Annotated in this window: 45 protein-coding genes (1 of these 45 only partly in view); 23 read left to right on the top strand and 22 right to left on the bottom strand. The window is 62.8% G+C overall.

Annotated elements, in window-relative coordinates; translation table 11 throughout:
- Positions 1–564 precede the first annotated feature (564 nt).
- The 3 genes from M0D65_RS14705 to M0D65_RS14695 all read left to right on the top strand — a co-directional run bounded on the left by M0D65_RS14705 (position 565) and on the right by M0D65_RS14695 (position 2875).
- Positions 565–1341 carry a class I SAM-dependent methyltransferase gene (locus M0D65_RS14705; RefSeq protein WP_266253322.1) on the top strand — a complete coding sequence of 259 codons (777 nt, stop codon included), beginning with the start codon at positions 565–567 and terminating at the stop codon, positions 1339–1341.
- 207 nt (positions 1342–1548) lie between these two features.
- On the top strand, positions 1549–2139 hold the full coding sequence (locus M0D65_RS14700) for a flavoprotein (protein WP_266253321.1): 591 nt from the start codon (positions 1549–1551) through the stop codon (positions 2137–2139).
- 25 nt (positions 2140–2164) lie between these two features.
- Positions 2165–2875 (top strand): gamma-glutamylcyclotransferase, encoded by a 711-nt coding sequence (locus tag M0D65_RS14695; protein ID WP_266253320.1) that lies wholly within the window; start codon positions 2165–2167, stop codon positions 2873–2875.
- A gap of 141 nt (positions 2876–3016) precedes the next feature.
- Here the strand turns inward: M0D65_RS14695 and M0D65_RS14690 are convergent, their stop codons facing one another.
- From M0D65_RS14690 to M0D65_RS14660, 7 genes are all read right to left on the bottom strand, one after another.
- On the bottom strand, positions 3017–3907 hold the full coding sequence (locus M0D65_RS14690; RefSeq protein WP_266253319.1) for a MipA/OmpV family protein: 891 nt from the start codon (positions 3905–3907) through the stop codon (positions 3017–3019).
- Positions 3904–4791, bottom strand: a complete 888-nt coding sequence (locus M0D65_RS14685) for a carboxylesterase (protein WP_266253410.1) — start codon at positions 4789–4791, stop codon at positions 3904–3906. The genes M0D65_RS14690 and M0D65_RS14685 overlap by 4 nt, the downstream gene beginning before the upstream one ends.
- Positions 4791–5570, bottom strand: a complete 780-nt coding sequence (locus M0D65_RS14680) for a DUF4118 domain-containing protein (protein ID WP_091008464.1) — start codon at positions 5568–5570, stop codon at positions 4791–4793. The genes M0D65_RS14685 and M0D65_RS14680 overlap by 1 nt, the downstream gene beginning before the upstream one ends.
- A 393-nt stretch (positions 5571–5963) precedes the next feature.
- Positions 5964–7016: a GTP-binding protein gene (locus tag M0D65_RS14675; protein ID WP_266253318.1), complete on the bottom strand. Its 1053-nt coding sequence runs from the start codon at positions 7014–7016 to the stop codon at positions 5964–5966.
- 12 nt (positions 7017–7028) lie between these two features.
- Positions 7029–8012: an MBL fold metallo-hydrolase gene (locus M0D65_RS14670; RefSeq protein WP_266253317.1), complete on the bottom strand. Its 984-nt coding sequence runs from the start codon at positions 8010–8012 to the stop codon at positions 7029–7031.
- A gap of 54 nt (positions 8013–8066) precedes the next feature.
- The gene (locus tag M0D65_RS14665; protein ID WP_266253316.1) at positions 8067–8927 is read right to left on the bottom strand and encodes an IclR family transcriptional regulator; all 861 of its coding nucleotides are present in this window, start codon (positions 8925–8927) and stop codon (positions 8067–8069) included.
- Positions 8924–9754, bottom strand: a complete 831-nt coding sequence (locus M0D65_RS14660; RefSeq protein WP_266253315.1) for an IclR family transcriptional regulator — start codon at positions 9752–9754, stop codon at positions 8924–8926. The genes M0D65_RS14665 and M0D65_RS14660 overlap by 4 nt, the downstream gene beginning before the upstream one ends.
- Before the next feature lie 315 nt (positions 9755–10069).
- On the opposite strand from M0D65_RS14660, the gene M0D65_RS14655 reads away from it, so the two are divergent.
- From M0D65_RS14655 to M0D65_RS14635, 5 genes are all read left to right on the top strand, one after another.
- Positions 10070–11029, top strand: a complete 960-nt coding sequence (locus M0D65_RS14655; RefSeq protein ID WP_266253314.1) for an MBL fold metallo-hydrolase — start codon at positions 10070–10072, stop codon at positions 11027–11029.
- Between the two features lie 51 nt (positions 11030–11080).
- Complete coding sequence (locus M0D65_RS14650) at positions 11081–12808, top strand: FAD-dependent oxidoreductase (RefSeq protein ID WP_266253313.1); 1728 nt, start codon at positions 11081–11083, stop codon at positions 12806–12808.
- A gap of 20 nt (positions 12809–12828) precedes the next feature.
- Entirely contained in the window at positions 12829–13032 is a 204-nt protein-coding gene (locus M0D65_RS14645) for a DUF2783 domain-containing protein (protein WP_091008448.1), read from the top strand.
- A gap of 214 nt (positions 13033–13246) precedes the next feature.
- The gene (locus tag M0D65_RS14640; protein WP_266253312.1) at positions 13247–14770 is read left to right on the top strand and encodes an AMP-binding protein; all 1524 of its coding nucleotides are present in this window, start codon (positions 13247–13249) and stop codon (positions 14768–14770) included.
- 37 nt (positions 14771–14807) lie between these two features.
- Positions 14808–16061 (top strand): ABC transporter substrate-binding protein, encoded by a 1254-nt coding sequence (locus M0D65_RS14635; RefSeq protein ID WP_266253311.1) that lies wholly within the window; start codon positions 14808–14810, stop codon positions 16059–16061.
- A gap of 6 nt (positions 16062–16067) precedes the next feature.
- Here M0D65_RS14635 and M0D65_RS14630 read toward each other — a convergent pair whose 3' ends face one another.
- Entirely contained in the window at positions 16068–16541 is a 474-nt protein-coding gene (locus M0D65_RS14630) for an Lrp/AsnC family transcriptional regulator (protein WP_091008441.1), read from the bottom strand.
- A 306-nt stretch (positions 16542–16847) separates the two neighbouring features.
- The gene (locus tag M0D65_RS14625; protein WP_266253310.1) at positions 16848–18740 is read right to left on the bottom strand and encodes a DUF3857 domain-containing protein; all 1893 of its coding nucleotides are present in this window, start codon (positions 18738–18740) and stop codon (positions 16848–16850) included.
- A 245-nt stretch (positions 18741–18985) separates the two neighbouring features.
- Between M0D65_RS14625 and M0D65_RS14620 the strand changes: the two genes are divergently transcribed.
- On the top strand, positions 18986–20158 hold the full coding sequence (locus tag M0D65_RS14620) for a 4-hydroxybenzoate 3-monooxygenase (RefSeq protein WP_266253309.1): 1173 nt from the start codon (positions 18986–18988) through the stop codon (positions 20156–20158).
- Between the two features lie 36 nt (positions 20159–20194).
- Here M0D65_RS14620 and M0D65_RS14615 read toward each other — a convergent pair whose 3' ends face one another.
- From M0D65_RS14615 to M0D65_RS14585, 7 genes are all read right to left on the bottom strand, one after another.
- Positions 20195–20587: a DUF1987 domain-containing protein gene (locus tag M0D65_RS14615; RefSeq protein ID WP_091008435.1), complete on the bottom strand. Its 393-nt coding sequence runs from the start codon at positions 20585–20587 to the stop codon at positions 20195–20197.
- 15 nt (positions 20588–20602) lie between these two features.
- Entirely contained in the window at positions 20603–21166 is a 564-nt protein-coding gene (locus M0D65_RS14610; protein WP_266253308.1) for a SiaB family protein kinase, read from the bottom strand.
- A 2-nt stretch (positions 21167–21168) separates the two neighbouring features.
- The gene (locus M0D65_RS14605) at positions 21169–22455 is read right to left on the bottom strand and encodes a SpoIIE family protein phosphatase (RefSeq protein WP_266253307.1); all 1287 of its coding nucleotides are present in this window, start codon (positions 22453–22455) and stop codon (positions 21169–21171) included.
- A gap of 355 nt (positions 22456–22810) precedes the next feature.
- Positions 22811–24526, bottom strand: coding sequence for a 2-isopropylmalate synthase (leuA, locus tag M0D65_RS14600; RefSeq protein WP_266253306.1), 1716 nt, complete (start codon positions 24524–24526; stop codon positions 22811–22813).
- 453 nt (positions 24527–24979) lie between these two features.
- Positions 24980–25255, bottom strand: coding sequence for a BrnA antitoxin family protein (locus tag M0D65_RS14595; protein WP_266253305.1), 276 nt, complete (start codon positions 25253–25255; stop codon positions 24980–24982).
- The gene (locus M0D65_RS14590) at positions 25227–25508 is read right to left on the bottom strand and encodes a BrnT family toxin (RefSeq protein ID WP_091008418.1); all 282 of its coding nucleotides are present in this window, start codon (positions 25506–25508) and stop codon (positions 25227–25229) included. The genes M0D65_RS14595 and M0D65_RS14590 overlap by 29 nt, the downstream gene beginning before the upstream one ends.
- Before the next feature lie 189 nt (positions 25509–25697).
- A complete protein-coding gene (locus tag M0D65_RS14585) occupies positions 25698–26606 on the bottom strand; it encodes a LysR family transcriptional regulator (protein ID WP_266253304.1) in 909 nt (302 codons plus the stop codon).
- A gap of 87 nt (positions 26607–26693) precedes the next feature.
- Here M0D65_RS14585 and M0D65_RS14580 point away from each other — a divergent pair, with 87 nt between their 5' ends.
- From M0D65_RS14580 to M0D65_RS14565, 4 genes are all read left to right on the top strand, one after another.
- Complete coding sequence (locus tag M0D65_RS14580; RefSeq protein ID WP_266253303.1) at positions 26694–27833, top strand: alanine racemase; 1140 nt, start codon at positions 26694–26696, stop codon at positions 27831–27833.
- A gap of 28 nt (positions 27834–27861) precedes the next feature.
- Positions 27862–28254: a RidA family protein gene (locus tag M0D65_RS14575; RefSeq protein ID WP_266253302.1), complete on the top strand. Its 393-nt coding sequence runs from the start codon at positions 27862–27864 to the stop codon at positions 28252–28254.
- Between the two features lie 3 nt (positions 28255–28257).
- Positions 28258–28914, top strand: coding sequence for an HAD family hydrolase (locus M0D65_RS14570; protein ID WP_266253301.1), 657 nt, complete (start codon positions 28258–28260; stop codon positions 28912–28914).
- Between the two features lie 699 nt (positions 28915–29613).
- Positions 29614–42258 carry an autotransporter-associated beta strand repeat-containing protein gene (locus M0D65_RS14565; protein WP_266253300.1) on the top strand — a complete coding sequence of 4215 codons (12645 nt, stop codon included), beginning with the start codon at positions 29614–29616 and terminating at the stop codon, positions 42256–42258.
- Between the two features lie 95 nt (positions 42259–42353).
- On the opposite strand, the gene M0D65_RS14560 is transcribed toward M0D65_RS14565, so the two are convergent.
- Positions 42354–44219 (bottom strand): ABC transporter ATP-binding protein, encoded by a 1866-nt coding sequence (locus M0D65_RS14560; RefSeq protein WP_266253298.1) that lies wholly within the window; start codon positions 44217–44219, stop codon positions 42354–42356.
- A gap of 761 nt (positions 44220–44980) precedes the next feature.
- Here M0D65_RS14560 and M0D65_RS14555 point away from each other — a divergent pair.
- Together M0D65_RS14555 and bamA are read left to right on the top strand one after the other, a co-directional pair.
- Complete coding sequence (locus M0D65_RS14555; RefSeq protein WP_266253297.1) at positions 44981–45379, top strand: hypothetical protein; 399 nt, start codon at positions 44981–44983, stop codon at positions 45377–45379.
- 97 nt (positions 45380–45476) lie between these two features.
- Positions 45477–47792, top strand: coding sequence for an outer membrane protein assembly factor BamA (gene bamA / locus M0D65_RS14550; RefSeq protein WP_266253296.1), 2316 nt, complete (start codon positions 45477–45479; stop codon positions 47790–47792).
- Here bamA and M0D65_RS14545 read toward each other — a convergent pair whose 3' ends face one another.
- The 3 genes from M0D65_RS14545 to M0D65_RS14535 all read right to left on the bottom strand — a co-directional run bounded on the left by M0D65_RS14545 (position 47793) and on the right by M0D65_RS14535 (position 50085).
- A complete protein-coding gene (locus tag M0D65_RS14545; RefSeq protein ID WP_266253295.1) occupies positions 47793–48245 on the bottom strand; it encodes a nuclear transport factor 2 family protein in 453 nt (150 codons plus the stop codon).
- A 107-nt stretch (positions 48246–48352) separates the two neighbouring features.
- Positions 48353–49060, bottom strand: a complete 708-nt coding sequence (locus tag M0D65_RS14540; RefSeq protein ID WP_266253294.1) for a GntR family transcriptional regulator — start codon at positions 49058–49060, stop codon at positions 48353–48355.
- Positions 49057–50085 (bottom strand): asparaginase, encoded by a 1029-nt coding sequence (locus tag M0D65_RS14535; protein WP_266253293.1) that lies wholly within the window; start codon positions 50083–50085, stop codon positions 49057–49059. The genes M0D65_RS14540 and M0D65_RS14535 overlap by 4 nt, the downstream gene beginning before the upstream one ends.
- A gap of 122 nt (positions 50086–50207) precedes the next feature.
- Here M0D65_RS14535 and M0D65_RS14530 point away from each other — a divergent pair, with 122 nt between their 5' ends.
- Positions 50208–51542 carry an MFS transporter gene (locus tag M0D65_RS14530; protein ID WP_266253292.1) on the top strand — a complete coding sequence of 445 codons (1335 nt, stop codon included), beginning with the start codon at positions 50208–50210 and terminating at the stop codon, positions 51540–51542.
- Between the two features lie 27 nt (positions 51543–51569).
- On the opposite strand, the gene M0D65_RS14525 is transcribed toward M0D65_RS14530, so the two are convergent.
- On the bottom strand, positions 51570–51992 hold the full coding sequence (locus M0D65_RS14525) for a thiol-disulfide oxidoreductase DCC family protein (protein WP_266253291.1): 423 nt from the start codon (positions 51990–51992) through the stop codon (positions 51570–51572).
- A 111-nt stretch (positions 51993–52103) separates the two neighbouring features.
- Between M0D65_RS14525 and M0D65_RS14520 the strand changes: the two genes are divergently transcribed.
- The 4 genes from M0D65_RS14520 (at position 52104) to M0D65_RS14505 (ending at position 55142) form a co-directional block, all read left to right on the top strand.
- Positions 52104–52634, top strand: a complete 531-nt coding sequence (locus M0D65_RS14520) for a GbsR/MarR family transcriptional regulator (protein WP_266253290.1) — start codon at positions 52104–52106, stop codon at positions 52632–52634.
- A 92-nt stretch (positions 52635–52726) separates the two neighbouring features.
- Complete coding sequence (locus tag M0D65_RS14515; protein WP_266253289.1) at positions 52727–53986, top strand: SDR family oxidoreductase; 1260 nt, start codon at positions 52727–52729, stop codon at positions 53984–53986.
- Positions 53983–54459 (top strand): DUF2269 domain-containing protein, encoded by a 477-nt coding sequence (locus M0D65_RS14510; RefSeq protein ID WP_091008374.1) that lies wholly within the window; start codon positions 53983–53985, stop codon positions 54457–54459. The genes M0D65_RS14515 and M0D65_RS14510 overlap by 4 nt, the downstream gene beginning before the upstream one ends.
- A 260-nt stretch (positions 54460–54719) precedes the next feature.
- Entirely contained in the window at positions 54720–55142 is a 423-nt protein-coding gene (locus tag M0D65_RS14505; RefSeq protein WP_091008372.1) for a phasin family protein, read from the top strand.
- Between the two features lie 29 nt (positions 55143–55171).
- Here M0D65_RS14505 and M0D65_RS14500 read toward each other — a convergent pair whose 3' ends face one another.
- On the bottom strand, positions 55172–56356 hold the full coding sequence (locus M0D65_RS14500; protein WP_266253288.1) for an MFS transporter: 1185 nt from the start codon (positions 56354–56356) through the stop codon (positions 55172–55174).
- A gap of 168 nt (positions 56357–56524) precedes the next feature.
- Here M0D65_RS14500 and M0D65_RS14495 point away from each other — a divergent pair, with 168 nt between their 5' ends.
- The 3 genes from M0D65_RS14495 to M0D65_RS14485 form a co-directional block, all read left to right on the top strand.
- Positions 56525–56953, top strand: coding sequence for a MarR family winged helix-turn-helix transcriptional regulator (locus M0D65_RS14495; RefSeq protein ID WP_091008364.1), 429 nt, complete (start codon positions 56525–56527; stop codon positions 56951–56953).
- A gap of 99 nt (positions 56954–57052) precedes the next feature.
- A complete protein-coding gene (locus M0D65_RS14490; RefSeq protein WP_091008362.1) occupies positions 57053–57469 on the top strand; it encodes a MarR family winged helix-turn-helix transcriptional regulator in 417 nt (138 codons plus the stop codon).
- 87 nt (positions 57470–57556) lie between these two features.
- Positions 57557–57671, top strand: the start of a protein-coding gene (locus M0D65_RS14485) for an HlyD family secretion protein (protein WP_266253287.1). It continues 971 nt past the right edge of the window; 115 of the gene's 1086 nt are visible here — the first part of the coding sequence; the start codon lies at positions 57557–57559; the stop codon falls past the right edge of the window.

Below are 57671 nucleotides of genomic sequence, written 5' to 3'. Positions count from 1 at the left end.
GTGCGCCTGACGCCATATCCGACCGTACGATGCCGGATCCATATCGACGGGCACGCCCAACTAATTCCCGTGTGCCGCATCGCGAATGCTGAGGGCTGTATTCAGGATTTGTGATTTGCCGCTTATTCCCATCGACGATAAGATCATTCCGAAATGTGGAAAAGAGGGCGCGGGTAATACATGAATAAAAGTAACTGGTGCGTTATGTCTCTCTGCGCACCGTTCTTTTGCGGTCCATCCGGCTTTTTCTTCAAGAGGTCTTCCTTCTGCAACCGCGTCCTGGCATATGCGACGGCGCGACGCGACACTCATTCGTTCTTCAGGCGTTTCATTGGCACATCGCCCTGGCCGCCGTTGGGTAATTTTTCATCGACGGCTTGAACGCAGATTTTTTGCTTTCCCGGGTGTGAATAAATGCACGACTTTCACGAAGGCAGCATTTCATGAGGTGTGTCCTTCGTGGCTCTATAGCGTGAACTGCGAGAGGCATCTCTGGCGCGAGTTCAACCTTATAACCGCACCATCTGTCGAGAAACAGGAGATACATGAATGTCCAAACTCATCTTGTCGGAAAAGCAGGGATTGCATGAGCAGTTCGGAGAAAAGGAAGAGATTGGCGGTAATCACTATCGGTCCTGGGTCGGGCCGCCGAACTACTATGATCTGATCGGCGCCACCCAATTTAACCTGCTCACGTTGTTCGGCATGCGCGAAACGTCGACGTTGCTCGACATCGGCTGCGGCTCTCTGCGCGGCGGGCGGTTTTCGATCATGTATCTCCGTCCCGGGAAGTACTTCGGCCTGGAACCGGAAGAGTGGGCTGTGCAGGACGGCTTGCAGAGCCACTTCGGCAAGGAGTTCGCGGAGCGCAAGCAGCCGACGTTCGTGTACGACAGCAACTACACGTTCACGAAATTCGAGCGTAAGTTCGACTACCTGATGGCGCATTCCATCTTTACCCACGCGCCGGAAAAGCAGATCAGGCTTTGCCTGTCGGAAGCTGCCAAGGTGATGGCGCCTGAAACGATCTTCCTGGCGACTTTCTTCGAGAGCCTGGACGGCACCGACTACACCGGTGAAGAGTGGCTGTATCCAGATATCGTGCGGTTCCGCAAATCGACCATTACGTCGTTCGTGGAAGGCGCAGGTCTGGAGTGCCAGCATTTCGACTGGGCGCATCCGTTCAACCAGAAATGGGTTGCCGTGACGCTAAAGGGGAATATGCCGGACGTGAAGAAGCTGCTCGGCGGTTATATCTATTCCTACGAGGCAGCACTCGAACGAAGAACCAACGCCACGACATGGCCCACTTCGCCGACGGACAATGCAACGGCGAAATGAGCGGTAGCTTCGGCTGAAACCATTCCTTCGTACAGACCGGATATGTCGGCGTGCAAGTTGAACGTTGCGATTGCGCGAGGCGGTCCCGACATGCTGGTCTTACGGACTTGAATCGTGTGTGATGGACCGGTGGGTGACGCAGCAGCCTCGAGTCGAGCTGGTGAAACCCATGGTCTGCCTGATCGAGCTCTTGAGGGCCAATTTGCGATGACTAGTACTACGACCACCGAGACACAGAAGCCGAGAATACTGATTGGAGTAACGGGCTCTGTCGATGCCATGCTCCTGCCGCAGTACATCCGCGCCATCAGGGCGGGTCTTGACTGTTCCATGAGTGTGATCCTGACGCCGGACGCCGCCGACTTCGTCAATGCGGACAGCATTGGGCTCATCGTCGAGCGCGTCATCAGCGGCGAGAGCCCGAAGGACTGGCCCACTGACCGGCCGGGCCGCATCGCCGGGGACCACGACCTGATGATCGTGCTGCCGGCGACGGCCAATACGCTCGCCGCTGCCGCGAGCGGCACATCCCAGAACCGCTTGACGATGCTGATTCTCGTGGGCGTTTTCCCCATCATGTTCTTCCCCGTCATGGGTCCGACGATGTGGGAGAAGCCTGTGGTTCGCCGCAATGTCGCGAGAATTCGCGAGGACGGACACGAGGTTATCGACCCCGCGTGGCGCGAGCAGTACGAACCTCACTATCGCCGTATGTACGGTCACTACACGCTACCTGATCCGGACGTTGTACTCGCGCACATCAAGCGCAAATTGGGCATCGCCCGGTCGGAATCGTAGTGATATCGAACCGCACAGGAAACGTATGGCGACGAACAATGTGATTACCCGCGAGCGGCTAAAAGATGGCTCACTACTCGCAGAGTGGCGGGCGACTGCCCCTGCGGGGTCGCCGGTGCGTTCCGATGAAGAGATCGCAGCTTCGCTGAAAGCGGCGCTGGCGGAGCGGCCTGCCGAAGGCGACGTCTGGGTCTTCGGCTATGGCTCGTTGATCTGGAACCCTACGTTCGAGTTTGTCGAGCAACGCACCGCGTTGCTACAGGGTTGGCATCGACGCTTCTGCGTGTGGACGAAGGGCGGTCGAGGCTCGCCTGACGCCCCCGGTCTCACGTTGGCGCTCGACCGCGGCGGTTCCTGTAGGGGCATCGCGTTCCGGCTCGACCCGAAGCAGGTCGATGAGGAACTCTTCATTCTGTGGCGACGTGAGATGGTGAGCGGTGTCTATGAAGCGCGCTGGGTCGACATCAAGGTCGAGAACGAGAAAACGATGGTGCAAAAGGCGAGGGCCATCACCTTCGTCGCCAATCGAAGTCATGACAGATTCACCGATCAGCTCTCGGATGATGAGATTGCGCGACGTATTGCCGCGGCGCGTGGTCCGCTCGGTACCTGCCAGGAATACTTCCTGAACACGATTGGACATCTCGAGGCGCTGGGGCTACGGGATGTCGGGCTGGAGCGCATCAGGCGCTGCATGTCTGCAAGGGAAACGTCATCGGATGTTCCGTTAGCGTGATCCCGCAGGATGCTGTTGTACGGCGCAGCGCTGGCAACCGCGCGCACCGTACGCTCGACGATCAGGCGTACGTCGATTTCATGCGCACTCGTTTTTCGTCGTGCATGACGCAGTGACTGCGCGATGCACTTTTTGCTCGCATCAATAGCGGTAATTCACCGACGCAAGCGAATTAAGCTCGAAGCGACGCGAAGTAATCGGGCTGTCGGCGGCGTAGTGTTGCAGGCGGCCCGCTACGATCGAGATCGAACTCGTCCAGTGCTTCGAGAAATCGTGGCTCACGTAGAAGTTCATATGGATGTCGCGGATGCCGGAGCCGGTATCGAAGGTCGGCAGTTTCGATGCAGCGCTTTGCTGCTGCGACACGCCGAAGAAGGTGCGCGTGTACTCGGCATCGGCCCATGTGAAACCTGGCCCGACTGAGAAGAGCCAGTTGTCGAGCGGCAGCGACGCGTACAGATCGCTCACGACCGTCTTGCCCTGCCTGTTGCCGCCGATATCCTGATACATCGCGACGGAACCGGTAAACGCCCACCACGTGTAATCGCCGAACAGTTTCAGTTTCGGGGTCCAGTGCACGTCGCCGAGACCGCGCAGCCGTGGGTCGTCCGATTCGCTGCGCGACTGGAAGTCGAGGCTCAACGCGGCGCCCAGGTGGTAATTCGGGTCGCGCACCACGTTCACACCGAGCACATCGGGGCCTTGCGAGAAGAACCGGTCGTCGTAGGAAATATCGAGTGCAGGGAACGGATAGACCTTCAGTTTGCTCGAGCCTGGATACGCGGGGGAGACAATCACGCCGGGGCCGAATGCGATCTTCCATTTGCTGGGCGAGGTAGTACTCGCAGTGGTCGTACTTGTGTCCGCAGTTGCGGGAACATCGGCCGTCGCAGTGGTTGTCGTGGACGTTGTCCCAATGGCATTGGCCGTAGGCGCTCCAGCCGTTGCCGGTTCATCCGCGTACGCGCCACAGGAGACCCCCGTAAGCGCAACAAGCAGTAAAGCGGAAAAAGTAGTGCGTGCAACGATCATGCGCGTTCCTTGCTAAGCGCCGACAACTGACGCAGCCGCCGCGCCAGCGCCTTCGAGACGACGGGCGTCTTCGTATGGTCGCCGGTGCTCGCCATTTCGCTTTCGCGCAGAAACGCAGCGGTTTCGCGCGCAACGACTTCGCGTTCGTTGTCGGAGGTGATCATGTGATAAGAGTCGTCGAGCCAGATCGTGCGCAGAAAGCTCGTATCGATTTCGTCGGCCACGAGAAGCGCGTTACGCGGGCTCGACGTTTCGTCGTCGATGGCGTGAATGATCAGGCAGTCGTTGCGGATCTCGCCTAGTTGCGGGCGCACCCAACGCACCAGGCGGCTTGCTTCGTGCAATGCGGGCAGCGAGATCGTAGACGGTCCTACCTCGCTGAAGTCGCTGCGCTGCATCGCCCGCGCAATCTTGGCGCGCAGCGCTTCATTGCGCAGGCCGAACGGCGCTGCTTCGCGATAACGCCAGTGTTTGCGCAACGGTGTGAAGTAGGCCCAGTCGAGCAGAAAGCGATACCACGGCATCGACCAGCCGTCGTAGGCCAGTGTGATTGACAGCAGCACGAGTGCCTGCGCGGTCGGCCGGCGGCGTGCAAGCGCCAGTGCGAGCGTCGAGCCGATCGACAGCCCGCAGATCGAGACGCGCGCATAGCGACTCGCGAGCGCATCGTATTCGGCGATGGCGGCGTCGAGCCAGCGCTCCATCTGCTGCTCCGGCATGCCCGCGCTATAGCCGTCGAGCACCGGTGCGCAGGTCGTGAATCCTTCGTTATGCAGAAATCGCGCGAGAAAGCGTAGTTCGAGCGGCGAGCTCGACAGGCCGTGCAGCAGAAGCACGGCGTGCTGGTCGCCGGCATTGAAAATAGTAGAAGCCCTGTCGATGATCAGTCTCCGATGCGCAGCACGAGAAAATCCCCCGCGTGCGTCGTGAAGCGTTCGCAGATGCAATCCACCAGTTTCGACGGGCCGTTGCTTGAGGCGATGCGCACCCGATGGCTACCGGGCCACAGGCCGTTCCAGAAGCGCTGAATGTCTTCGGGATGCACGTCGGCATAGCGAGGCCCCGGCGCGATTTCGCTCGGCAGTGCGAGCCGCACGCCCGCAATACCCGGCGCGCTGGCACCGTTGATCGCTACCGCCCCGTTGCGTTCGAGCGCCTGGATCAGGATGAACGCCTTGTTGTGCTGCGCGAGATGGCGCAGCAGGCGATGGGTCTCATCGACGGCACGACGCGCGATGGCGCGCTCGTTGTCGTGCCGCAGCAGCATTTCGTAGCGCGACTGCGCGACCGACGCAATCAATTCCGCGCGGAACTGCGCCCGGCGCAGGCGCTCGATCAGCGTGATGATGATCAGCGTGATGAGCGGGTACGAGATCACGAGGATCAGGTCCCGGCGGTCGAACACGTCGATTTGCGCGTAGGGCGGCACGAACAGGTAATCGGCGATGCCGAGGCCGAGCACCATCACAGTCGCCGCGGGCGCGAGCCCAAAGTAGTATTCGATCAGCGCGGCGGCGACACCGAACGTGGCGCTCGGCATGACCGGACCGATCAGCGGGTGGAGCAACAGCCGTACGACAGCGGCAATGACGACCGCGGCCGCCACGGCGATCCATGGGCGGGTTCCCCGCGGTGCCCAGCGTCGGGCGTTTTGAACATGCATAAAATTCTTTTGTTTGACCGGTCCGGTTAAAGACGATGCGACGTGCGGCCGGTTTAAGCGAGCGGTTCTGGATCGCGAATCATTCGCAACTTGTCCGGATTCCTGCATTTGCGCGCCGGCGCGCTGAATCTGCGACACATGGCGCCGGGTGTACGGGAACGGGACTCCACAACCGGGTCGATAATATATAACGGCACCCCTTACCAAAGGTTGACGGTGGAAAACGCGGATTTCGCGTCAAACACCGCCGGGTCGGCGCGAGCGAGTGTAATACGGCGTAACCGCAAACTTACACGCTTTTGTCATGGTTGATAAAGCCCGATCTGGCGGTAGGGGGTATTGGTACCTGGCTGCGCGGTTGCGAAATGCCTACGATGCGCCTACGACTCGCGTTCAATCGAGGGTCGCCATGCACTCCATGCCCGCCTCGCGTAGAAAATGCGCGATGGTTGCCTCGACGATCGATGCGTCCAGGTTCTGCACGATAAAGACGAGCCGCGTCCTGCGGTCGTCGTCGGACCAGTGGTCGAGTTGTAGCGGCTCGTGCAGCCACTGCTGCACGCCATGCAATACGACAGGCCGCGTTTCGCCGATGAAATTGCCGATGCCCTTCATGCGCAGAATCCGCTCGCCGTGATAGCCGAGCAGCACCGTCAGCGCGCTTTCAAGCGCCTGCATCGGCAGTGGCTGCGCGTAGCTCAGGCAGAAGCTCGCGATGTCCGGATGGGCCGTGTGGATTGCACGAGACGTTGCGGCACCGCGCATCAGCTTGCGTGGCGCGGCTTCGGTACGCAGCCACGGGCGCAGCGCGCGCGGCGTCAGGATGTCGAGCAATTGCGCGGCGTCGATCTCGCCGTTGCGTACTGCGATACGTGGCGCGCCGGGGTTCAGTGCAGCGAGCGCGATCTCGAGCGCAGCAAGTGTCCCTGCGTCGACGAGATCGGCCTTGGTAAGCAGCAGGCGGTCGGCGACGGCAACCTGCTGACGCGATTCTTCGTGCTTTGCAAGTTGCGCCACGCCGTGTTTCGCATCGACGGTCGCGACGATGCCGTCGAGCCGCACGCGTTCGCTCAGCGCCTCGTCGCCGAGCAGCAGCGAGATGACGGGCCCCGGCCGCGCGAGGCCGGTGGTTTCGATCAACAGACGCTCGAATGCCGGAATTTCGCCGCGCGCACGCCGCTCGAGCAGATCGGCAACCGTCGAGGCAAGACCGTCGCGCACACCGCAGCACAAACAACCGTTTTCCAGCAGCGCAACGGTGTCGTCGCGCGTCGCGCCGACGAGCAGATGGTCGAGACCGATCGCACCGAGCTCGTTGACAACCACCGCGCAGCGGCCGAGCGCTGGTTGCGGCAGCAACCGGTTGAGCAGCGTCGTTTTGCCCGAGCCGAGAAAGCCGGTGAGCAGCGTGACCGGAACCGCTGCGTCATGCGTTGCCTGCGTCATGTCCACTCGATCTCAGATGATCTGCAGGTCGCGCCCGACGATCACTTCGCCATCGAAGTGACGGCGCGCGTCGGCGGCCCACATGTCGTCGGTGATGGCGGGGTCGCCGCCGGGCACGAAATGACTCAGCACCAGCGTCTTCACGCCGGCAGCGGCCGCGATCTTGCCGACCTGTTCAGTCGATGTGTGGCTCTTCACGAGATGGTCGAGCAGCGTCGGTGCGTTGTCGACGCTCTTCATCAGCTTGGCTAGCGCAGGCAGATACATCACTTCGTGCACGAGCACGTCCGCGCCTTTGGCGAAATCGGCGAGCGCCGGATAGTAGGTCGTATCGCCGGAGAACACGACGGTGCGGTCGCGCGTTTCGAAGCGGTACGCGAATGCGGGTTTGATCGTGTAGTGATCGACGAGAGTCGACGTCACGCGCACGCGCTCGTCTTCCATCACGAGGCGCGGTCCGTCGAATTCGTGAGTGTTGATCAGCGGCCGCAACGGCGGACGACCTTCCTCGCGCATGCGCACGTCGAGATCGATTGCGTTCATGTCGACGAAGTCGTCGATCATCTTCGCGATGCGTGGCGGTCCGTACAGATGGACCGGCGTATGCAGCCCGGTGGCCCACGCGAGAAACACGAGGTTGCCGAGATCGGCGTTGTGATCTGAATGATGATGCGTGATGAAAATGTCGCGCAGCTTCGGCAGCTTGATGCCGGCTTTGGTTAGCTGTAGTGCAACGCCGTTGCCGCAGTCGACCACATACGGCTGACCATCGACGACGAGCACGTTCGCCGGTGCTGCGCGCAGATCGGACGGCGTCGGGCCGCCTTTCGTGCCGAGCAGGACCAGCTGCGTGCCTTTGGACGACAGCGTGGTGGTCGGTGCAGCGGGCGTTTGCGCGTCGGCTTGCTGCATCCACGGCAGCGATGCCGTGGCGCCGGCGGTGACGGCGAGGCGCATGAAGTCGCGGCGGTTGCGTCCGAAGGGTTGATCGCTCATGTGTGGGTCTCTTTCTCTTCGTCGAAGTTGTGGGTCTTGTCTTGTTCGGCGCCGCTAGCTACCGTCCGGCGTCGCCATATAACCAAACCGGTGCGACAGACGTTGAGTCGCGGCAAGCAGCGTCAACGCAGGATGCCCCGCCGTATCGCTATCGAAACTACCCGCCGGCCCCATTACGGCGATCACCACACAGATGCTGCCGGTGTGATCGAACACCGGCGCGGCCAGCGTATTGATGCCGGGGATCGGCTTGTTCAACGCGGTGTCGATGCCGTTCGCACGGATCTGCGCAAGCCGTTGCAGATAGCCGGGCTGGAGGCGCGCCGCGGCTGCGCCGCGCGTGGACGATGATTGCGCGAAGATCTCCGCGGGTTCGGCGCCGGCCAGCCGCAAACCATCTTGCCCAAGCAGATCGCGCCGCACGTCGTCGGCGATGTAAGCGGCGAACACGCGGCCGATCGCGGTGTTGACTAGCGACATCACGGTGCCGACCCGCAGGCTCACGTGCAGCGGCCTCGGCGATTCTTCGAGCCGCACGACGGTTGGCCCGAGCGGCCCGAGCACGGCCATGGCGACGCTCATGTCGGTCGACGCCGCGAGTTCGACGACTTCGGCCTCGGCTTCGCGGGTCGGCGACAGACGTTGCAGGCCGATCAGCCCGAGTTCGAGCGCAAGCGGGCCGGCTGCGAAGCAACCGTCGGCGTCACGACTCAGCAAGCCGATCTTCTGCAGGCTCACGAGGTGCGGGAAGGCCTTCGCCGGCGGCATCGCGGCGGCCGCCGCGAGACCGCGCAGCGTGAGCGGGACGCCTGCTGCAACGAGCGCGGCGAGCAGTTCGCCGGTGCTGTCGAGCGACTGGATACCGCGTTGTGGTTTGGTATCGGCGGCGGATGGGCCGAGCGTTTCGGTCGTCATGGCGTCGCCTCCAGCGTCGGCGATAGTGATAGCGCGGCGAGATCCGCGCCGATCGTCCGTGTGGTGTCGAGCAACGCGCGAGCAAGCGCGCCGTTCCATGTGACGTCGATTGCACCGGTGGGGCCGATGGCGGTCAATGCAAGTTGCAGGCAACCGGCGGCGTCGCAGACAGGCGCGCTCAGGCTGCTGATACCTGGGCTCGGCGCATCGATGCCGCGCTCGATACCGCGTCGGCGGATCGCAGCGAGTGTTGCGTCGAACGCGTCGCGCTCTGCTGCTGGAACCGGGTAATCGGTGAGCCCGGTCTGGTTTGCCAGCATCGCGTGTAGTGTGGGCGGTGGCAGCCAGGCGCAGAACACGCGTCCCGTCGATGTGGTCGTCAGCGACATCACGGTGCCTACATGCAGGTTCACATGCAACGGAAACCCGGCGTGCTCGTAGCGAACGATCGTCGGGCCTTGCGGCCCCGCGATGCAGATCGCGATGCTAAAACCGACTGCTTCGGCGAGTGCCGCGACACGCGGCACAGCAGCGCGAAATGCCGGTTGCCGTTCGAGATGCAACAGACCGAGTCGCAATGCCAGTGGACCGGGTTCGTAGCGCCCCGACACGGCGTCGCGCTTGATGAGCCCGAGCCGCGTGAGACTGACGGCGTACGCATGCGCCTGGCCTGGCGGGAGTGCCGCGCTCGCGGCGAGATCGGACAGCGCGAGCGGCGCGCGGGCTTGCGCCAGCGCCGCAAGTAACCGGCCGCCGACTTCCACGCTCTGAATGCCGCGCTGCGGTTTCTGTGCAGTAGCTGCTGCTTTGTCTGTACGTTGCGTCATCTGTCTCGTCGCTGTGCCCACTGCTGTACCCACCGCTGTGCCCAAACATCCAGCCGTTCGAAAAAACGCCCATGTTAGCCGAAGCCGACCGGCCTTCGGATCATCATCGTACGCTGCTCAAGATTTGTATATAGCGATACATTTCGCTATTGACAAATAAACTTGTGCAACCCTAAGATGGCTTCACCCCGCTATCCGAGCAGCAAACAATCAATGCGGGGCGAGACACTCCCCGCCATGCTGCAGGCTGCTTGCCTGCCGTTCCACCGGCCGTATCGTCTCGTCCCGCCCGTCACAGTTCCACTGGAGGCAGACATGACAAAAGCATTTGCATCGCAGGCCGATCTCGAGGAAAAGAAAATCACGTTCACGCAACTGTCCGAGAACGCCTACGCCTATACGGCCGAGGGCGATCCGAACTCGGGCGTGATCGTCGGCGACGATGGTGTGCTGATCGTCGATACGACTGCGACGCCCGCGATGGCGCAGGACCTGATCGCAAGGATCCGCACCGTCACCGACAAACCGATCAAGTACGTCGTGCTGTCGCACTACCACGCGGTGCGCGTGCTGGGCGCATCGGCATATTTCGCCGAGGGCGCGCAGCAGGTGATCGCGAGCCGTGGTACCTACGAAATGATTGTCGAGCGTGGCGAAGCGGACATGAAGTCGGAAATCGAGCGCTTTCCGCGCCTGTTCGCGGGCGTCGAAACGGTGCCGGGTTTGACGTGGCCGACCCTCGTGTTCGAACGCGAGATCACGCTGTTTCTCGGCAAGCTCGAAGTGCGCATCGCGCACCTGGGCGCCGGTCATACGAAGGGCGACACGATCGTCTGGTTGCCGTCGCAGAAGGTGCTGTTCTCGGGCGATCTCGTCGAGTACGACGCTGCGTGCTACTGCGGCGACGCGCAGCTCGAACAGTGGCCCGCTACGCTCGAAGCGCTGCGCGCACTCGGTGCGGACAAACTCGTGCCGGGCCGCGGCCCCGCGCTGACTACGCCGCAGGACGTTCACAAGGGTATCGACTACACGAAGGATTTCGTCACGACGCTGCTGCAAAGCGGCCGCGAAGCGGTCGAGCAACAGCTCGATCTGAAGGCGGCGATGGCGCATACGCGCAAGGCAATGGATCCGAAGTTCGGCCAGGTCTTCATCTACGAACACTGTCTGCCGTTCGATGTGTCGCGCGCGTTCGACGAAGCGAGCGGTATCAAACATCCGCGCATCTGGACCGCGCAGCGCGACAAGGACATGTGGAGCGCTCTGCAGGGCTAGGCAATGCGCAGCGTCGAGAAGGCGCGCGGGAGACGGATGGAGACACTGTAAATGAGCATCGACTACCAGGCGCTGTCGTTCGACTACCGGCCGTGCCGCGAGCAGCGGCACGGCGTGGATGAGGCGAGCGTGCATCCGGTGATCGTGGTTGGCGCGGGGCCGGTGGGCCTCGCAACCGCAATCGATATTGCGCAGCAGGGCGTGCCGGTCGTGCTGGTGGACGACGACTGCACGTTGTCGACGGGTTCGCGCGCGATCTGCTTCGCGAAACGCACGCTCGATATCTTCGACCGGCTCGGCTGCGGCCAGCGCATGGTCGACAAGGGCGTGAGCTGGAACGTCGGCAAGGTATTCCTGCGCGACGATCTCGTCTACACGTTCAATCTGCTGCCGGAAAGCGGTCATCACCGGCCTGCGTTCGTCAACCTGCAGCAGTACTACGTCGAAGGCTATCTGCTCGAACGCGCGAGCGAACTGCCGAACCTTGAAATCCGCTGGAAAAATCGCGTGACCGGTTTGCAGCAGGCAGGCACGCCCGGTGCGCCGGATGCCAGCGTGACGCTGACAGTCGACACGCCCGATGGTTCGTATGCGCTGCGCGGCCGCTATGTCGTCGCGGCCGACGGGTCGCGTAGCCCATTACGCGCGCTGATGGGGCTCGACAGCCGTGGACGCACGTTCAAGGACCGCTTTCTGATCGCCGACGTGAAAATGGAAGCGGATTTTCCAACCGAGCGCTGGTTCTGGTTCGATCCGCCGTTTCATCCGAACCAGTCGGTGCTGTTGCATCGTCAGCCCGACAACGTGTGGCGGATCGACTTTCAACTGGGCTGGGACGCGGACCCTGTGCTCGAGAAAACCCCCGAGCGTGTGATTCCTCGCGTGCGCGCGCTGCTCGGCGCGGACGCGAAATTCGAACTGCAGTGGGTCAGTGTGTACACATTCTCGTGCTTACGGATGGAACGCTTTCGTCACGGCAACGTGCTGTTCGCTGGCGATGCCGCGCACGGTGTGTCGCCGTTCGGCGCGCGCGGCGCGAACAGCGGTGTGCAGGACGCGGAGAATCTTGCGTGGAAGCTCGCGATGGTGGTGGCAGGCCGCGCGCCCGATGCGCTGCTCGACAGCTATGCGGCCGAGCGCGAATACGCGGCCGACGAGAATATCCGCCATTCCACGCACTCGACCGATTTCATCACGCCGAAGAGTGCGGTCAGCCGCGTGTTTCGCGATGCCGTGCTGACGCTTGCGCGCGAGCATGTGTTTGCGCGGCAGCTTGTCAATAGCGGGCGGTTGTCGGTGCCGACGGTGCTGGGCGATTCCATACTCAACACACCGGACAGCGACGCTTTCGACGGCCGGATGGTGCCGGGCGCCGCGTGTTGCGATGCGCCGCTCGAGCACGCTGGACAGCCGGCGTGGTTGTTGCCGCAACTAGGTCAGCAGTTCACCGGGTTGCTGTTCTGCGGTGCGGATGATATCGACAGCGGCACGCATGATGCATTGCAGACGTTAGCGCATGCGAGCGTGCCTTTACGGTTCGTGCTGATTGTGAGCGCGGATGCACGCGATGTCGCCACGGCGTTAGAACGCAGCTTGCCTTATGCAACGGTGGCGATCGATAGCGAAGGACTAGCGGCGGCGCGTTATGACGCAACAGCTGGCACGTTCTATCTAGTGCGGCCCGACCAGCATGTCTGTGCACGCTGGAGACGCATCGACGCACGCCGCATCGAAGAGGCACTCGGACGCGCGCTTTGTCTAGAGAACAGCGCGCAGTAGCACACAAGGAGAGGACAAGTATGCCGCTCAACACCGAACCAAATCTCGCGCGCCCCGACGATTTCTACGAAGCGCTGATCGACATGCATCGCGATCTGGACGATGCCCAAAGCCAGTCGACGAATGCGCAGTTGATCCTGCTGCTGGCGAATCACATCGGCGACCACGCGACGCTGCTCGAAGCGATGCAAATCGCACGCAATGGGGCGACGCGTCGGACGTAGCAGCTGGAAGCGGCGCACGCTGATCGATAAACCCGACTAACCCGGCTAACCAGGGGAATCAACGGGATTGTCGCAAGACCGATAGTCAAGCATAGTCGTCGACACGCGCGACGGGGCAAGCCCCGGACCGAACGATCCACGATGGAGACGCCTATGCCGATACCACGCTTCCATACGCCGCTGTGCTCCCGCAGTCTGTCGAGGGTGACCGCCCATGCCCGCTGATCTGATCTTCGAAGACCGCCTGCGGCCCGGCGACGAACTGCTCGCGCGCGGCCAGCGTCTGGCGGGCGGCCTGTACCGGCTCGGCATCCGCGAAGGCGACACGGTCGCGGTCCTGATGGGCAATCTCCCCGAATATCTCGACGTGATCCAGGCGTGCCGCATAGCCGGCTGCATGTACTGCCCGATCAACTGGCACTTCACGCCTGCCGAGGTCGAATACCTGCTGGTCGATTCCGCGGCGAAGGTATTGATCGCCGATGCGGAGCTGCTAGCCGCGTGTCTGCACGTAGTGCCACGCGACACGCTGTTGCTCGCCGTCGATGCGAATCCGGTCTCCGGTCATTACGTACCGGTGCGCAGCGAAGCCGCGCTGCGCTACGAAAGCTGGCTTGCCAGCCAGGCGCCTTACGACGGGCCGACCGTCGCACCGCGCGGACATCTCGTGTACACGTCGGGCACGACCGGCCGGCCGAAAGGCGTCGTGCGCGATGCGGTGCCGCTCGATCAGTTGCAGGCACGCGATCAACTGTCGCAAACGGTGATCGCGAGCACCTTTGGGATCGTGCCCGGTTGCCGCGTATTGTTGCCCGCGCCGCTGTATCACAGCGCGCCGACGCTATTCGCACGCAGCGCGATGCAAACCGCCGCGCTGCTGGTGCTGATGCCGCGCTTCGATGCGTTGCGTGTACTGGAGTTGATCGAGCGACACCGGATCGACACGCTGTATCTCGTGCCGATCATGTATGTGCGTCTGCTGAAGCTGTCCGCCGCCGAACGTGCGCGTTACGATCTGTCGTCGCTGCGTTTCATCGCATCGACGGGTGCGCCGTGCTCGCCGGATGTGAAGCGCGCGATGATCGAATGGCTCGGCCCGATCGTCTACGAGACCTATGCGTCGAGCGAAGTCGGCATGGTCACCGTGATCGATTCGCACGATGCGCTGGCACGCCCAGGCAGCGCCGGGCGCCCGGTCGGTGACGCGCAGGTGCGGATTCGCCGCGAGTCGGGTGAACCGTGCGATGTCGGCGAAATCGGCTTGATCTATGCGCGCCAGCCCGCCTATCCGGACTTCACTTACCGCAACAACCACGCGGCGCGCGAGCGGATCGAGCGCGACGGGCTCGTCACGCTCGGCGATATGGGTTATCTCGACGCCGACGGCTATCTGTACGTCTGCGACCGCGCGTCGGATATGGTCATCTCGGGTGGCGTCAACATCTATCCGGTTGAAATCGAGAATGCGCTTGCGCGGCATCCGGCGCTCGGCGACGTCGCGGTGTTCGGCGTGCCCGATGCTGAGTACGGCGAGCGGCTCGTCGCGGCGATCGAATGCGATGCGGCTGCGAGCGGCCTTTCGGCGGAGACGTTGATCGACTTTCTGCGTCCGCTGATTGCGGGCTACAAGATTCCTCGCGAGATCGCGTTCGTCGCGCATCTGCCGCGCGACGACAACGGCAAGATCGCGAAGCGTCGACTGCGCGATGCGTATGCGACGTCGCCGTGGAATCGTTAGCCAATCATAAATAGAGACCATCAAGGAGACCATGTACATGACCGCTAGAACACGTCGAACAGCCCGAGCGCTTGCGGCATTCGCCATCGCCGCCATGGCGCTCGCTTCGCTGCTCGCGCACGCGCAGACTCCGCAACTGTCGGACGGCGTTGTGAAGATCGGTGTGTTGACCGATCTGTCGAGCGTGTATGCATCAGTGGCCGGACAGAGCGCCGTCGAGGCGGTGCGCATGGCCGCGGAAGACTTCATGAAGGCGAACCCCGGCATCAAGGTCGAAGTAGTCGCCGCCGATCACCAGAACAAGGCCGACATCGCAGCGACACGCGCTCGCGAGTGGTTCGACGTGCAGCACGTCGACATGATCACCGACCTCGCTTCGTCGGGTGCTGCGTTCGCGGTCATCGACATCGCGAAGCAGAAGAACAAGATTGTTATTGCCACCGGGCCGGCGAGCTCGGACATCACCGGAGCGAAGTGTTCGCCGGTCAGTATTCACTACGTCTACGACACGTATGCGCTAGGCCATGCAACCGGCGATGCGATGGCGAAGCAGGGCGGCGACAGTTGGTTCTTTCTCGCCGCCGACTACGCGTTCGGCCAGGCGCTTGTGAAGGACACCTCGGAGGCCGTCAAGGCCGACGGCGGCAAGGTGATCGGCACGGTACGAGCTCCGCTGAACGCTTCTGATTTCTCGTCGTACATGCTGCAGGCGCAGAGTTCGGGCGCGAAAGTAATCGGCCTCGCAAACGCCGGCGGCGATTTCATCAATGCGGTCAAGAGCGCGAATGAATTCGGCATCACACGTGGCGGCAAGCAGCAACTGGCCGGGCTGCTGGTATTTCTGTCGGACATTCACGCGCTCGGCTTGCAGACCGCGCAGGGTCTGCAATTCTCTACGGCGTTCTACTGGGATCGCAACGACGAAACCCGTGCGTGGGCCAAGCGTATTTATGCGCGCACGAAGAAGATGCCGACCCAGATCGAGGCCGGCGATTACTCATCGACGATGCATTATCTGAACGCGGTGAAGGCGGCCGGCACCGACGATACCGCTGCCGTCATGAAGAAGATGAAGGAACTGCCGATCAACGATTTCTTCGCGAAGAACGGCCGCATTCGCGAAGACGGCCGTATGGTGCACGACATGTACCTCGTGCAGGTGAAGAAGCCGTCCGAGTCGAAATACCCTTGGGATTACTACACCATCAAGGCGACGATTCCCGCCGACAAGGCGTTCCGACCGCTTGCAGAAAGTGCGTGCCCGCTTGTGAAGCCGCCTGTGCAGCAGTAAACGAACTTAAACCTGCACGGACGGGATGCTCTTCATACAGCGCAGCGTGAACATCGAGCGGCTGTGGCGAATGCCGGCGATCTTGTAGAGCTTCTCGCGTAGAAAACGCTCGTACCCCGCGGTGCCATCCACCGCGACTTTCACCAGATAGTCGTATTCGCCCGATACCAGGTACGCCTCCAGCACTTCGGGTAGCTCGGCCAGTTCCGCGCCGAAGCGCGCGAGCGCATTGTCGTCGTGACGATCGAGCGTGACTTCGAGGAGCACGATATCGGCGAGCCCGAGCTTCTGGTGGTCGAGCAGCGCGACATAACCGCGGATATAACCATCGCTTTCCAGTTGCCGCGTCCGGTTCCAGCACGCGGTGGTCGACATGCCGACGCGCTCGGCGAGATCGGCGTTGCTGACGCGCGCATTGGTCTGCAGCTCGCGCATGATCTTGAGATCCTGCGGGTCGAGCGGGCGATTACGCGAGGTCATGGAGGCTCCGGAACATTATCAATTTAATGACGATGATACCGGAAGAAGCTTCTGCAAAACACTGATGTCTGGCGGAAAACAGGAAGCCCTTACAGGCGGAAGCTGGGTATATTTACATCACGCTTCCGTGCCCGGAAACGCTTCGCAGGCCGCTTACCTGCGGCGGCGGTTCGCCACAGCCACAAGCTGTGCCCGGGTGTTACGCCGCCTTTACCGTGGGCGGCGATGCGAGCGAGGTCCGGCTTCATCGAAGCCGGGGTGCGCTCGCCGGGCATGGACGCTTCCTTTAATCGAAGGCGGGTTTGCCTAGTAGTAAACCAGCTGGGTTCGCAGATCGCGCTTCACTGCGCGTCCCATCTTTCTGAACTCCGGATATTGATCGGGCTCGATCAGTCCACCGGGCAAGGTGATATCCAGATTGCGCGTCACGGTGATGGTCTGGCCGTCGACTTGATACGCCGACGTATACGTTCCCCATTGCGAGGCGATGTTGGCCGGTTTGGGCAAGACGGGAATCTTGACGCCGTCCGGCAGCGTAATGGTTGTCGTCTCCGTCACATGTCGCCCAGCCATGGGCATCGCGTATTCGCGCCTGTCTTGAGAAGTCTGCTCGAACGTCGAGCTGATGTTGCTGAAGCTACCCAGCCCCGCCGGTACCTGGATCGCGCCTGGTCCGGGGAACAGCGCGTAATCGGGCAACGTAAACCGCGTTTCGTAATTGAACGGCTTCGTCAGGTCGCGTACCTCGCCGTGGGTGTAGCCGCCCGTGCCGTCCTGACCGGTCATCGTCAGGACCCGTGCGGCAATCTGCGTTTCAAGGCCCGGACGAATGGACGAGAAGAGTTGTCGCGACAGCAGATCGAAGGCGCCCTGATTGTCGATCTGACTGGTGCCGAGCACGTTGCCTGCGCGATCGATCGTGAGTTGCGTCGTGACCTTCACGCGGGCGCTGTCCGGGTTGGCGACCGGTAGCGTCACGAGACGCGCGGTGCCGCTGCCGTCGTCGGTCACCAGGGCGGGTTTGCCGAGTTCGGAATCGGGTAGTGTGCCGAAACGCGCGAGTCCCGCAGTCGAATCGACAAACAGATTGAAGGCGGGCAGGTAGGTGATTGCGTGATTGAACACGCCAACCGGCATGGCGGCTTTCGGCACCCAGTAGCTGTCGTACGCGTTGACCAGTACGGGCGCGCTCTTGATGCCCTTCGCTGCGAGCAGCGCTTCGAGCAAGGTCACGTGGTCCTTGCAGTCGCCGTATGCCGCGTCGAGAATCGCGCCGGCATCGTGCGGCACGACACCGCCGAAGCCAAGATAGATCGCCACATAACGAATGTTCGTGCTGACCCAGTTGTAAAGGATCTCGGCCTGTTGCCGCGGGTCTGTCACGCCCTGGGTGAGCTTGTCCGCGAGCGCCTGGACAGCGGGTGTCACCGCAGCCTTCGGCGCCGCCCGATCAAGATAGGCCGCACCGGCAGTTGCGAAATTCGGGAATGTGCTCACCGCCACGCGCGGGCTGTAGTCGACGCTGCTGACCGAGCCCAGTTCGGGCGGCCGCGCGGGACGATTCGTCAGCGACCATTTCCAGAGCTGCGTATCCGGTTTGTCCGCAGTGGCGCGGCCACCGTCGAGATCGATGGCATCGACATACAGTTTCATCGAGGCCGGCGCGCGGATTGTCAGATGCATCGACTCTCTGGGCGTCCCGACACCGTAATACTCAAGGGTCGAGAATTGCCCCGGAAACATGGGCTTTTTCTGCGTGCTCTTATAGCGCAGCGTGAGCGTCGCGCCGATTGCGACACTCGGGAAGACCACGACCTTGACCTTGTTGTCGTCGAACATCGGCGCCTGGGCGCCTTCCGCACTTTGCTGCTCGAGAATCTTGTCGGGCGTGACGTCGATGCGCCGGCCGTCCTGGGTGGTCGTGTACGCCTGCTCGATCTGCAGTTCTTCGAGCGACGTGCTGTAGCGTAGCGATACCTGTCCGCGTTGCTGGACGCCCTGGTCCGTGTTGATGCGAAAGCTCTCGGTGATGTCTTTCGTGTAGGTGCCGTCTGCGTTGACGTTATAGACGGTGTCGTCGACGAGGATCGTGATGTTGGGCTGGAAATCGGCAGGTTTTGCGGTGTTGGCGGCTTGTACTGCGCCGTATGAGGTGGCAAAAATCAGCGCTGCGGATATCACGCGAATCAGGTAATGCATGGAGACTTCCCCGGGACGGTAAAACTTATGGTCAACGATTTAAACACAGCGGGCGGTTCGTTCGCAATAAGAACGCCTGACTGTAAGGTCCTGTGAATTAACGGGATTTCCTCTTCCCTCGGTCGCGCAGCAACGACTACGGCTATTCGATATCGAGATAGTACATATCCACCATATCGCGTTGTGCGATACCGCTGTTCCCCGCCACACTTGCGCAAACGAATCCCCGATCAGGAGACTTTCCAGTGCGCACTCAGGTTGGCATCATCGGCGCGGGGCCCGCGGGCCTGCTGCTTTCCCATCTGCTTCATCTACGCGGTATCGAATCGGTGGTGCTGGAGGCGCGCGGCCGCGAACAGATCGAATCGACGATACGCGCCGGCGTGCTCGAACAGGGCACGACGGACCTGCTCACCGAAGCGGGTGTCGGTGCGCGGATGAAGACTGAAGGAGCACAGCATCACGGCTTCGAACTCGCGTTCGAAGGCAAGCGTCGGCGGATCGATCTTACTGGGCTCACGGGTCATTCCATTACCGTTTATGCACAGCACGAAGTGCTGAAAGATCTCGTTGCCGCGCGCATCGAGGCAAACGGGACTGTGCTGTTCAACGTCTCGCAGACCTCGTTGCATGGTATCGACACGACGACACCATCGATCCGCTTTCACCACGAAGGCGAACCGCAGGAACTGCATTGCGACTATGTAATCGGTTGCGACGGTTCGCAGGGTGTATCGCGCAACTCGATTCCCCGGGCACTGCGACGCGACTACGAGCGTGTGTATCCGTTCGGCTGGTTCGGCATTCTCGTCGAGGCGCCGCCTTCGTCACATGAGCTGATCTACGCACGGCACGAGCGTGGCTTCGCACTTGTCAGCACGCGCTCGCCGAACGTGCAGCGCATGTACTTCCAGTGCGATCCGAAGGATACGGTCGAGCTTTGGTCAGACGATCGCATCTGGGCCGAGCTGCATGCGCGCGTCGATTCGACTGAAGGCGAGCATGTGGTGGAGGGAAAGATCTTCCAGAAGAATATCGTCGGGATGCGCAGCTTCGTGTCGACGACGATGCGGCACGGGCGGCTGTTCCTCGCCGGCGATGCCGCGCATATCGTGCCGCCGACCGGCGCGAAGGGGCTGAACCTCGCGGTGGCCGACGTCCGCGTGCTGACGCACGCGCTCGATTCGTTCTACAAGGAAGGCCGCATCGATCTGCTCGATACGTACAGCGCGACTGCGCTCAAGCGGATCTGGCGTGCCGAGCACTTTTCATACTGGATGACGCGGATGATGCACCGCCTCGACGATGCGTCGCCGTTCGAGCAGCAGTTGCAGATCGCCGAACTCGAACACGTGACGACCTCGCGCGCCGCGGCCACCGCGATGGCGGAGAACTACGTCGGCGCGGTCGCGGTGTAATACACGATTCGCGTACGCTGCCTGAGCACCGGCGCGTTACGTCTCGATCAGCACCTCGTTGAACACCACGTGGGTCGCGCCGATTCCGTAGAGCAGATCCTGACCGAGTTCCTGGATCGCGTCGTCATCCGGATCGAACTCCCAGTCGATGTCGACATTGCAGCCGCGCTTCGAGGCATCGCTCAGTACCATGAAGAGCTGCCGCATCGCTTTCGTCGACGCGCTGTTGATATACGTCAGACGCACACGCATCACGAAGTGCGGCGGCTGCGCGGTCTGCAAGTACTGCCCGATCAGTTGCAGGATCGGACCGAAGAAAGTATTCGGATTTTCCGGGTGACATTCTCCTTCGACCGAAAGACGCTGGTCAGCGGGGGAAAACTCGATCTCCGGGGTGAAGTCGGTACGGGGAAGTTTGATCGGCGTCATGATGCAGCCTCGGGGTTAGACAAAAGCCTTGATATAAAAACGCGAGAAGCGTCCAACCGACGCTTCGTCGTCATAGAACGCGTACTCGACCGGCTGGATACTGTCGCGCGCGATCGTCAGCAGGCCGAGACCGGCGCCTTTGCTGATCGTGTCGGTGTTCGCGTGGTCGTCGTTGGCGAGCTGCTCGCGGTAGGCCGCCTTGATCTCGTCGAGCGACATCTGCTTCAACTGGTCGAGCCTGCCGGCGATGCGCGCCACGTGTTCGACCGGCACCAGATTGCCGCACACGATCCAGTACGACGTTGTGTCGCGGCCTACCGCGATGGCGCCGGGCCGTGCTTCGGTATCGCTCGGTGTTTCGACGCAGCCGCCGTAGTGCAGCACGTTCTGCGCCATTTCCATGAAAGTCGAAAACAGCTTGCGCTTGGCGGCACCGCCTACACTTTCCAGTTCAAGCCGGCTCTTCAGGTTGGCCGACAGCGAACGCCGCACCTCTTCGTCGAAGTGGCCGGCGTAGTAGTACACGAGACCGGCGTCGCCGGCCGCATCGCGAAAGCTTTCGAACGCGCGGAAATCCATCGTTATGCCTCGTTCGTGAAAGCGAAGAAACACACGTCGTCGCGCCGATGTTGCTGGCCTTGCCATTCGGCGAAGCTTGCGAGCAGCGTGTCGCCGAACTGCTGAGGACGCTCGTCGCGGTGGTCGGCAAACAGCTTGTACAGGCGCTTGCGGCCGTGCGCAATCTGCTTGGGGCCGCCGACCTGATCGATGATGCCGTCGGTCGTGACGAACGCGCGGTAGCCGGTCTGCAACGTATGGCGGCGCGTGGTGAATGCAAAGTCATCGGGTGTGTCGCTGTAGCCGACGCCCATTCTGTCACCTTCGAGCAGCAGCACATCGGGCTGCTGTTCATCGAGCACGGCCAGTTCGAGGCGTGCGCTCGCATATTGAAGATCGAGGCCGTTGCCGGTGAGTACGAACATGAAAGCATCGAGGCCGTCGTCGGATTTGCCTTCGCGTACGACATGCGCTTCACCGCCCGTTGCGTGCTGACCGAGCACTTTCTTGATGTAGCGGTTCAGTTCCGACAACACCTGTGCCGGATCGGGTTCATCGCAACCGGTCGCGACGCGGTTCTCGAGGAACGATAGTGTGATCAGCGTCATGAACGCGCCCGGCACACCGTGCCCCGTGCAGTCGATCAGTGCGCCGAACATGCCGTTGCGGGTCGCGCGAAAGAAGTAGCAGTCGCCACCGACGACATCGCGCGGCAACCACTCGAGCCGAGCGGACGGCAGACACGCGGCGAGTTCCGTCTGCGAATGCCGCAGGTTCGATTGCTGGATCGCTGACGCATACTCGATGCTTGACAACAGTTGACGCGTCTTGGCGGCTTCGATATCCGACATCGCGCGGATCAGCGCCATGCCGCTGCCGATGCCGAAGTACTGGCCATCGCGTGTGCAGATGAAGCCGTCTTTCATCACGCGGGATTCGGGCTCGACCGCGTTGCGCACGACGACTTCGATCGGCGTATCGGCACCGACCATCAACGGTTCCTGATTCGCAAACGACAGGCAACTGCGCTTGCCGAACACCTCGCGGCTAAACGGCCGGCCGTACTGCTCCATGAACACGTTGCGGTTCACGAGCGCGACGGGTGCGCCGTTCTTGACCACCGCAACGGCCTCAACGTCGGGCGCGTCGAGAAACCAGTTCTGCAGATCGGCGTTGCTCATGTCCGACGCGACGGCGGGCGTGTCGACGGCGATCTGGCCTGCGTGTACGACGAGCGCCGGTTGCGTCGCGTTCTGTTGATCGGAACTGGCGGTAGCCAGTGCGCTGTACAGCTGTTCGATACTTGCCATGAAGGATCTCGTTGCAACGCGGAAGTCGGAGGTGCTGGCTGCTTTTGCGCCACGTCGTGCGTGTTCGACAAAAGAAACGCAGTGCCCGCGAAATTAGCGCTGACGCATGACAGAATCGTTAATGGAATTGGTGAATCGCGCGATGTGAGGTGCTTTTTTTCAGGTGCGCGGTGTGACGCAAAAATACTGCGATACAGGGCTAAAGTTTTTTGTGTGATGGTCGATAACTTAAGGCTCGATGCTATGTGCAGGCGTGGTACGTCCACGCAAGACATATCGTCGGAGCGTAAAAAAGGGATGCCCACCTGCAAGCGCGGACACCCCTTTCACTCCGGTAATTTATCGCAGCCGGGTTCTACACCGCAGCGTGATCCGCCTCGCGCAATACCGCATCGAAGAAACGCTGCTGCGCGTCATCGCCGCAACGCGCATACGCACGATTGATCCCGCTGATCACCGCGCGGATCGATGCGGTCACCAGATTCGCATCGATCCCGACGCCGAACGCGTTGCCCACCACGTCCGTTCCGGCCATCTCCGCAATCGCGATCGCGCGCGCGTCCGCACCCTGCGTCAGCGCGCGTTCTTCGTAGTGCTGGATGCGCACGGGGGTACGCAGTGCATGCATCAACGCATCCAGCGGGCCATTACCTTCACCGCTCACGACGGTGCGCTTGCCGTGAATATCGACCGTCAACTGAATGTGCTCGCGCTCGCCGCGCTCGCTCAGACTATGGCCGACATAGTGCAGCGGCGCCTGGCTGTCGACGTATTCCTGCTCGAACAGCGTAAAGATTTGCTGCGGTGTGACTTCGTGGCCGCTGTTGTCGGTGAGCCGTTGCACAGCCGCGCTGAAATCGACCTGCAGCCGGCGCGGCAATACGACGCCGTACGACTGTTCGAGCAGATAGGCGATACCGCCTTTGCCCGACTGGCTGTTCACGCGGATGATCGAGTCGTACGTGCGGCCGAGGTCGTTCGGGTCGACCGGCAGGTACGGCATTTCCCAGATCGCGTCGGGCTTCTGCATCGCGAAGCCTTTCTTGATCGCATCCTGGTGCGAGCCCGAGAACGCCGTGAACACCAGATCGCCGACATACGGATGGCGCGGATGAATCGGCAATTGTGTGCATTCCTCGGCCGTACGCGCCACTTCGTTGATGTTCGAGAAATCGAGGCCCGGATCGACGCCTTGCGTGTACAGGTTCAGCGCGAGTGTGACGAGATCGACGTTGCCGGTGCGCTCGCCGTTGCCGAACAGACATCCTTCGATACGATCGGCGCCTGCCATCACCGCGAGTTCCGCGGCGGCGACCGCGGTGCCCCGATCGTTATGCGGGTGCACCGACAGGATCAGCGAATCGCGGCGCGCGAGATTGCGGTGCATCCATTCGATCTGGTCCGCGTAGAAGTTCGGCGTACCGATCTCGACCGTGGCGGGCAGATTGACGATGGCCTTGTGCTGCGGCGTCGGTTGCCAGATGTCGAAGACGGCGTCGCATACTTCCTTGGCGAAATCGAGTTCGGTGCCAGTGAAGGTTTCAGGGCTGTATTGCAGCGTGAAATGCGTGTCCGTTGCCGCATCGGCGAAGCGCTTGATCGTACGTGCGGCGTTCTGCGCGAGTGTCTTCACGCCGTCGCGGTCCAGTCCGAACACCCACTTGCGGAATTCGGGCGCGGTCGCGTTGTACAGATGAACGATCGCACGTGGTACGCCGCGCAGCGATTCGAACGTGCGCTCGATCAGATCGTCGCGTGCCTGCGTGAGGACTTCGATCGTTACGTCGTCAGGAATGTGACCGCCCTCGATCAGCTCGCGCACGAAATTGAAGTCGGTCTGCGACGCGGACGGGAACGCGACTTCGATTTCCTTGAAACCGATCGCGACCAGCGTCTTGAACATGCGCATCTTGCGCTGCGCATCCATCGGTTCGAACAGCGCCTGGTTGCCGTCGCGCAGGTCGGTGCTCATCCAGATCGGCGCACGCGTGATGGTGCGCGAAGGCCAGGCGCGGTCCGGCAAGTTGACGGGCGTAAAGGGACGGTACTTGGCGGCAGGGTTCTTCAACATGATGGGTCTCGCTCAATGGATGTGAATGAATGGCTGGGTGGCAATCGGTCAGGTCGCGCGATATAGCGGACGTAGGCGGGCGCTTCGCGCAATAGCTCGGGCGAAGGAGGCGGGACAGCTGGGGCAGGAGGGTTTCATCGTCGTCATCCGTGGGTTCGACAGGTTGGGTGTCGACCGGATGAGCAAACGAAAAAGCATCGCCTCCGGTCGGAAACCGGGGCAAGGTCAGCAAACTGGGGATTTAGCGGCGCTTCAGCAGAAACAGATGTTGTACGCGCGCAGCAGCAGACCTGGCCCGGTTGAGCGGGCTAGTAGGTCTAGCGATAGGGAGGTGATCGGCGCGTACATGGTGCGACATAAAATCACATGTTTTGAGATGCGTCAAGTTTTGCGTGTTTTCGCGCTGGGCGCAATTGCCCCTGGCTTCTGACCAAAGCGTGACAGTGACGACTGTCACGCGTGATGGGTTTCGAGCCACTCGCGCAACGCGTCATTCATTCGCGTCTGCCAGCCTTCGCCGCTTTCTCTGAATCGCTCGATAATCTCCGCATCGTATCGAACGGTAACCGCGACCTTGGGATTGGCGAGCTTCGGGCGGCCGCCACGTTTTCTCATCTGCGCGAACTGCTCGTCGCTGGGTTCGAACGTGTCGGGGTCAGCCTCGATGCCGCGTGCGATTGCGGCTTCTTCCTCGGGTGTGTTACGGATCAGTGCAGGTTGCTTCTTCATAGCGTTCGATTTCCCGGTTGTTGGCTTTGCGCAGGCTGATTACCCTGAAGGTTTCACCGCGCTGCGTGAACACGACGCAGTACAGGCGTGCACCGATCACCGCATAGCCAATCTCGCGCAACTCGCCGTAGTCCCTCCGGATGTCGGGCGCGCACCATACGGACGACCAGTCGATAGCTTCGGCGAGTCCCAGTGAAACGCTGTGCTTTGCTTCGTTAACCTCACTCTTTGTGCGGTCGTGAGTCGTTTTCATCGGTTATTGTAGTTACATAAATTAACCGCGGCAACATGTTTTTGTAACTACGTTAACTATTGCTCGCGCAGAAGCGTCGTAGGATACCGGCCGTCGGTGCGTTTTGGCGTTCAATGGCCGTTTGGCCTACCTTTCTGCCGCAGCCCCAAAGCGGATAGTTCTATTTTGCTTCTGGCAGTTTTACGTGTTTCACCGCACACGCCACGGCGCAACCGGCCGAAACCGCGCCTGCAAATGCCGCATGAACATCGTCGTACGCATCGGCAGGCCGGTGCGCTGATGCGTCAACGCGATCACGTTCGCGTCGGGCAGCTTCCACGCGGGCAACAGCCGCACCAGCGTGCCACGTGCGACGTCATCGGCGACATCCCACTCCGATCGCACGATCACACCACGCCCTTCGAGCGCCCAGCGACGGATCACATCGCCGTCATTGCAACTCAACCGGCCCGGCACACGCACGCTGCGCGTGGTACGGCCTTTGCTGAAATGCCATAGCGTCACGTCCTCGTTGTTTTCAGGCAGTGCGATGCAGGGCAATGCCGCCAGCGCTTCCGGCGTGGCGGGCATGCCGTATCGCTTCACGAACGCGGGCGACGCGCACGCCCACCGTGCGTTCGGCGCGACCGCATAACCGATCAGGTTCGACAGCCGCAGTTCGCCGATATGCACGACGACATCGAAGCGGTCCGCGATTTCGGTGAGCGGCTCGTCCGACAGCGTGAGCGCGATATCCACTTCCGGGTGCAGCTCCTGGAAGTGCGCCGCCGCGGGCGCCACATAGCGCTTGCCGAAACCAAGCGGCGCATTGATCTTCAGCGTGCCGACCATGCCGCCGCGACGCGCGTGGAGATCGTCGAGCAGCGCATCGAACTGTTCGATCAGTACGGCGCCGCGTGTGCAAAGCAGTTCGCCTTCTTCGGTAAAGCGCAGCCGGCGCGCGGAACGATCGACGAGCCGTACATCGAGCCGCCGTTCGATCTGCTGCAGCCGCTGCGTCACCGCCGACGGCGTCAGGCCGAGCGTGCGGGCGGCGGCGAGCAGGTTCTCGCTGGCACGGATGGTGAGCAGAAAGCGCAGGTCGGCGGAGTCTTTCATTTCAGTTCCACTAAATCTATGAATAAGCGAAGCTAAATTGTAGGGCAGGCAATCGCGTTTATCCTAGATGCTCTTCTGGAGACGAGCATGCCCGCTGCACTGTCATCGATTGAAACCCCGGCGTTACTGCTGGATCACTCCCGCATGGATGCCAACATCGCGCGGATGCATACGCATCTGGCGAGACTCGGCGTACCGATGCGTCCGCATGTGAAAACCAGCAAATGCATCGAAGCGACACGACGGCTGTTCGATACGGGAGTCGGTCCGATTACCGTATCGACGCTGCGCGAAGCGCAGTTTTTCTTCGAGCACGGCTTCACGGACATTCTGTATGGCGTGGCCATCGCGCCGAACCGTTTCGAGGCCGCCGCGGATCTGATCCGCGCAGGTGTGTCGTTGAAGCTCGTGCTCGACAGTCTGGAAACCGCGACGCTGCTTGCTGAATATGTGCGTGGGCATCACCAGGCGTTCGAGGTTCTGCTGGAAATCGATTGCGATGGACATCGCTCCGGTTTGCCGCCGGACTCGCCGCTGATCGTCGAGATCGCGCAACTCCTGCGCTCCGTCGGCATCGACGTACAGGGCGTGATGACGCATGCGGGGAATTCCTACGACAGCCGTTCCGTCGACGAGATCGTCCGCTATGCGCATCAGGAGCGCGATGCGGTCGTCGCTGCCGCACAGCGGTTGCGCGAAGCAGGCTTCGCTGTGCCGGTCGTCAGCGTCGGTTCGACGCCGACCGCGTTGTTCGCCGACGATCTGCGCGGCGTGACCGAAGTCCGCGCCGGCGTATTCATCTTTTTCGATCTCGTCATGGCGGGGCTCGGCGTGTGTACGCAAGCGGATATCGCGGTGTCCGTGCTGACCACCGTCATCGGACATCAACCGCAAAAGGGCTGGACGATCGTCGACGCCGGGTGGATGGCGTTGTCGCGCGACCGTGGCACGGCGGCGCAGGCGGTCGATCAGGGCTACGGCGTGGTGTGCGATGCGAACGGCAAACCGCTCGACGACCTGATCGTGATCGCCGCGAACCAGGAGCACGGCATCGTCGCACTGCGCGACCCGGACGCGCGACAGGCGCATGCGTTGCACCTGCCGGTCGGCACGCAACTGCGTATTCTGCCGAATCACGCCTGCGCGACTTCGGCGCAGCACGCCGGGTATCGTGTGCTCGACGAATCAGGTGCGCATGAATACTGGCCGCGCATCGCCGGCTGGTAATCTGAACCGATCTACAGGAGACATACTGATGCAAACCATCTTCACCGAACACGCACCGAAGCCCGCCGGACACTACTCGCAGGGCATCGTATCGGGCGGCTTCATATACGTTGCCGGACAGCTTCCCATCGATCCGGTCACGGGCTCGATCCCCGACGGCATCGCTGAGCAGGCCGAGCGCGCGCTGAAAAACGTGCAGGCGATTCTCGAAGCCGGTGGGGCGTCGGTAGCTGGGCTCGTGAGCGTGCAGCTCTTCATCACGAGCGTCGAGTTGTGGCCGGAGATCAACCGCGTGTATGCCGCGTTCATGGGCGAGCATCGACCCGCGCGCACGGTGGTGCCGGTCGGCCCGCTGCATCACGGCGTGCTGATCGAGATCAACGCGGTGGCCGAAGTCGGCACGCCGGCCCGCGAGGGCTGAACGATGGCCGTTCTGCAACCGCCTGCGGATCGACCGCGCATTCAGTTTGTGCTGTTCGATCTGCTGACCGCCGTGCTCGATTCGTGGACGCTCTGGAATGCGGTGGCCGGATCGGCAGAACTCGGCCGGCAATGGCGCATGGCGTATCTGAAGCTGACTTATGGATGCGGCCGCTATGTTCGTTACGAGTCGCTGGTTGCGCAGGCGGCGGCAAGTGTCGGTCTCGACTCAGGCTGTGCGAGCGAACTCGAGCGGCGCTGGAACGAACTGCGGGCATGGCCGGAAGCGGGCGCCGTGCTTGCGGATCTGAAGCAGCACTACAAGCTCGGCGTCGTCACGAACTGTTCGGTGGCGCTCGGCCATCTCGCGGCGGCGATTCCCGGCGTCGCTTTCGATGTGGTGGTGACGTCGGAGGAAGCGGGCTTCTATAAGCCCGATCCCGCACCTTATCTGCTGGCGCTCGACAGACTAGGTGCGCGCCCGGAGAACACGGTGTTTGTCGCGGGCTCGGCTTATGACTTGTTCGGAACGGCGCAGGTCGGGCTACCGGCTTACTGGCACAACCGTGTTGGTCTGTCTGCTCCGGACGGGGCGCCCGCACCGTTCGCGACGCGGGCTACGCTGGATGATCTACCCGCCGATATTCTGCGGCTGATGTAGTCGGCGTCGTGAGGAGGTAACCGGCGATCTACCTTGCACGCCGCTGCCCGACAAATCGCATCACGCAGAAACAAACCGTTCCGGATACACGAACGACTCTCCAGCAATTTATTCCGCTGCCGCATTGCCACTTCCCGCATTAAATCGACTAATACTGCATTCAGCCGACATACTTTAATCGGTTTGCCATGCCTTTTGCGTGCACTGCAAAAATCTGATGGTTTGCTTCTTGCAATGGCGTGAAGTTGATATAAGCTGATGAGTGCCGCCAAGGCAACAATGAAAACGACTGACTGAGAGAAACGGAAAATGATCCGGAGGGCATGGAATAAATGATCAAGTCCTGATCGCGCGGGGTCGCGCCTCATTTTAATGTGCTGGCTGTGCTGTTCGGTGCGTTGGGTAACGCGCTGGGGCTTTTTGCGCCCTGCGTTTAATTACCTGCCTGCGCCGCGGTAACGGCTGTGCCCGATATCCAGGCGGTGCCTGATATCCAGAAAGAGAATCGCCGGTTCGATCTGAACCACGGTGAGTGCTTCATATTGCCGTTTTAATCTGATTTGCGGTCTTTGAGTAATGTCCAATTCAGGTTTCTGGGGGAAGAAAATAGTGAAAACTACCGGCCAAAAACGCAGCCGCGACCTGCGAAAGATTGTCCCTTTCACGTGTATCTTTCTGGCGCTGTCTGGTGCCGGCATCGTGGAGGCAGAAGCAGCGTGTACGGCTGCAGGCGTGATCGTTACCTGTACCGGGGCCGCGAACATTCTCTCGCCGAGCTATTCGAATGCGACTAGCCCTGTCACCGTCAACGTCGATGCGACGGGTACCCTCGGGGTCCTGCTTGGTATCGGCGGCACAGCGCTATCGTTGACCGGCAACAACGTCACGCTGAATAACGCAGGCACGATCGATCCGTCGCTGCTCGGCGGGCTCTCTTTCCTGTCGAGCGGCACGTTTATCGGTAACGCGGCGGCCACCAATGTGTCGGTCACTAACAGCGGCACGATGAGGGGAACATCCGGTCCGCTCAGCGTGAACCTGAATGGTCTGACCGGGTTGGCGCTAGTGGTGCAGACCGCGCCTACCGGCACAACGAACATTACCAACAGCGGCACGATCAATTCGGCGAGTATTCTCGGCGCCACGCTCGGAGCCGGCGACGCGCCGGTAGTCGGCGTGTACGGTGGCGGGCAGGTGACCTTCAACAACGCAGTAGGCGGCACCATCAATGGCCGTGTTGCTTTCCAGGGCTCCGCCGGCGGCAACACGTTCACCAACTCTGGGACGCTTAACGGCAGCGTCTCGCTCGGCGGGGGTGGCAACAACACGTTTATCGCCAATACAGGTTCGACGTTCTCTACCACCGCCGGCACTGGAGTTGCGCTCCCGGTCACGGGACTGACGGGTGGTACGCTGTCCTTCGCCGCAACAAACACCGTCGACGCTGGCGGCGGCACCAACAACACGATCACCCTGCAGCAGGGCGCCGGCAGCTCCACGACCGGTGCGATCACCAATACGAATTTCCTGAATTTCCAGAACCTGAATCTTAGCGGCGGCACGTGGACGTTGACTGGCGCATCGACGGTGTCGAATGCGACGCTCGGCGGTGTGGCGATTATCAACAGCGGCGCAGGGCTTGGCACCGGACTGGTTACCAGCAACGGGGGCGGGCTGCAGTCCTCGCTTGCCGGAATTAGTCTTGCCAATGCATTCACGCTGGGTGCCGGCGGCTTGACGGCAGGAGGGACGAGCGCCTTCACGCTGGGCGGCATTCTGAGCGGCACCGGCGCATTGATCTCGAATGTCACCGGCGGTCTCACACTAGGTGGCCTGAACACGTTTAGCGGAGGCACGACCCTGGGCGGCGGCTCGCTGCTGCTCGGTACGGCCACAGCACTGGGCAACGGTGCATTGAACGTGACCGGCTCGGCAACGCTCGATGCGAGTGTCGCCGGTCTGTCTGTCGGCACTGGCATCAGCATCGGTACCGGCAACACGCTGACGCTTGGCGGCAGCAACGCGCTCGGTCTGAACGGCATCATCGGCGGCGCGGGCGGGCTCACGAAAATCGGCACAGCGACTGTGACGCTGGGCGGCGCGAATACCTTTGGCGGCGGTCTCGCGATCAATGCCGGCACGCTCGCGCTCGGCGCAGCCGGCAGCCTGCTGGCGAGCACCAACGTGACGCTGGGCGGTGCGACCGCGGGCTTCGATATCAGCGCCGCGACCGGCGGGCAGACCATCGGTCAACTGTCGGGCACGGGCGGCATAGTAACGCTCGGCACGAATAACCTGACGTTCGGCGATGGGACGAACCAGACCTTCGGCGGCGAGATTGCGGGCACTGGCGGCATTACCAAGAACGGCAGCGGTATCCAGACGTTCACTGGCGCGAACAGCTTCTCCGGCACCGCAACGATCAACGGCGGCACGCTGGCGCTGTCCGGTGCAGGTTTCCTGGGGGGCACGCCGAATGTGGTTCTCGGCAACACCGGCGCAACGCTCGACGTCAGCGGCGCAACCGGCACAACGGCGATCGGCGCGCTGACCGGCGCAGCAGGAACGGGGGTAACGCTTGGCGCGCACACGCTGACGCTGTCTCCCATCGGGAGCGACGGCAACTTCGGTGGTGTGATCTCCGGTACCGGCGGTCTCGTGGTGGCGGGCACCGAAACGCAAACGCTGACCGGCGCGAACACGTTCACGGGCGGCGCGACGATCAATGGCGGCACACTCGCGATCGGTGCGGGCGGCAGCCTGGCCGCAACCGGCTCGGTAACGCTCGGCGCCGGGGGGGCAGTCTTCGACCTCACTGGGGCCACGGGCGCGCAGACTATCGGCGCGCTTTCCGGTCTTGCAGGCAGCGCCTTAAAGCTTGGCGCCAACAACCTGACCTTCGGCAACGCGACGGCCCAGACCTTCGGCGGCAGCATCAGTGGCACAGGCGGCATCACCAAGAACGGCACGGGCACGCAGACCTTCTCGGGCGCGAACACCTTCACCGGCGCCGCGACGATCAATGCCGGCACGCTGGCACTGTCGGGTGCGGGCTCGTTGTCCGCCGATGTCAATCTGGCGGGTCTTGGTACCGGTCTCAACATCAGCGGTGCCACCGGCACTGCGGCGATCGGTGCGTTGACCGGTGTGGTAGGCAGCACCGTGACGCTCGGCGCGAACACGCTGAATCTGGGTAGCGCGACGAGCGGTATCTTCGCGGGCGCAATCGGCGGTACGGGTGGCATCAACCTGGGTGGTACCGGTACGCTCACGCTGAGCGGCGCAAACACCTTCACCGGCGGCACGACCATTAGCGGCAACGGTACGCTCGCGCTCGGCGCCGGCGGCTCGCTGGCGGTCTCCGGCGGTGTGAATCTGACAGGCGCGAATGCGGGCTTCGACATCAGTGCAGCGACCGGCCCGCTGACCATCGGCGCGTTGTCCGGCACAGGCGGCACCCTCTCGCTCGGCGCGAACAACCTGACCTTCGGCGATGGCACGAACACGTCGTTCGGGGGCGTGATTGGCGGCACGGGCGGCCTCACCAAGCAGGGCACCGGCACGGCGACGCTGAGTGGCGCGAATACGTTTAGCGGCGGCTTCAACCTGAACGCGGGCGGTCTGTCGATCGGCGGCAGCGCCGCGCTCGGTACCGGGACGTTCACCGTCGGCGGCGCGGCGACACTGTCCAGCACCGGCGCGGCGACGCTCGGCAACAACGTGGTACTGAACGCCGGACTGACCGTGACGGGTGCCAATGCAGTCACGCTGAACGGCGTACTGTCCGGCATCGGTGGGCTGACGATGAACGGCACGGGCGCGTTGACACTGAACGGCGCGAACACCTACACGGGTGGCACCAACATCAACTCGGGCACGGTGGCGCTCGGCGCCAACGCGAGTCTGGCGGCGACCGGTACCGTGAACCTCGCAACCGGTGCGACCTTCGATCTGTCGGCCGGTAACGGCCAGCAGGTGTTCGGCACGCTGGTCGGCAACGGTAACGTGAATCTGGGTTCGAATTCCCTGACGCTTGGTTCTGCGCTCAACGGAACGTTTAGCGGCTCGGTGGGCGGTACGGGCGGTCTGCTCAAGGTCGGCGCCGGTATCGAAACGCTGACCGGTGCGAACACGTTCACCGGTGGTACGACAATCAGCGCCGGCACACTGGCGCTCGGCGCGGGCGGTAGCCTCGCGGCAACCGGCGCCGTGACGCTCGGCGGCCTCGGCACGGGCTTCGATATCAGCGGAGCGACAGGCAATCAGACGATCGGCTCACTGGGCGGTATTGGTGGCGCGGTAACGCTGGGTGCTAACTCGCTGACGCTGGGCACCACCGGAAGCAGCAGCTTCGGCGGCACGATCGGCGGTACTGGCGGTCTCGTGATGGCGGGCACCGGCACGCAAACGCTGACCGGTGCGAACACGTTCACCGGCGGAACAACGGTCAACGCCGGGACGCTGGCACTCGGTGCGGGCGGCAGTCTTGCCGCGGGCGGCGCAGTCACGCTCGGCGGTGCGGGCGCAACGCTCGATCTGAGCGCAGCGAGCGGCCCGCAAGTCATCGGTGCGTTGTCTGGCATCGGCGGGACGCTGGCACTCGGTGGAAACAACCTGAGCTTTGGCGGTACGGGCAATCTGTCCTTCGGCGGCGCGATCACAGGTACGGGCGGCGTCACCAAGCTCGGTACCGGTACGGAAACGCTGACCGGCGCGAACACGTTCACCGGTGGTTTGACGATCGGTGCCGGCACGCTCGCGCTCGGCGCAGGCGGCAGCCTGGCGGCGGGTGGCTCAGTCAATCTGAGCGGCGCGGGTGCGGGCTTCGATATCAGCGCAGCGACGGGTGCGCAAACCATCGGCGCGCTCTCCGGTCTCGCGGGGACCACGGTCGCGCTTGGCGCGAACACGCTGAATCTCGGCGGCACGGGCGGCGGAATTTTCGGCGGCGTGATCGGCGGTACCGGCGGTCTTAATCTGACTGGCACCGGTACGCAAACGCTGACCGGCGCGAATACGTTCACGGGCGGTACGACGATCGGCGCGGGCGGTACGCTTGCGCTCGGTGCGGGCGGCAGTCTCGCTGCGACGGGCTCGGTGAATCTGGGCGGCGCGGGCGCAACCTTCGACCTCAGCGCAGCGACGGGCCCGCAAACGATCGGCGCGCTGCTCGGTGCCGCGGGTAACGTGGCGCTGGGCGCGAACAATCTGACCTTCGGCGACGGAACGAACCAGACCTTCGGCGGCACGATTGCCGGCACGGGTGGGCTCGTCAAGCAGGGCACCGGTACGGAAACGCTGAACGGTGCCAATACGTTTAGCGGCGGTGTCACGCTGAACGCCGGCGGTCTCACACTAGGCGCAAACGCGGCGCTCGGAACGGGCGGCTTGACGCTCGGCGGCTCGGCGACACTCGATACAAACGTCGGTGGTCTGTCGATCGGCAACAACATCAACCTCGGTGCTCCGGGCAATGCGCTGACGCTCGGCGGCAGCAATGCGCTGAGCCTCGGCGGTGTGATCAGCGGTGCGGGTAACCTCGTGAAGAACGGCGCCGGCGCAGTGACGCTGACGGCCGCGAATACCTTTAGCGGCGGCACCAACATCAACAACGGCACGCTCGCGCTCAGTGGAGCTGGCGCGCTTGCGGCAACCGGCGCGGTGACCCTGGGCGGCGCGGGAGCGAGCCTCGACATCAGCGGCAGTGGGTTGAGCGGACTGACCATCGGCGCGTTGTCGGGTACGGCGGGCACCGTTGCACTGGGTTCGAAGGAACTGACCTTCGGTGACGCCACCAATCAGACCTTCGGCGGCAGCTTCACGGGCACAGGCGCCATCATCAAGAACGGTGCCGGCATCGAAACGCTGACCGGTGCAAGCACGTTGGCCAACGCGGCGATCAACGCCGGCACGCTGGCATTGTCGGGTGCGGGCTCGCTGTCCGCAGGCACGACCGTCAATCTCCTGAGCCCCGGTACCACGTTCGACATCACCGCTGCTACCGGTACGCCGACCATCGGCGCGCTGGACGGCCTGGCAGGCACCGCCGTGACGCTCGGCGCGAACACGCTGAACCTCGGCGGCTCGGGGAGCGAGACCTTCGGTGGCGTGATCAGCGGCACCGGTGGTCTCAACGTGAATGGCAACGCCACGCAACCGCTGACGCAAACGCTGACCGGCGCGAACACATTCACGGGCGGTACGACGATCGGCAACGGCACGCTTGCGCTTGGCGCGGGCGGTTCACTAGCGGCCACGGGCGCCGTGAATCTGGGAGGCGCGGGTGCAACCTTCGACCTCAGCGCAGCAACCGGTCCCGTGACGATCGGCGCGCTGTCCGGCGCGGCAGGCAACCTCGCGCTCGGCGCGAACAACCTGACCTTCGGCGACGGCGCGAGCACGGCGTTCGGCGGCATTATCGGCGGCACGGGTAGCGTCACCAAGCAGGGCGCGGGTGTAGCGACCCTGAGCGGCGCGAATACGTTCACCGGCGGCTTCAACCTGAACGCGGGCGGTCTCAACGTCGGCAACAACACGGCGCTCGGTACCGGCGCGCTGACGGTAGGCGGTGCGGCGACGCTGGCCAGTACTGCCGCGACGACGCTCGGCAATGCCATCGTCCTCAATGCCGGGCTGACCGTACAGGGCAGCAACAACCTGACGTTGAACGGCACACTGTCCGGCATCGGCGGGCTGACGATGGGCGGCACCGGAGTGCTGACATTGGGCGGCACGAATACCTACACCGGCGGCACCAACATCAACTCGGGCACGCTGGCGCTCGGTGCCAGTGCGAGTCTGTCCGCGGGCGGCACTGTGAACCTGGCGACGGGCGCGACCTTCGATCTGTCGGCCGGCAACGGTCAGCAGGTATTCGGCACGCTGATCGGCAACGGTACCGTGAATCTGGGTGCCAATGGACTGACGCTCGGCTCTGCGACCAACGGGACGTTTAGCGGCGCGATTGCAGGCACAGGCAGTCTCCTCAAGGTCGGCACCGGCACTGAAACGCTGACCGGCGCGAATACGTTCACCGGCGGCACGACGATCAACGCGGGCACGCTCGCGATCGGCCCGGGCGGCAGCCTCGCGGCAACCGGTGGCGTGACGCTCGGCGGTCTCGGCGCGGGCTTCGACATCAGCACAGCGACCGGCAACCAGACGATCGGCGCACTGAATGGCGTAGCGGGCAGCACCGTGACGCTCGGCGCGAACAACCTGACGATCGGCGATGCCACGAGCCAGATCTTCGGGGGCGCGATTGCAGGCGCGGGTGGCCTCGTGATGGCGGGCAGCGGCAAGGAAACGCTGACTGGCCCGAATACCTTCACCGGCGGCACGACGATCAACAGCGGCACGCTCGCGATCGGCGCAGGCGGCAGCCTCGCGGCGACCGGTGCGGTGACGCTGGGCGGCGGAAGCTTCGACATCAGCGGCGCGACGACTCCGCAGATCATCGGCGCGCTGTCGGGTGTAGCGGGTACCGTTGCGCTCGGGGCAAACAACCTGACCTTCGGCGACGGTACCAACCAGACCTTCGGCGGCAGCATCACCGGTAGCGGCGGCATCATCAAGAGCGGTACCGGCATCGAAACGCTGACCGGTGCCAGCACGTTCACCGGTGGCGCAACGGTCAATGCCGGCACGCTGGCGTTGTCGGGCGCGGGCTCGCTGTCGGCGGGCACCGACGTCAACCTGGCGAACCTCGGCGCGACGCTCGACATCAGCGGCGCGACTGCCGCTCCGACGATCGGTGCGTTGAACGGCGCACTGGGCAGCATCGTGACGCTCGGCGCGAACACGCTGAACATGGGCGGCACGTCGGCCGGCCTGTTTAGCGGCACGATCGGCGGCACGGGCGGCATTACCAAGAACGGCACCGGCACGCAGACACTGACCGGCGCGAATACCTACACAGGTCCGACGACGATCAACCAGGGCACGCTCGCGATCAGCGGTGGCGGCAGTCTTGCGGCGGGCAGTGCAGTGAATCTGGCCGGCGGTGCGGGCGCGGGTCTCGACATCAGCGGATCGACGGGCAACCAGACGGTCGGTGCGCTGTCGGGCGCGGCGGGCTCGACGGTGAGCCTCGGTACGAAGTCGCTGAGTTTCGGCGACTCGACGAACCAGACGCTCGCGAGCAACGTCAGCGGCACGGGCGGACTCGTGAAGCAAGGCAGCGGCGTCGAAACGCTGACCGGCAACAATACGTATAGCGGTGGGACGGTGCTGAACGCGGGTGGCCTCGTCGTCGGCAGCAATACGGCGCTCGGTACCGGCGCGTTGACGGTGGGCGGCAACTCGACACTGGACAGCAGCACCGCGACGACGCTCGGCAACGACATCCTGCTGAACGCCGGGCTGACGGTTCTGGGCACGAACAACCTGACGTTGAACGGCTCGCTGTCCGGTACCGGTAGCCTCACCAAGGACGGCAGCGCGACGCTGACCTTGAACGGCACCAACACCTACACGGGCGGCACGAACATCAACCAGGGCACGCTCGCGCTCGGTGCGAATGCGAGCCTGGCGGCGAGCGGCATCGTGGACGTAGCGACCGGTGCAACCTTCGATCTGTCGGCCGGCAACGGTCAGCAGGTGTTCGGTACGTTGGTCGGTGGCGGGGCGGTGAATCTCGGCTCCAACGCGCTGACGCTCGGCGACGCGAACAACGGTACGTTTAGCGGCGCGGTCGCCGGCACGGGTAGTCTCGTCAAGGTTGGAACCGGCACGGAAACCCTGACGGGGGCGAACACCTATACCGGCGGCACGACGATCAACGGCGGCACGCTCGCGCTCGGTGCAGGTGGCAGCCTCGCGGCAACCGGCGGCGTGACGCTCGGTGGTCTCGGGACGGGCTTCGATATCAGCGCGGCGACGGGTAACCAGACGATCGGCTCACTGGGCGGCACCGCGGGCACGGTGACGCTGGGTGCGAACAACCTGACGATCGGCAATGCGACGAGCCAGATCTTCGGCGGCACGATCGCGGGCACGGGCGGCCTGACGATGCAGGGCACCGGCAAGGAAACGCTGACCGGTGCGAACACCTACACCGGCGGTACGACGGTCAACAGCGGCACACTCGCGATCGGCGCAGGCGGTAGCCTCGCGGCGACCGGTGTGGTGACGCTGGGCGGTACTGGAGCAAGCTTCGATATCAGTGGCGCGACGACGCCGCAGATCATCGGTGCGCTGTCGGGTACGGCGGGTACCGTTGCGCTCGGTGCAAACAACTTGACCTTCGGCGATGCGACTAACCAGACCTTCGGCGGCGGCATCACGGGCACCGGTGGGATCGTCAAACAAGGTACCGGTACTGAAACGCTGACGGGCACGAGCACCTTCACCGGCGGCGCAACGGTCAATGCGGGCACGCTGGCGCTGGCGGGTGCCGGTTCGCTGTCCGCGGGCACCGGCGTCAATCTCGCGAATGCCGGCACGTCGCTCGACATCAGCGGCGTCACCGCCGGCGGTACGCCGACGATCGGTACGCTGACCGGCGCGCTGGGCAGCACGGTGGCGCTCGGCGGTAACAACCTGACGCTCGGCGGTTCGGGGAACGGGACGTTCGCCGGCACGATCGGCGGTACGGGCGGCATCGTCAAGCAGGGCACCGGCACGGAAACGCTGACTGGCGCGAATACCTACACCGGCGGCACGACGGTCGGTAACGGTACGCTCGCTATCGGTGCGGGTGGCAGTCTTGCGGCTGGCGGCGCGGTGACACTCGCCGGCACGGGCGCTACGCTCGACCTGAGCGCGGCAGCTGGCCCGCAAATCATCGGCGCGCTCTCCGGTACTGCCGGTACGCTGGCACTCGGTGCGAACCCGTTGACGTTCGGCGACGGCAGCAACCAGACCTTCGGCGGCGCTATCACGGGCAGCGGTGGCATCACGAAGAGCGGGACCGGCACCGAAACGCTGACGGGCGCGAATACGTTCACCGGCGGCACGACGATCGGTGACGGCACGCTCGCGATCGGCGCGGGCGGCAGCCTGCTGTCGACCGGTGCGGTGACGCTCGGCGCTACAGGTGCCTTTAACATCGGCGGTGCGACTACGCCGCAAACGATCGGTGCGCTGTCCGGTGTTGCGGGTAGCACCATCGGTCTCGGCGGTAATACGCTGGCGTTTGGTGACGCTACGAACCAGACCTTCGGCGGCGCTATCACGGGCACCGGCGGCATCACGAAGAACGGCGGCGGTACGCAGACGCTGACCGGCGCGAGCACCTTCACCGGCAACACGACGATCAACGACGGCACCATCGCACTGACCGGTGCGGGCACGTTGTCGGCGGGCACGAACGTGAATCTCGCCAGTGCCGGTACGTCGCTCGATATCACCGGTGTGACTGCCGGCAGCACGCCGACGGTCGGTGCGCTGTCCGGTGTCGCGGGAGCTAACGTGACGCTGGGCGGCAATACGCTGACGCTCGGTGGCGGCGCAAGCGGCAACTTCGGCGGCGTGATCGCGGGCACGGGCGGCATTCTCAAGAACGGCGCCGGCACGCAAACACTGACGGGCGCGAATACGTTCACCGGCGGTACGACGATCGACGGCGGCACGCTTGCGATCGGAGCAGGCGGCAGTCTCGCCGCGGGTAGCGGCGTGACGCTCGGTGGCACCGGCACCTTCGATATCAGCGCAGCGACGGGCGGCGGTACGACGCTCGGCACGTTGTCCGGTACGGCAGGCACCGTTGCTCTCGGCGCGAACAACCTGACCTTCGGCGACGGCACCAACCAGACCTTCGGCGGTGGCATCACGGGTACGGGCGGTATTGTCAAGCAAGGCACGGGCACGCAGACGCTGACAGGCGCGAGCACCTTCACCGGACCGACGACGGTCAATACCGGCACCCTCGCGCTGAGCGGTGGCGGCACGCTATCGACCGGGACCAACGTCAACCTCGCGAACCCGGGCACGACGCTCGACATAACCGGCGCAAGCGGTGGTACACCGACAGTCGGTTCGCTGACCGGCGGAGCGGGTACGAACGTGACGCTGGGCGGCAATACGCTCACGCTGGGTGGTGGCTCGAACGGCACCTTTAGCGGCACGATCGCGGGCACGGGCGGCCTCATCAAGGATGGTCCGGGCACGCAGACATTGACCGGCCCGAACACCTACACCGGAGGTACGACGCTCGCAGGCGGTACGACGGTGCTCGGTAACAACCAGTCGCTCGGTAGCGGTGCCATCACGGTGAGCGCACCGGCAACGCTCGATTCCACCACGGCGCTAAACCTCGGCAACGCGCTGAACCTGGGCTCGGCGGCGACGATCGGCGGTAGTCAGGATCTGACGCTGTCAGGCACCGTGTCGGGCACCGGCAGTCTCGTCAAGAATGGTGGCGCAGACCTGACGCTGACCGGCAACAACACGTTCGCAGGCGGCACCACGCTTAACAACGGCACGTTGACGCTGGGTAGCGCCAACGCTCTCGGCACCGGCGGTCTGACGTTGAACGGCGGCACGCTCAACGGGAACAACACGAACCTGACACTGCCTTCGTTGAACGGCACGACAGGCGGTACGTTGAATCTCGGCTCGGGCAACCTGACAGTGAACGGCGGCAACTACGGCGGCGTGCTGGCTGGCACCGGAGCGGTCACCAAGCAGGGCGGCGATACGTTGACGCTTGCCGGCACGAACACCTACAGCGGTCCGACCACGGTTTCGGCGGGTACGCTCGCGGTGACCGGCTCGGTGGCGAACTCGGCGGTGACCGTGCAGAACGGCGCGACGGTGACGGGTACCGGGACGGTCGGTAGCCTGACGGTGGGCAGCGGCGGTACAGCGGCGGCACCGTCGCCCGGACAAACACTGAACGTAGCGGGCAACGTGTCGTTTGCGTCGGGCTCGATATTCAGCGTACCCGCCAACGCCCAGCAGCAGAGCGGTACGGTGGACGCAACCGGCACCGCGACGCTGAGCGGCGGCGATGTGCAGGTGCTGGCCGGTCAGGGCAAATACGCGCCGTCGAGCAAGTATCAGATCCTGAGCGCGAACCAGGGCGTGAACGGTACCTTCGCCGGCGTGACGTCGAACCTCGCGTTCCTGACGCCGACCCTCAGCTACAGCCCGACCGCGGTGTTCCTCTCGCTGGTGCCGAACGGCGTGCTGTTCCAGCAGGTTGCGGTGACGCCGAACCAGCGCGCCGTTGCAATCGCGGCCGGCAATCTGCCGGCGACCAACGCGGTGTTCCAGGCGCTGTTCTCGTCTGACGCACCGACAGCGCGTCAAGCGTTCAATACGCTCGATGGCGAGCTGTATGCAAGCACGAAGACCGCGCTGCTGCTCGACGGTCACTATCTGCGCGACGCTGTGATGGACCGTCTGCAAGACAGTATGGCGCCGACCGAAGGGCCGCTCGCGTCGACCGGATCGACGGGACAGGCGATGTGCGATAGCAGTCTCGCGCAAGGTGTGCTGCCGAGGAATCAGTTCGATGATCCGAACCCGGGTCACCGCGGCACGCGCGACGCCTGCTACGACAATCGTCTGTACCGGCCGGTTGTGTGGGCGCGGGCGTTCGGCTCGGATGGCAAGCTGAACGGCAACAGCAACGTGTCGGGTATCGACCAGACCACCACGGGCTTCATCGGCGGTGCGGACATGTCGATCAACAACCACTGGCGCGTCGGTGTGGCGGGCGGGGTGTCGCATAGCTCGCTCGACAATAGCCTGAGCTCGTCCGCGGGGATCGACAGCTACCACGTCGCGCTGTACGGCGGCGCGGAGTACGGTCCGCTCGGTGTGCGGCTCGGTACGTCGTATTCGTGGAACGACATCACGACCGATCGCTACCAGAACTTCAGCGGTTTCACGGATCACGACCACTCGACCTATGACGCGGGACTCGCGCAGATCTTCGGCGAGGTCGGCTACAAGATCCCGCTGTGGGAACGCATCGCGGTCGAACCGTTCGCCGCTATCGCGTTCGAGAACCTGCATACCGATGGCTTTACCGAAAGCGGCGGCGCTGCTGCGCTGCAGGCCAACTCCAGTTCGCAGAACATCGGCTTCTCGACCTTGGGTCTGCGCCTGTCGACGCGGTTTGGTTCGAGCCCGCAGCAGTGGTTCAGCGGACACGTGATGGCCGGCTGGCGTCACGCGATCGGCAGCGTGCAACCGGGCGCGAACCTGGCGTTTGTCGGCGGCGGGACGGGCTTCCAGGTGGCCGGTGTGCCGATTGCCCGCGATGCCGCGGTGGCCGAAGTGGGCGTCGATGCGAACATCTTCCACAACATCACGCTCGGGTTGTCGTACAGCGGCCAGTATGGTGGCGGGTACCATGACAACGCGATTATCGGCAGCTTGTGGTGGAAGTTCTAAAGCTGGCGGGGTATCGCTAGAGATGTGGATGTGAAACAGGGGCGGCGCATTTGCATGCGTCGCCCCTGTTTTTTTGCTGCAAGCTTGTGCTGTGCTTACTCTCCGGTTAGCAGATCCGCTTCTCGCGTGGCGCGTTTCGGCGCCGCCACGTCGGCTCCATCGACAAGACCCTTCGTCAGCTCCAGCGCCTGGCGTTCGAAGAGCCGCCGGTACAGGCCGTTCTCGATGCGGATCAGCCTGTCGTGGCTGCCTTCCTCGATAATCCGGCCGCGATCCATCACGAGCAGCCGGTCCAGCGCGCGTACCGTGGACAGCCGGTGCGCCACGACCAGCGTGGTGCGGCCCACCATCAGTCGTTCCATCGCCTGCTGGATCAACACCTCGCTTTCGCTGTCGAGGCTCGACGTTGCTTCGTCGAGAATCAGCACCGGCGCATCCGCGAGGAATGCCCGCGCGATCGCAACCCGCTGACGCTCGCCGCCCGACAGCTTGACGCCGCGCTCGCCGACCAGCGTGTCATAGCCCTGCGGCAGCGCGGCGATGAACTCGTGCGCGCTCGCCTGGCGGGCGGCCCGTTCGATCTCCGCCTGGCTCGCGCCCGGCCGTGCATACGCGATGTTCTCCGCCAGCGACCGGTGGAACAGCACCGGTTCCTGCTGGACGATCGCCAGTTGCGCACGCAACGAAGCCTGCTGCACGTCGGCGATGTTCTGCCCATCGATCGTGATGCGGCCTTCGTCGATGTCGTACAGCCGCTGGATCAGCTTGATGAACGTCGTCTTGCCGGAGCCCGAGTGGCCGACCAGCCCGATGCGCTCGCCCGGCGCGACGCGCACCGAGAAATCGGCATAGAGCGGCGTCGATTGCGCGCCGTAGCGGAACGTGACGTGTTCGAAGCGGATCTCGCCCTTGTCGATCGCAATCTTGCGCGCGCCGGGTTTGTCTTCGATACCGAGCGGTTCGCGTTCGAGCGACACGAGTTCTTCCATGTCGTTGACCGAGCGCTGCAGGTTGCGCACGTGCATGCCGACTTCGCGCAGATAGCCTTGCAGCATGAAGAACATCGTCAGCGCAAACGTGATGTCGCCGACGCTCGCCTTGTCTTTGGCCCACAGCATTAGCGCCGCGCCGAGCATTGCTGCCTGCATCAGCACCAGCATCGCGCCCTGTACACCGCCGTTGAGCGTGCCGCGAATCCACGTACGCCGCGTGCGCTTGTTCCACTTGGCGATCACACGGGCGAGGCGCGTTTCCTCGCGGGTTTCCGCACCGAACGCCTTAACCACCGCGTTGCAGCTCACCGCATCGGCCAGTGCGCCGCCCATGCGCGTGTCCCACGCGTTGCCGAGGCGGGCAGCCGGTGCGACAAAGCCGACCGACAGGGTGACCGTCACCGCGATATACAGCACGGAGCCGAGACCCACGACGACGCCCATCACCGGCCAGTGCACACCCAGCAACACCGTTGCGCCGACCAGCATGACCACCGACGGCAGCAGCGCCACCAGCAGCGTGTCGTTCAGCAGATCGAGCGCCCACATGCCGCGCGTGATCTTGCGCACGGTCGAACCGGCGAAGCTGTTGGCGTGCCAGTCGGTGGAGAAGCGCTGCACGCGATGAAACGCGTTGGCGGCAATCTCGCTCATCATCTTCAGCGTCAACGCGATGATGTTCTGGAAGGTGAACTGACGCAGCACGGTGCCGGCCACACCGAGCACGACCAGTGTGGTGAACGCCGAGATCGCGGCCTGCCACGCGAGCGCCTTGCTCGATACGCCGCTGGCCAGCGCGTCGACGAGCCGCCCTGCGAAGAGCGGCGTCAGTACGTCGGCAACGGCCGCCAGCAGGGCGAGCCCGGCAACGGCGGCGATGCGCGCGGGCTGTCTGCGCCAGTGAAGGAAAGTGAAACCCAGGACGTTCTTGAACGCCTGTCCACCAAGATCGAGTTTTTTGTTAGTCATGTTCCATAGCCGATGACGCGGTGCGCCAGGAGGGCTATCCCATCAAGAGAAATAGAAACCGACAGTCGAAACAGACCAGGCTTTGCTGGTGAAACGGAAAACAGACTGTCTGGAAGTAGCGTGGGCGGTGTGTCGCCCAGGCGGACGACGACCTAAAGGTGTCGCGCAGGCACGTTTGGGTGAGCGCTAGACATAATTTGCATTTGACGCCTCCCTAAAACGTTGAGATGAAGTGATTGAAGCCGGAAAGTGGTGCGGAAAAAACAAAGTGGACTGGCGCCCACGTAAGGATTCTATCAGGGGCCTGACGAATCTGCCAGCGTCGTTCTGTTCGCGATGTTGTCGCGCCGATACACGAATTCAGTGTCCGATCATTCGACGCAGCAGAAACGTCCCTTCGTACTGTCGTGTTCACGACACACCATCACCGCCGAAAAAACGCACGAATCGAAGCACGAACGTTCGCTGCGCACAGCAGATTCGCAATGATCGTTGTTCATCCGTCGCGCAGATTGCGCAGGTTCTTACCAGTTGTTTCCTGCAACTACTCGATGGATTCACGACGAAACATTAGCCACCGGACATCTGCGCCCTGTGCGTCCTGTTCATGACGATGACCTCGGTAAGGCACCGTAACGAACTGTCGATGCAGCGATGAAAACCTCACCGGGTTGAAAGAAAAAATCAGTAATCCGTAGGTAAACATCGACACGCTGCGATTGCCTACATTCGCATTTCGGCATCGAACCCGGAGTGTCCTCATGTCATCGCAAGCCGCACTCGCTATCGATTCCCTCAACGGTTTCGAAATTACCGCAGACGGTCAGTACCTGATGTTGAGGAGCAACCAGCCCGATTGCATCGCACTGCATTGCTCGGTCATGCATGAACTGCTGGCCGCGCTGGCCAATGCGATTGCGCGCTCCGAGCGGATTCGTCAGCACCAGCAGAGCCTGAAGTTCGCGATGCCCTGCGAGGCATGGCAGGTGGCCGGCGATGTGCGCAGCGACCGGCATCTGGTGCTGTCGTTCCGTTTGCCCGGCGGTGCCGAACTGTCGTTTCGCATGCATCGCACGCAGGCCGCACATATGACTGAAGTGCTGGCGATGACCACTGGGCTGAGTCAGCCACGAAAACCTGCCGGCGTCCGGATGCAGTAGCGATGCGCACCGTCGTGCAAGCGCGGCGTGAGCCGCAGTGCCCACGAGGACGTCCTTCGTCTTCGTGTTTGCGTCGTAACCTCCTCCACACTCCTGCATGACGTTTGAGAAATTTTCGGCGCGCTGCGCCTCGGCATTGACCTTGATCGGCGTGAGTACGCTCGCGCTGCCGGCTTACGCCATCGAGCCGTTCGTCGTTCGCGACATCCGTATCGAAGGGCTGCATCGACTCGAAGCAGGGACCGTGTTCTCGTACCTGCCGATCAAGCAGGGCGACACGTTCAACGACGACAAGGCTTCCGAAGCGATCCGCGCGCTCTACACGACGGGTTTCTTCAACGACGTCAAGATCGAGGCGGACGGCGACGTCGTAGTCGTGCAGGTGCAGGAACGTCCTGCCATCGGCACGATCGACTTCTCCGGCATCCACGAATTCGACAAGGACAACCTGACCAAGGCGCTGCACTCGGTCGGCCTGTCGCAGGGCCGGTACTACGACAAGGCGCTCGTCGACAAGGCCGAGCAGGAACTGAAGCGCCAGTACCTGACGCGCGGCTACTACGCAGCCGAAGTCACGACGACGGTCACGCCGATCGACCGCAACCGCGTCGGGCTGTTGTTCTCGGTGATCGAAGGGCCGAACGCAAAGATCCGTCAGGTTAACTTCATCGGCAACAAGGTGTTCAGCGAGGACACGCTGCGTGACGAGATGCAGCTGTCCACGCCGAACTGGTTCTCGTGGTACACGAAGAACGATCTGTACTCGAAGGAAAAGCTCACTGGCGACCTCGAAAACGTTCGCTCGTACTACCTGAACCGCGGCTATCTCGAGTTCAACATCGACTCGACGCAGGTGTCTCTCTCGCCGGACAAGAAGGACATGTACCTGACGGTGACGATTCACGAAGGCGAGCCGTACACGATTTCGAGCATCAAGCTGGGCGGCAACCTGCTGGACCGCGAGGCGGAACTCACGAAGCTGATCAAGATCAAGCCTGGCGAGCGGTTTTCGGCGGACAAGCTGAAGGCCGTGACGAAGACGATCGTCGACAAGCTGGGCGAGTACGGTTATGCGTTCGCCACGGTGAACGCGGTACCCGATATCAACCAGGAGCATCACAAGGTCGCGCTGATACTGCAAGTCGATCCGAGCAAGCGGGTGTATGTGCGGCGCGTGAATATCGAAGGCAATACGCGCACGCGCGACGAGGTCATCCGTCGCGAGATGCGGCAGTTCGAGAGTGCGTGGTTCGATTCGGGCCGGCTCGCGCTGTCGAAGGACCGGATCAACCGTCTCGGCTACTTCACCGACGTCGACGTGACGACAGTACCGGTGGAAGGCTCGACCGACCAGGTCGATGTGGACGTGAAGGTCACCGAGAAGCCGACCGGATCGATTACGCTCGGGCTCGGCTACGGGTCGGGCGAAGGACCGATCATTTCTGCAGGTGTCACGCAGGACAATGTGTTCGGTTCGGGCACGACGCTTTCGCTCAACGTGAACACATCGTCGACCGGTCGCACGCTGAGCGTCACGCAGGTCGACCCGTACTTCACGATAGACGGCATCAAGCGCATTACCGACGTCTATTACCGTACTACCTATCCGCTCTATTACTCGAACGTCAGCGACACGAGCTTTCGCATCGTGACGCTGGGCGGCGACCTGAAGTTCGGCGTACCGTTCTCGGAATCCGACACGGTGTACTTCGGCACGGGGCTCGAGCAGAACCGGCTGGACGTCGACTCGAGTACACCGCAAAGCTATATCGACTACGTGAACAGTTTCGGCCGCGTGTCGAACAACGTACCGATCACCGTCGGCTGGTCGCGCGATAACCGCGATAGTGCGCTGGTACCGAGCAGGGGCTACTTCACGCAGTTCAACGCGGAATACGGCACACCGATCGCCACCACCAAGTACTACAAGACGGACCTGCAGTCGCAGTATTACTACTCGTTTTCGCGTGGCTTCGTGCTGGGGCTCAATTTCCAGGGCGGTTACGGCAACGGCCTCAGCGGCGAACCGTTCCCCATCTTCAAGAATTACTTTGCGGGTGGCATCGGTTCGGTGCGCGGCTACGAGCCAGGCTCGCTGGGTCCGCGCGATGCCACGACCGGCGACCCGATCGGCGGTTCGAAGATGGTTGTCGCCAATGTCGAACTGACCTTCCCGCTGCCGGGCACCGGCTACGACCGTACGTTGCGCGTGTTCACGTTCACGGATGCCGGCAATGTCTGGGGTACCGAAGGCAACAGCGTGGGCGCAAACGGCTTGCGTTACAGCTATGGCGTGGGTCTCGAATGGATTTCGCCGATCGGTCCGCTCAAACTCGACTTCGCTCTGCCGATCGTGAAGCACGCCGGCGACCAGTACCAGAAATTCCAGTTTCAGATCGGGACTTCTTTCTAGTTATACGTGCGACCGATCCATCGCGGCGACGAGCGACTTGAAACCGACCCATCCCCAGTAGACGCGGTGATGGGTAATCAATCCGTCTGCCACGTCCATCACTTCGACGAGATCGACCTGATCGCCATGCGGGGTATCGCGTGGATATTCCCACGTGACGCGTGTGTCGTTCGAGAAGAACGTGTCGGTTCGGAACCACCGGCCGAGGTTGTCCGGTAGTTTGCGCAAGCCCGCTTCGAAAAATGCGTGGATCGCCGGCTTGCCTCGCAGGATGCCTTCGTTATGGTCCGGCAGAGTGACCAGGATCAGCGGTGTTTCGAGTATCGCGTGGTCGGCGTATAACGCGATCAGACCTTCGAGGTCGCGTGTCACCACCGCCTGGTGCCACTGTTCGTAAATACGGCGGATTGCTGCGTTGGTATGGGCAGGCACAGGAAGTTCTCCATGGGTCATGGTTGAACTCCCAGTGTGGCGTAGCGGAGCGGCTGGATGCTTCGATGCGTATCGAAGGGTGGGTTGTGCGGGCGCCTGGCCGCGTCGGGGCGATTTCGCGAGGACGGCTATGCGCCGTCGCCGTCCACAACTTCGGTGCTGTCGATCGCCCGCACGATTGTTTCGAGCGTGTCGTTCAGATGAAGGATGGTCTGGGCTTTGGCCACTTCGGCGTCGCGCTTTTTGTACTGGGCCAGGATGTCGTCGTGCTCGGAATTGCTGTGCGCGATGTGCTCCGGGCTCATATAGAGCGACAGCGTGATATAGGGGGCCGCCGCGTCGCGCAGTGCCTTGACCAGGTGGGCCAGCCTGCTGTGCGCCTGGGACGCCCAGAGCGCCGCGTGAAACTCCAGATTCAACTCGGTCCAGCGCGTGACGTCCTGCGTCTGCAGCATCTCTTCGTGGAGCGCCTCGGCCTGCGCGATATCTTCCGCGGTAATGCTCTGCATCGCTTCGTCGACCATCATCGACTCCAGCACCTTCCTGAGCCGGTAGATTTCCTGCACGTCGTCGAGCGTCAGTCCGCGCACCACCGCGCCCCGGTGCGCGTCGAAAAACACCAACCCCTCCGAGATCAACGTACGCAATGCCTCTCGTACCGGCGTCGTACTCATCTCCAGGCGCTTCGCCAGGTCGTCCTGACGCAGGCGTTCGCCCGCCGTCATCCGGCCTTGCAGGATGTCGGCGCGCAAGGTCTGCACCGCAAACTGATACGCGGTGAGCCGGCGCGACGGCGCGGCATGCACTCTGGGCGAGGAGTTCGGCGGAGTTTTCAAGGCTGTGGCTGTGGGTTGATGGACGAGTGGCGAGGCAGTGTACTCCACCTCGCGAACGCCTCCGGGATCTGCTCGCGAGGTGTCTGGGCAGCCAGCAGTGCGCCCAGCAGCAGCCGTGCCTTCAACGGATGGAGCCACTTCGCGAGGATGGCGCCGCGTCGCGCCAGATCGACTTCGGAGCCTGCGAAACCATAGGTCCGGGATGCAGTGGCGCCGGAGCCGGTGCGACTCGCGATTACCACGGGCACCGTTTTCGCCACGCGCTCGATCTGCTCGGCGAAGCCGAAGGACACGTGCCCGGCGCCAAACGCGGAAACCACGATGGCTTCATAGCCGAGATCGAGTGCGGCCGCGGCTAGATCGCCGTCGTCACCGAGCATTGCAGGAATGATCGCCACTTTCGGAAACGTTCGCGTAGGTGAAGGCACCAACGGCCTGTGGCCCGGCGCATGAAAATACTCAGGCCGACCTTCGACGACACGTCCCGCCGGCCCGCCGTCTGGCGATACGAAGGTCTGGACCGACAGCGAATCCGACTTGCAGACCCAGCGCGCTCTGTGCACGGTATCGTTCATGACCACCAGCACGCCGCGCCCGCGGCTCTCGTCATCCATTGCTACCTGTACGGCGGCCAGCAGATTGGCCGGCCCATCGGCCCCCGCCGACAACGGCGTGCGCATCGCGCCCGTAATGACCAGCGGCTCGGGGCGTCGCCAGTACAGATCGAGGAAAAACGCGGTCTCTTCGATGGTGTCGGTGCCTTGCGTCAGGACGACGCCCCGCGCGCCTTGAACGATCTTGCTCTCGGCCCACGCGAGGCATGCCAGCAGCTGTTCGGTGCCTAGCGAAGCGCTTGGCAGCTGGGAGAGCGACTCCGTGGAGAGTTCGGCGAGCGCGCCCAGCCCTGGCACGGCTGCAACCAGCTGGGCAGCGTCCAGCCTTGGGACGACACCGCCGGCGGCATCCGATGGCGTCATGCTGATAGTGCCCCCGAGGGAGGCGATCGCAACCAGTGGGCGCGTCATATGGTTTTCCCGTAGCTTTAAAGTATACATTGTGCATTATATATAGTGCATATACAGTAGGCAAACCCATTGCCGGTTCCTTCAATCCGCTCAACACGCTTAAGTCGTTACGGAGTCGCTTCATGCATGTCCCGCCGCCAAGTCGATATCGCTTCACGATCTTCTTCCTGATCGTCGTCATTGCTCTGATCAACTACATCGACCGCGGCGCGATCGCGTATGCGGCCGGGCAGATCATCGACGAGTACGGTTTCGATCGCGCCGGTTGGGGTGCGGTGATGGGCTATTTCGGCTACGGCTATATGTTCGGCGCGCTGATCGGCGGCGCGCTGGCGGACCGGCTCGGCGCGAAGCGCGTCTGGATGATCGCGGGCGTAGCGTGGTCGTTGTTTGCCATCTGCATGGTCTGGGCCGGCGACATCGGCCTCGCGGTATTTGGCGGCTCGGCGTTGAGTGGATTCGCGCTGGTGCGCATCTTCTTCGGTTTCTCCGAAGGGCCGGCCTACTCGATCATCAACAAGACCATGTCAGCGTGGGCAGCGCCGTCGGAGCGCGGGTTCGCGGTGTCGATCGGCCTGTTGAGCACGCCGCTGGGTGCGTTGCTCACGGCTCCGGTGGCCGTCGGACTGATCCTGCTGACCGGCAGCTGGCGCACCATGTACGTGGTGCTCGGTGTGCTGGGCCTTGTGCTGATCGCCCTGTTTTCGCGCGTGTATGCCAATCGTCCCGAAGATCATCCGAAGGTCAATGCCGCGGAACTCGCGCTGATCCGGGCCGAACGCGACGCAGCGCCGAAGGCGGCAAGCGCGGGTGCCACGTTGCCGTGGTGGGCGTTCTTCAAAAGTCGGACGCTGATGTTCAACGCAATCGGATACTTCGCGTTTATTTACGTCAACTTCATGTTGCTGACGTGGACCCCGAAGTACCTGCATGACGAGTTCAACTTCACGCTCTCGTCGCTCTGGTATGTCGGGATGATTCCGTGGGTAGGTGCGTGCTTCACGGTATTGCTGGGCGGCCGCGTCTCCGACTGGCTGCTCAAGCGCACGGGCAAGCTCGTTATCGCGAGAAGCTGGTTTGCCGCGGGCTCGCTGCTGTTGACAACGCTGTGCTTCCTGGCGGTGTCACAGGCGCATAGCGTGTGGGCCGTCATTGCATTGATGACCTTGGGCAATGCCTTGAACGCGCTGCCGAACTCGGTCTACTGGGCCGTGGTGATCGACACCGCACCTTCGCGCGTCGGCACCTTCAGCGGCATCATGCATTTCATCGCCAACATTGCTGCGGTGCTGGCTCCTACGCTCGCTGGCATCCTGTCGGCGCGCTATGGTTATTCGTCGATGTTTATCGCCACATCGGTTGCCACCGCGGTGGGCGTGTTTGCCATGCTGCAGGTTCGTCCCGGTGAAGGCCCTCGCGTGCAAGGCGATGCGGATGCTGTCGCAACTGCGAAATGATCCGATGTCACGCCGCGACGCTGCGGCTCATTTGAAAAACGGATTGGTGTCGAGGCGACAGCTCGTGCCGTCACAGACGGGCGCGGACGTGTAGCCGAGCCACCGGGAGATGCGCCGCCTGTTGCGCGCGAACAGGCGATACAACAGTTTGCAGAGCTGTCTCGTCACGACGATGCGCAACGGCAGCACGATCCAGCCGCGACCGACCAGCGTGTAAGCCGCGATCATGCTGTCGATGCCGGTCAGGCACACGCCTGTGTCTGTCCAGCTATACAACTCGCGGTTCAGTTCGGCGAGATCGACGCCGCGCGTGGCGGCGTCGAAATCCTCTTGCGCAATGTCGACGAAACCGAGCCGCCCCGCATGGTCCCAGCTTCTTAGTCGCCGCATTTCCGCGACGCAAAACGGACAGTTGCCATCGAAGTAGAGTGTGAGTCTTGGCGCTTGCATGATCTCGATCCCCGGGTTTTGTCGTTGCAATCATTAGATGCCTTGCAATCGCAGCCAGTCAACAGAAATTTCTGTATTGACAGAAATAAAAGAAAACCATAAGCTTCGACCATGGAACTCACACCGATCGCTGAACGATTCATCCTGCACTGGGGCGAAATGGGCTCCCGGTGGGGCGTCAACCGTACCGTCGCGCAGATTCACGCGCTGCTGTATCTGCTTGGGCGTCCTGTCGCCGCGGATGAAATTGCCGACACGCTGGGCGTTGCTCGCTCCAACGTGAGCACGAGCCTGAAAGAGCTGCAGGGGTGGCGCCTCGCGCGTGTCGTGCACGTCATGGGCGACCGGCGTGACCACTTCGAAACCTCCACCGATGTCTGGGAACTGTTCAAACTGATCGTCGAAGGACGCCGTCAGCGCGAACTCGACCCGACGCTGAGCATGTTGCGCGAAAGTCTGTTGAGCGCGGACATGAGCAAAGAGGAGAAGGAAACGGAGCAACGCATTCGCGACACGCTCGTGTTCCTCGAAACCTTGACGACGTGGTCCGACGAAATGCTACGTCTGAAACCCGAAACGTTGATGCGGACGCTGGGCGTGGGAGCGAAGATCAGTCAAACGATGCGACGGAAGAAACCGTAAATCGGACGAAGCGGGCGATGCCCGCTTTTTTTGAGCCGGTTGTTTCTGTTTATACAGAAATTGCTGTAGATAAGCGAAGCGTGGAGCACGTCATGAAGGTATTGGTGTGCGGGGCGGACGGGTTCATCGGTCGTGCGCTGTGCGAGCGGATCGAGCGCGAAGGGCACTGCGTGATCAGAGGGCGGCGACACGCGTCGGGTCCCGACGAACTATCTGCCGACTATTCGACGGACATCGATCCCGAACCATGGCGCGCGAAGCTCGCAGGGATCGATGTCGTCGTCAACGCGGTGGGCATTCTCGTCGAACGCGGCGCGCAGACCTTCGATGCGATCCATCGCCGCGCACCCTGCGCGTTGTTCTCGGCATGCGTCGCAGTGGGCGTGCGTCAGGTAATCCAGATCTCGGCACTTGGCGCGCAGCGGCGCGACACGGCCTACTTCGACAGCAAGTGCGCGGCCGACGAGTACCTGCTCGATTTGCCGATTGATGCATATGTAGTTCGACCGGCGCTCGTATATGGGCGAGACGGAAAATCTGCCGCGTTTTTCCGCATGCTGGCGAGCCTGCCGGTGCATGTGCTGCCGGCCGGTGGCCGTCAACGCGTATCGCCGGTGCATATCGACGACCTCGCGGACGTCGTGGCTCGTCTGCTGCGTGCGCCCGCTGCGTCGCTGGATCATCGGTGTATCGATGTCGCCGGCGCAACGCAGATCGAATACCGCGAGATGCTGTCCATTTACCGGGCGTCGATGCGGTTTGCGCCGGCGTATCGAATCGGCGTGCCGCGCTTCGCAGTCGATGCGGTTGCATGGCTATTCGACCGCGTTTCCGGCGCCATGCTGACACGCGATACCTGGCACATGCTGCAGTCAGGCAATACCGCCGACGCCGCTGAAACGACCGCCGTGCTTGGCCATCCACCGCAAGCCATCGCCGATTTCATCGGCGCGGACGGGGCGGCTTTGCGTAACGAAGCGTTGTCCTCATGGCGCTCCGCATGGTTGCGCATTGCACTGGCCGCGGTCTGGCTCTGGACCGCCTTCGTCAGTGCGTTTCTCTATCCACACGCTGACAGCCTGGCGATGCTTCATCGCGCGGGGCTCGATGGGGCGGTGGCAAATGCAGCGTTATACGGTTCAGCAGCACTCGATGCCGCAATGGGTTTCGCCACGCTCTGTAAACCGGGCCGTCGCTTATGGGCGAGTCAGTTCCTGCTCGTGAGCGCGTACTCGATCGTCGTTGCAATCGCGTTGCCGGAGATGCTGATTCATCCGTTTGGACCGCTGCTGAAGAATCTGCCGATCCTCGCTGTCCTGTGCGTACTCTTCAACGAAGAGACAAGATCATGAACCTCTATCTCGTCGTCAAGACGCTACATATTCTTTCCTCGGTACTGCTGGTCGGCACGGGGTTCGGTACTGCGTTCTATCTGTACTTCATCAACCGTACGCGATCGGTCGTGGCGATCGCAGCGGTGTCGCGACTCGTCGTACGCGCCGACTGGTGGTTCACCACGCCTGCCGTCATCTTTCAGCCGCTCTCGGGTATATGGCTTGCACATAGCGCAGGCTGGCCGTGGAGCACGCCGTGGCTTGCTACTTCGATTGCGCTTTACGCGCTCGCCGGTGTTTGCTGGTTGCCTGTCGTGTGGTTGCAGGTCGACCTCGCGCGGATGGCACAGGTGGCCGTGTCTGCTGGAGAAACCACGCTGCCGCCGCGGTACTGGCGCTATGCGAAGTTATGGGAGCGGCTTGGTTATCCGGCGTTCATCGCGATGGTGGTCGTCTATTTCCTGATGGTGACGAAGCCTGCATTCGCGTGAGCAGTCGGTAACAGCGAACAGCGCTCCCGCCTCCGAAACCCACAAGCCCCGACGGCAAGGCAATTCCCCATGCTGCGAACCCGCGGCGTCTGGTCGTGTGTATGCACCTGTCAGCTGCGGTGCAGCAACTCGCACATCACGACGCCAATATCGTTTGCTGGCGTAATACGGCGGTAACGGGCATGATCGTGTGGCGCGCTGCCACCCGGGCAGCGGCGCCCATTGCGCAGGCCATGCGCACACGCCAAGGAGCATCGAGCATGGAACAACCGAACCCGGCCAATCCGTTTGGAGACGTCTTCAAGCTGCTCGAGCAGTTCAAGCTGCCGGGCTTCGATGTGCCCGCCATCATGGAGGCGCGCCGCAAGGACGTCGAAGCGCTGGTGACGGCCAATCAGACCGCGCTGCAAGGCATGCAGTCGCTGGCACAGAAACAGGCCGAGATGTTGCGCAGCACGCTGGGCGAACTGCAATCGCTCGCGACCAAGGTGTCCGCTGCAGGCGCCACGCCCTCGGCGCAGACCGCCGAACTCGTCCAGCAGTCGCTGCACAAGGCACTCGCCGACATGCAGCAGCTCGCGCAGGCGGCTTACAAGTCGCAGGCGGAGTCGTATGCGGTGATCGCGAAGCGCGTCGAGGAAAACGTCGAGGAACTGAAGACGCTCCTGCAGCAAAAGAAGTAGCGGTCTTGCGCCGCGGACCTGACGTGTAGTTACGCGTCCGCGGCTTCAGCTTTTATGGATGCACGCGCATGCTGCGGTGCGGGCATGCGTGTCGAACGCCATGCAAAACACAGCGCAAGTGCGACGAGGCCGCTACCGGCCCACGGCGTCGCGAGCAGCGCGCCGCGTTCCACCAGCAATCCACCGAATCCCGAGCCCAACGCGACGCCCAGATGCATCGCGGATACGTTGATGCCGACGTTCGCGTCGGCTGCTGCGGGCGCGCTGCGAATCAGGTAGTTCTGCACGATCGGCGAGATCGACCAGCTAAGGCAACCCCAGACCATCATCGCGGGGACGAACAGGGCGAGCGCGTGTCCGCTGAGCGGTAGCGCGGCCATCGCCAGCAGGAACGCGGCCGGGCAGAGCAGCAACGCGCGCGATGCACCGGCGCGGTCAGACAGCCAACCGCCGAGCCACGCTCCCGTCACGCCCGCTACACCGAATGCGACATACAGCAGCGTCAGTTCATCCGGGCGCGGAGCGAGCCATGCTTGCAGATAAGGGCTCAGGTACGCGAACAGCGTGAAGTGACCGCCGATCATCGCGACGGAAACAAGCTGGGCGCAGAGCGTTTTCGGATGCGCGAGCTGACTGCGATACGTGCGCCACGCGATAGCTGGGTGCGGCGGTGCGACCGGCAGCCGGTACGCAAGGTAGCAACCGAGCGGCACGACCGCGAGCCCGATCGCGACGAAAACCGCTCGCCAGCCGGCCCAGTCGGCGATCGTCATGCCGACTGGCACACCGAGCACCAGCGACCCGCTGATTCCCATGAAAACGATACCGATCGCGCGGCCGTGCAAACGCGGCGGCGCGAGTTCCGTAGCAAGACGCGTTGCCAGGAGGATCACGGTTGCACAACTGGCCGCCATCGCTACGCGCGCGGCGAACAGCAGTGCATAGCCGGGGCTCAGTGAAGCAAGCAGGTTGCTGCACGCAAATACGCCGAGAGCGATGAGCAACAGGCGCTTGCGCTCGTATCGCGCGAGCCTCATAGAAAGGCCGAACGCAGTGAGCGCGAAAACACAGGAGAAGATCGTGGTGAGCTGCCCCGCGGATGCAAGCGAGACGTGCAGATTGGCCGCAATGGAGGGCAGTATGCCGATGCAGATGTTTTCGTCGATGCCGGCGAGAAAAACCGTCGCCGCAAGCCAGTAGATGCGCGTGTCCATGAATCCCTTCCGATACGTATTGGCGCCGCAAACAGTTTGCGGCGCCCTCGTGGATCAGTTGGGTTTCGAGGCTGGGCTTCGGTTATCCCGGAGCGGGAAGTTACTCCAACAGCATGACGGGCGCAACTTTTCTTGACAGTGTGTGTATGCACATATAAACTCCTCGCCATGAATCGACCTCTTTCCTACGACGAGTGCAACTGCTTCGCGCTGCGCCAGGCGGCGCGTTTCGTTACGCAGATCTACGAGCGCCATATGGCGCAGGTGGGCGTGACGGCGGCGCAGTTCACGATTCTGGCCAAGCTGGCCCGCACGCCTGATCTGACGATGATGGATCTGGCGGACTCGATGGTGATGGACCGCACGACACTCGTGCGCGCGCTCAAACCGATGCAGCGCGACGGGTGGGTCGTTGCCGAAGCATCGGAACACGACGGCCGGACCTATCTGTTCAATCTGTCGAAAAGCGGCGAGCAGGTCTTCGACCAGGCCGCTATTGCATGGCGCGAGGCGCAGGACGAGTTCGAAAGCAAGTTCGGCAAGGCGCGGGCCAAGGCACTGCGCAGTGAATTGTTCGACGTCACGGCAGAAGGATGAACGACGCCCGGCTGTCGACCGCATCGCGCAGCATGCGGTTATCCCGGGATTTTTTTCAGCATATTGTGTGCATATACACTTTAAGTTCAGCAAAAAGCCATGGAATTTTCTCCGGAAGACGATTGTTTCGCCGTACGCCAGGCTGCACGCTACGCCTCGCAGATGTATGACCGCCATCTCGCGAATGTCGGTCTGACCATCACGCAGTTCTCGATCTTGTGCCGACTCAGCCGCGGCAGGCGGCTCACGATGAAGCAACTGGCCGACGAGATGGTGATGGAGCGCACGTCGTTGCTGCGCGCGCTGCGGCCATTGCAGCGCGAGCGCCTGGTGGTGAGCGAAGCACTGACACCGGACGGTCGCGCGTTATCGCTGGGGTTGACGGCCGCAGGCATCGAGCGTTGCGAGGCTGCGAGGTATTACTGGCGCGCCGCGCAGAACGAGTTCGAGCAACGCTTCGGCGAACAGCGTTCGGCGTCGTTGCGCCGTGAGCTGCTCGATATGACCGGCAGCTAGCTTCGCGAAGTTCCAATAGACACATCGGGCTGGCGCGCTCTCAAGCGCTTTTTTTTAACGTTAAACAGTGCATACGCACATACAACCATGTCCACTTCTCCATCGACTCTCGCGCCCGCCGATATTGCCAAACCCGCGCGCCGTATTCCCTGGATGCTGCTTGCGATCGCGACGGTCGTCGTCGTGGTGGCTGCCGCCGTGT

Source organism: Paraburkholderia sp. CHISQ3, assembly GCF_030464945.1.
In the GTDB taxonomy this organism is placed as follows: Bacteria; Pseudomonadota; Gammaproteobacteria; order Burkholderiales; family Burkholderiaceae; genus Paraburkholderia; species Paraburkholderia megapolitana.
Note: the sequence above shows the minus strand (reverse complement) of the source record. Positions and strands in the feature narration are given on the sequence as shown.

Bases quoted from the DNA above. Each gene is read 5' to 3' on its own strand.
- M0D65_RS14585 (WP_266253304.1), bottom strand. From the start codon at position 26,606: ATGAAAGACTCCGCCGACCTGCGCTTTCTGCTCACCATCCGTGCCAGC.
- M0D65_RS14515 (WP_266253289.1), top strand. From the start codon at position 52,727: ATGAAGGTATTGGTGTGCGGGGCGGACGGGTTCATCGGTCGTGCGCTG.
- M0D65_RS14655 (WP_266253314.1), top strand. From the start codon at position 10,070: ATGACAAAAGCATTTGCATCGCAGGCCGATCTCGAGGAAAAGAAAATC.
- M0D65_RS14530 (WP_266253292.1), top strand. From the start codon at position 50,208: ATGCATGTCCCGCCGCCAAGTCGATATCGCTTCACGATCTTCTTCCTG.
- M0D65_RS14555 (WP_266253297.1), top strand. From the start codon at position 44,981: ATGTCATCGCAAGCCGCACTCGCTATCGATTCCCTCAACGGTTTCGAA.
- M0D65_RS14505 (WP_091008372.1), top strand. From the start codon at position 54,720: ATGGAACAACCGAACCCGGCCAATCCGTTTGGAGACGTCTTCAAGCTG.
- M0D65_RS14535 (WP_266253293.1), bottom strand. From the start codon at position 50,085: ATGACGCGCCCACTGGTTGCGATCGCCTCCCTCGGGGGCACTATCAGC.
- M0D65_RS14590 (WP_091008418.1), bottom strand. From the start codon at position 25,508: ATGAAAACGACTCACGACCGCACAAAGAGTGAGGTTAACGAAGCAAAG.
- M0D65_RS14665 (WP_266253316.1), bottom strand. From the start codon at position 8,927: ATGACGACCGAAACGCTCGGCCCATCCGCCGCCGATACCAAACCACAA.
- M0D65_RS14510 (WP_091008374.1), top strand. From the start codon at position 53,983: ATGAACCTCTATCTCGTCGTCAAGACGCTACATATTCTTTCCTCGGTA.
- M0D65_RS14580 (WP_266253303.1), top strand. From the start codon at position 26,694: ATGCCCGCTGCACTGTCATCGATTGAAACCCCGGCGTTACTGCTGGAT.
- M0D65_RS14545 (WP_266253295.1), bottom strand. From the start codon at position 48,245: ATGACCCATGGAGAACTTCCTGTGCCTGCCCATACCAACGCAGCAATC.
- bamA (WP_266253296.1), top strand. From the start codon at position 45,477: ATGACGTTTGAGAAATTTTCGGCGCGCTGCGCCTCGGCATTGACCTTG.
- M0D65_RS14610 (WP_266253308.1), bottom strand. From the start codon at position 21,166: ATGGATTTCCGCGCGTTCGAAAGCTTTCGCGATGCGGCCGGCGACGCC.
- M0D65_RS14525 (WP_266253291.1), bottom strand. From the start codon at position 51,992: ATGCAAGCGCCAAGACTCACACTCTACTTCGATGGCAACTGTCCGTTT.
- M0D65_RS14500 (WP_266253288.1), bottom strand. From the start codon at position 56,356: ATGGACACGCGCATCTACTGGCTTGCGGCGACGGTTTTTCTCGCCGGC.
- M0D65_RS14490 (WP_091008362.1), top strand. From the start codon at position 57,053: ATGGAATTTTCTCCGGAAGACGATTGTTTCGCCGTACGCCAGGCTGCA.
- M0D65_RS14575 (WP_266253302.1), top strand. From the start codon at position 27,862: ATGCAAACCATCTTCACCGAACACGCACCGAAGCCCGCCGGACACTAC.
- M0D65_RS14695 (WP_266253320.1), top strand. From the start codon at position 2,165: ATGGCGACGAACAATGTGATTACCCGCGAGCGGCTAAAAGATGGCTCA.
- M0D65_RS14645 (WP_091008448.1), top strand. From the start codon at position 12,829: ATGCCGCTCAACACCGAACCAAATCTCGCGCGCCCCGACGATTTCTAC.
- M0D65_RS14570 (WP_266253301.1), top strand. From the start codon at position 28,258: ATGGCCGTTCTGCAACCGCCTGCGGATCGACCGCGCATTCAGTTTGTG.
- M0D65_RS14660 (WP_266253315.1), bottom strand. From the start codon at position 9,754: ATGACGCAACGTACAGACAAAGCAGCAGCTACTGCACAGAAACCGCAG.
- leuA (WP_266253306.1), bottom strand. From the start codon at position 24,526: ATGTTGAAGAACCCTGCCGCCAAGTACCGTCCCTTTACGCCCGTCAAC.
- M0D65_RS14700 (WP_266253321.1), top strand. From the start codon at position 1,549: ATGACTAGTACTACGACCACCGAGACACAGAAGCCGAGAATACTGATT.
- M0D65_RS14650 (WP_266253313.1), top strand. From the start codon at position 11,081: ATGAGCATCGACTACCAGGCGCTGTCGTTCGACTACCGGCCGTGCCGC.
- M0D65_RS14640 (WP_266253312.1), top strand. From the start codon at position 13,247: ATGCCCGCTGATCTGATCTTCGAAGACCGCCTGCGGCCCGGCGACGAA.
- M0D65_RS14635 (WP_266253311.1), top strand. From the start codon at position 14,808: ATGACCGCTAGAACACGTCGAACAGCCCGAGCGCTTGCGGCATTCGCC.
- M0D65_RS14615 (WP_091008435.1), bottom strand. From the start codon at position 20,587: ATGACGCCGATCAAACTTCCCCGTACCGACTTCACCCCGGAGATCGAG.
- M0D65_RS14520 (WP_266253290.1), top strand. From the start codon at position 52,104: ATGGAACTCACACCGATCGCTGAACGATTCATCCTGCACTGGGGCGAA.
- M0D65_RS14690 (WP_266253319.1), bottom strand. From the start codon at position 3,907: ATGATCGTTGCACGCACTACTTTTTCCGCTTTACTGCTTGTTGCGCTT.
- M0D65_RS14670 (WP_266253317.1), bottom strand. From the start codon at position 8,012: ATGAGCGATCAACCCTTCGGACGCAACCGCCGCGACTTCATGCGCCTC.
- M0D65_RS14675 (WP_266253318.1), bottom strand. From the start codon at position 7,016: ATGACGCAGGCAACGCATGACGCAGCGGTTCCGGTCACGCTGCTCACC.
- M0D65_RS14630 (WP_091008441.1), bottom strand. From the start codon at position 16,541: ATGACCTCGCGTAATCGCCCGCTCGACCCGCAGGATCTCAAGATCATG.
- M0D65_RS14680 (WP_091008464.1), bottom strand. From the start codon at position 5,570: ATGCATGTTCAAAACGCCCGACGCTGGGCACCGCGGGGAACCCGCCCA.
- M0D65_RS14495 (WP_091008364.1), top strand. From the start codon at position 56,525: ATGAATCGACCTCTTTCCTACGACGAGTGCAACTGCTTCGCGCTGCGC.
- M0D65_RS14595 (WP_266253305.1), bottom strand. From the start codon at position 25,255: ATGAAGAAGCAACCTGCACTGATCCGTAACACACCCGAGGAAGAAGCC.
- M0D65_RS14625 (WP_266253310.1), bottom strand. From the start codon at position 18,740: ATGCATTACCTGATTCGCGTGATATCCGCAGCGCTGATTTTTGCCACC.
- M0D65_RS14560 (WP_266253298.1), bottom strand. From the start codon at position 44,219: ATGACTAACAAAAAACTCGATCTTGGTGGACAGGCGTTCAAGAACGTC.
- M0D65_RS14605 (WP_266253307.1), bottom strand. From the start codon at position 22,455: ATGGCAAGTATCGAACAGCTGTACAGCGCACTGGCTACCGCCAGTTCC.